At 51.2% G+C, this 57,671-nt stretch carries 45 protein-coding genes and 5 pseudogenes (2 of these 50 running past the window's edge); 26 read left to right on the top strand and 24 right to left on the bottom strand.

Translation table 11 applies throughout. The annotated features are described in order from the left end of the window. The 3 genes from ACN1C3_RS14375 to ACN1C3_RS14365 form a co-directional block, all read right to left on the bottom strand. Positions 1–1,215, bottom strand: the 5' portion of a protein-coding gene (locus ACN1C3_RS14375; RefSeq protein WP_419116469.1) for a DDE-type integrase/transposase/recombinase. It extends 675 nt beyond the left edge of the window; 1,215 of the gene's 1,890 nt are visible here — the first part of the coding sequence; its start codon is at positions 1,213–1,215; its stop codon lies beyond the left edge, outside the window. After that, the gene (locus ACN1C3_RS14370) at positions 1,208–1,870 is read right to left on the bottom strand and encodes a Tn7 transposase TnsA N-terminal domain-containing protein (protein WP_419116468.1); all 663 of its coding nucleotides are present in this window, start codon (positions 1,868–1,870) and stop codon (positions 1,208–1,210) included. Before ACN1C3_RS14370 ends, ACN1C3_RS14375 begins: the two co-directional genes overlap by 8 nt. Positions 1,871–2,173: 303 nt before the next feature. Continuing rightward, positions 2,174–3,253, bottom strand: a complete 1,080-nt coding sequence (locus tag ACN1C3_RS14365; RefSeq protein WP_419116467.1) for a hypothetical protein — start codon at positions 3,251–3,253, stop codon at positions 2,174–2,176. 293 nt (positions 3,254–3,546) lie between these two features. Here ACN1C3_RS14365 and ACN1C3_RS14360 point away from each other — a divergent pair, with 293 nt between their 5' ends. Next, positions 3,547–4,581, top strand: a complete 1,035-nt coding sequence (locus tag ACN1C3_RS14360; RefSeq protein ID WP_419116466.1) for a hypothetical protein — start codon at positions 3,547–3,549, stop codon at positions 4,579–4,581. Between the two features lie 269 nt (positions 4,582–4,850). Here ACN1C3_RS14360 and ACN1C3_RS14355 read toward each other — a convergent pair whose 3' ends face one another. Then, entirely contained in the window at positions 4,851–5,801 is a 951-nt protein-coding gene (locus tag ACN1C3_RS14355) for a DNA-binding protein (RefSeq protein WP_419116465.1), read from the bottom strand. 114 nt (positions 5,802–5,915) lie between these two features. Between ACN1C3_RS14355 and ACN1C3_RS14350 the strand changes: the two genes are divergently transcribed. Both ACN1C3_RS14350 and ACN1C3_RS14345 read left to right on the top strand, forming a co-directional pair. Continuing rightward, a complete protein-coding gene (locus ACN1C3_RS14350) occupies positions 5,916–6,845 on the top strand; it encodes a site-specific integrase (protein WP_419116464.1) in 930 nt (309 codons plus the stop codon). A gap of 493 nt (positions 6,846–7,338) precedes the next feature. Next, the gene (locus tag ACN1C3_RS14345; RefSeq protein WP_419116463.1) at positions 7,339–7,815 is read left to right on the top strand and encodes an antitoxin Xre/MbcA/ParS toxin-binding domain-containing protein; all 477 of its coding nucleotides are present in this window, start codon (positions 7,339–7,341) and stop codon (positions 7,813–7,815) included. Between the two features lie 315 nt (positions 7,816–8,130). On the opposite strand, the gene ACN1C3_RS14340 is transcribed toward ACN1C3_RS14345, so the two are convergent. From ACN1C3_RS14340 to ACN1C3_RS14325, 4 genes are all read right to left on the bottom strand, one after another. Next, positions 8,131–8,283, bottom strand: a complete 153-nt coding sequence (locus ACN1C3_RS14340) for a hypothetical protein (RefSeq protein WP_419116462.1) — start codon at positions 8,281–8,283, stop codon at positions 8,131–8,133. A 568-nt stretch (positions 8,284–8,851) separates the two neighbouring features. Then, positions 8,852–9,679, bottom strand: coding sequence for a helix-turn-helix domain-containing protein (locus tag ACN1C3_RS14335; RefSeq protein ID WP_419116461.1), 828 nt, complete (start codon positions 9,677–9,679; stop codon positions 8,852–8,854). A 92-nt stretch (positions 9,680–9,771) separates the two neighbouring features. Continuing rightward, positions 9,772–10,500: a TorF family putative porin gene (locus tag ACN1C3_RS14330; protein ID WP_419116460.1), complete on the bottom strand. Its 729-nt coding sequence runs from the start codon at positions 10,498–10,500 to the stop codon at positions 9,772–9,774. An 86-nt stretch (positions 10,501–10,586) separates the two neighbouring features. Next, the gene (locus ACN1C3_RS14325; protein ID WP_419116459.1) at positions 10,587–12,260 is read right to left on the bottom strand and encodes a carboxylesterase/lipase family protein; all 1,674 of its coding nucleotides are present in this window, start codon (positions 12,258–12,260) and stop codon (positions 10,587–10,589) included. Positions 12,261–12,585: 325 nt separating this feature from the next. Between ACN1C3_RS14325 and ACN1C3_RS14320 the strand changes: the two genes are divergently transcribed. Next, a complete protein-coding gene (locus ACN1C3_RS14320) occupies positions 12,586–13,206 on the top strand; it encodes a tyrosine-type recombinase/integrase (protein WP_419116458.1) in 621 nt (206 codons plus the stop codon). 93 nt (positions 13,207–13,299) lie between these two features. Here ACN1C3_RS14320 and ACN1C3_RS14315 read toward each other — a convergent pair whose 3' ends face one another. Next, entirely contained in the window at positions 13,300–13,626 is a 327-nt protein-coding gene (locus ACN1C3_RS14315; protein WP_419116457.1) for a hypothetical protein, read from the bottom strand. Between the two features lie 421 nt (positions 13,627–14,047). Between ACN1C3_RS14315 and ACN1C3_RS14310 the strand changes: the two genes are divergently transcribed. Continuing rightward, entirely contained in the window at positions 14,048–14,914 is an 867-nt protein-coding gene (locus ACN1C3_RS14310; protein ID WP_419116456.1) for a TIR domain-containing protein, read from the top strand. A gap of 419 nt (positions 14,915–15,333) precedes the next feature. Here the strand turns inward: ACN1C3_RS14310 and ACN1C3_RS14305 are convergent, their stop codons facing one another. Further along, positions 15,334–16,338, bottom strand: coding sequence for an SIR2 family protein (locus ACN1C3_RS14305; RefSeq protein ID WP_419116455.1), 1,005 nt, complete (start codon positions 16,336–16,338; stop codon positions 15,334–15,336). A gap of 147 nt (positions 16,339–16,485) precedes the next feature. On the opposite strand from ACN1C3_RS14305, the gene ACN1C3_RS14300 reads away from it, so the two are divergent. Beyond that, a complete protein-coding gene (locus ACN1C3_RS14300) occupies positions 16,486–16,713 on the top strand; it encodes a hypothetical protein (protein WP_419116454.1) in 228 nt (75 codons plus the stop codon). After that, entirely contained in the window at positions 16,703–17,269 is a 567-nt protein-coding gene (locus tag ACN1C3_RS14295) for a hypothetical protein (protein ID WP_419116453.1), read from the top strand. The genes ACN1C3_RS14300 and ACN1C3_RS14295 overlap by 11 nt, the downstream gene beginning before the upstream one ends. Positions 17,270–17,699: 430 nt before the next feature. Here ACN1C3_RS14295 and ACN1C3_RS14290 read toward each other — a convergent pair whose 3' ends face one another. Further along, entirely contained in the window at positions 17,700–17,918 is a 219-nt protein-coding gene (locus tag ACN1C3_RS14290) for a hypothetical protein (protein WP_017736579.1), read from the bottom strand. A gap of 234 nt (positions 17,919–18,152) precedes the next feature. Here ACN1C3_RS14290 and ACN1C3_RS14285 point away from each other — a divergent pair, with 234 nt between their 5' ends. From ACN1C3_RS14285 to ACN1C3_RS14270, 4 genes are all read left to right on the top strand, one after another. Beyond that, positions 18,153–18,485, top strand: a complete 333-nt coding sequence (locus tag ACN1C3_RS14285; protein ID WP_348124443.1) for a hypothetical protein — start codon at positions 18,153–18,155, stop codon at positions 18,483–18,485. 1,047 nt (positions 18,486–19,532) lie between these two features. Then, complete coding sequence (locus ACN1C3_RS14280; RefSeq protein WP_419116452.1) at positions 19,533–20,597, top strand: hypothetical protein; 1,065 nt, start codon at positions 19,533–19,535, stop codon at positions 20,595–20,597. Positions 20,598–20,608: 11 nt separating this feature from the next. After that, positions 20,609–21,163 carry a hypothetical protein gene (locus ACN1C3_RS14275; protein ID WP_419116451.1) on the top strand — a complete coding sequence of 185 codons (555 nt, stop codon included), beginning with the start codon at positions 20,609–20,611 and terminating at the stop codon, positions 21,161–21,163. Next, positions 21,148–21,738 (top strand): hypothetical protein, encoded by a 591-nt coding sequence (locus ACN1C3_RS14270; protein ID WP_419116450.1) that lies wholly within the window; start codon positions 21,148–21,150, stop codon positions 21,736–21,738. The genes ACN1C3_RS14275 and ACN1C3_RS14270 overlap by 16 nt, the downstream gene beginning before the upstream one ends. A 948-nt stretch (positions 21,739–22,686) precedes the next feature. Here the strand turns inward: ACN1C3_RS14270 and ACN1C3_RS14265 are convergent. The 3 genes from ACN1C3_RS14265 to ACN1C3_RS14255 all read right to left on the bottom strand — a co-directional run bounded on the left by ACN1C3_RS14265 (position 22,687) and on the right by ACN1C3_RS14255 (position 26,665). Then, complete coding sequence (locus ACN1C3_RS14265) at positions 22,687–24,090, bottom strand: hypothetical protein (RefSeq protein ID WP_419116449.1); 1,404 nt, start codon at positions 24,088–24,090, stop codon at positions 22,687–22,689. Further along, positions 24,075–25,748 carry a VPA1262 family N-terminal domain-containing protein gene (locus ACN1C3_RS14260; protein WP_419116448.1) on the bottom strand — a complete coding sequence of 558 codons (1,674 nt, stop codon included), beginning with the start codon at positions 25,746–25,748 and terminating at the stop codon, positions 24,075–24,077. The genes ACN1C3_RS14265 and ACN1C3_RS14260 overlap by 16 nt, the downstream gene beginning before the upstream one ends. Before the next feature lie 404 nt (positions 25,749–26,152). Further along, positions 26,153–26,665, bottom strand: a complete 513-nt coding sequence (locus ACN1C3_RS14255) for an HAD domain-containing protein (RefSeq protein ID WP_419116447.1) — start codon at positions 26,663–26,665, stop codon at positions 26,153–26,155. Between the two features lie 231 nt (positions 26,666–26,896). On the opposite strand from ACN1C3_RS14255, the gene ACN1C3_RS14250 reads away from it, so the two are divergent. Then, complete coding sequence (locus ACN1C3_RS14250) at positions 26,897–27,649, top strand: SIR2 family NAD-dependent protein deacylase (RefSeq protein WP_419116446.1); 753 nt, start codon at positions 26,897–26,899, stop codon at positions 27,647–27,649. Between the two features lie 968 nt (positions 27,650–28,617). Here ACN1C3_RS14250 and ACN1C3_RS14245 read toward each other — a convergent pair. The 5 genes and pseudogenes from ACN1C3_RS14245 to ACN1C3_RS14225 all read right to left on the bottom strand — a co-directional run. Then, complete coding sequence (locus ACN1C3_RS14245) at positions 28,618–30,222, bottom strand: ATP-dependent nuclease (protein ID WP_419116445.1); 1,605 nt, start codon at positions 30,220–30,222, stop codon at positions 28,618–28,620. 405 nt (positions 30,223–30,627) lie between these two features. After that, positions 30,628–31,476: a DUF2726 domain-containing protein gene (locus ACN1C3_RS14240; RefSeq protein WP_419116444.1), complete on the bottom strand. Its 849-nt coding sequence runs from the start codon at positions 31,474–31,476 to the stop codon at positions 30,628–30,630. A 400-nt stretch (positions 31,477–31,876) separates the two neighbouring features. Next, a pseudogene (locus ACN1C3_RS14235) lies at positions 31,877–32,133 on the bottom strand (MFS transporter); the annotation flags it as partial. Then, a pseudogene (locus ACN1C3_RS14230) lies at positions 32,123–32,281 on the bottom strand (NAD(P)-binding domain-containing protein); the annotation flags it as partial. The pseudogenes ACN1C3_RS14235 and ACN1C3_RS14230, both read right to left, overlap by 11 nt. 187 nt (positions 32,282–32,468) lie before the next feature. Next, a pseudogene (locus ACN1C3_RS14225) lies at positions 32,469–33,263 on the bottom strand (transposase); the annotation flags it as partial. 920 nt (positions 33,264–34,183) lie between these two features. On the opposite strand from ACN1C3_RS14225, the gene ACN1C3_RS14220 reads away from it, so the two are divergent. Together ACN1C3_RS14220 and ACN1C3_RS14215 are read left to right on the top strand one after the other, a co-directional pair. Next, complete coding sequence (locus ACN1C3_RS14220) at positions 34,184–35,629, top strand: APC family permease (RefSeq protein ID WP_419116443.1); 1,446 nt, start codon at positions 34,184–34,186, stop codon at positions 35,627–35,629. 609 nt (positions 35,630–36,238) lie between these two features. Beyond that, the gene (locus tag ACN1C3_RS14215; protein ID WP_419116442.1) at positions 36,239–38,383 is read left to right on the top strand and encodes a methyl-accepting chemotaxis protein; all 2,145 of its coding nucleotides are present in this window, start codon (positions 36,239–36,241) and stop codon (positions 38,381–38,383) included. A gap of 127 nt (positions 38,384–38,510) precedes the next feature. Here the strand turns inward: ACN1C3_RS14215 and ACN1C3_RS14210 are convergent, their stop codons facing one another. From ACN1C3_RS14210 to ACN1C3_RS14200, 3 genes are all read right to left on the bottom strand, one after another. Further along, positions 38,511–39,914, bottom strand: coding sequence for an aldehyde dehydrogenase family protein (locus tag ACN1C3_RS14210; protein ID WP_419116441.1), 1,404 nt, complete (start codon positions 39,912–39,914; stop codon positions 38,511–38,513). A gap of 353 nt (positions 39,915–40,267) precedes the next feature. Then, positions 40,268–41,101 carry an HpcH/HpaI aldolase/citrate lyase family protein gene (locus ACN1C3_RS14205; protein ID WP_419116440.1) on the bottom strand — a complete coding sequence of 278 codons (834 nt, stop codon included), beginning with the start codon at positions 41,099–41,101 and terminating at the stop codon, positions 40,268–40,270. Continuing rightward, positions 41,098–42,309, bottom strand: coding sequence for a CaiB/BaiF CoA transferase family protein (locus ACN1C3_RS14200; protein ID WP_419116439.1), 1,212 nt, complete (start codon positions 42,307–42,309; stop codon positions 41,098–41,100). The genes ACN1C3_RS14205 and ACN1C3_RS14200 overlap by 4 nt, the downstream gene beginning before the upstream one ends. A gap of 219 nt (positions 42,310–42,528) precedes the next feature. On the opposite strand from ACN1C3_RS14200, the gene ACN1C3_RS14195 reads away from it, so the two are divergent. Continuing rightward, the gene (locus tag ACN1C3_RS14195) at positions 42,529–43,422 is read left to right on the top strand and encodes a LysR substrate-binding domain-containing protein (RefSeq protein WP_419116438.1); all 894 of its coding nucleotides are present in this window, start codon (positions 42,529–42,531) and stop codon (positions 43,420–43,422) included. A 176-nt stretch (positions 43,423–43,598) separates the two neighbouring features. On the opposite strand, the gene ACN1C3_RS14190 is transcribed toward ACN1C3_RS14195, so the two are convergent. Next, on the bottom strand, positions 43,599–44,351 hold the full coding sequence (locus tag ACN1C3_RS14190; protein WP_419116437.1) for an SDR family oxidoreductase: 753 nt from the start codon (positions 44,349–44,351) through the stop codon (positions 43,599–43,601). 784 nt (positions 44,352–45,135) lie between these two features. On the opposite strand from ACN1C3_RS14190, the gene ACN1C3_RS14185 reads away from it, so the two are divergent. The 4 genes from ACN1C3_RS14185 (at position 45,136) to ACN1C3_RS14170 (ending at position 49,542) form a co-directional block, all read left to right on the top strand. Continuing rightward, positions 45,136–46,260, top strand: a complete 1,125-nt coding sequence (locus ACN1C3_RS14185) for a zinc-dependent alcohol dehydrogenase family protein (RefSeq protein WP_419116436.1) — start codon at positions 45,136–45,138, stop codon at positions 46,258–46,260. Positions 46,261–47,016: 756 nt separating this feature from the next. Beyond that, complete coding sequence (locus ACN1C3_RS14180) at positions 47,017–47,403, top strand: nuclear transport factor 2 family protein (RefSeq protein ID WP_419116435.1); 387 nt, start codon at positions 47,017–47,019, stop codon at positions 47,401–47,403. Between the two features lie 77 nt (positions 47,404–47,480). Next, positions 47,481–47,894, top strand: a complete 414-nt coding sequence (locus tag ACN1C3_RS14175; protein ID WP_419116434.1) for a GFA family protein — start codon at positions 47,481–47,483, stop codon at positions 47,892–47,894. Between the two features lie 190 nt (positions 47,895–48,084). Beyond that, complete coding sequence (locus ACN1C3_RS14170) at positions 48,085–49,542, top strand: aldehyde dehydrogenase family protein (protein WP_419116433.1); 1,458 nt, start codon at positions 48,085–48,087, stop codon at positions 49,540–49,542. A gap of 172 nt (positions 49,543–49,714) precedes the next feature. Here ACN1C3_RS14170 and ACN1C3_RS14165 read toward each other — a convergent pair. Further along, positions 49,715–50,185: pseudogene (locus ACN1C3_RS14165) on the bottom strand (IS5/IS1182 family transposase); the annotation flags it as partial. A gap of 98 nt (positions 50,186–50,283) precedes the next feature. Between ACN1C3_RS14165 and ACN1C3_RS14160 the strand changes: the two are divergent. The 7 genes and pseudogenes from ACN1C3_RS14160 to ACN1C3_RS14130 form a co-directional block, all read left to right on the top strand. Further along, positions 50,284–50,769: pseudogene (locus ACN1C3_RS14160) on the top strand (helix-turn-helix domain-containing protein); the annotation flags it as partial. Between the two features lie 166 nt (positions 50,770–50,935). Continuing rightward, positions 50,936–51,862: a LysR substrate-binding domain-containing protein gene (locus ACN1C3_RS14155; RefSeq protein ID WP_419116432.1), complete on the top strand. Its 927-nt coding sequence runs from the start codon at positions 50,936–50,938 to the stop codon at positions 51,860–51,862. Positions 51,863–52,089: 227 nt separating this feature from the next. After that, positions 52,090–52,515 carry a VOC family protein gene (locus ACN1C3_RS14150; protein ID WP_154863206.1) on the top strand — a complete coding sequence of 142 codons (426 nt, stop codon included), beginning with the start codon at positions 52,090–52,092 and terminating at the stop codon, positions 52,513–52,515. 110 nt (positions 52,516–52,625) lie between these two features. Further along, the gene (locus ACN1C3_RS14145) at positions 52,626–53,885 is read left to right on the top strand and encodes a cation:dicarboxylate symporter family transporter (protein WP_419116431.1); all 1,260 of its coding nucleotides are present in this window, start codon (positions 52,626–52,628) and stop codon (positions 53,883–53,885) included. Positions 53,886–54,142: 257 nt separating this feature from the next. After that, a complete protein-coding gene (ggt, locus tag ACN1C3_RS14140; RefSeq protein ID WP_419116557.1) occupies positions 54,143–55,804 on the top strand; it encodes a gamma-glutamyltransferase in 1,662 nt (553 codons plus the stop codon). A gap of 423 nt (positions 55,805–56,227) precedes the next feature. Further along, positions 56,228–56,965, top strand: a complete 738-nt coding sequence (locus ACN1C3_RS14135) for a GntR family transcriptional regulator (protein WP_419116430.1) — start codon at positions 56,228–56,230, stop codon at positions 56,963–56,965. A gap of 209 nt (positions 56,966–57,174) precedes the next feature. Then, on the top strand, positions 57,175–57,671 hold the 5' portion of the coding sequence (locus tag ACN1C3_RS14130; RefSeq protein WP_419116429.1) for an alpha/beta fold hydrolase. Its footprint extends 745 nt past the window's final position; the window shows 497 of its 1,242 coding nt (coding positions 1–497); its start codon is at positions 57,175–57,177; the stop codon falls past the right edge of the window.

Raw genomic sequence — 57,671 nt, 5'->3', positions numbered from 1 at the left:
CCGTTCAGAATTGTAATATTTACAGTCCGAAGGATTAGACATAGTGGTTCCCGCTTGTTCATGTAACCATAGCTCAAAGGTTTCAAAAAAACGTTCTAAGCGCGCCCGTGCATTTGGCACATAGGGGGGACCTCGAGTATGAACAATGTTCAACCGATCTAAAAACTCATGGATTACGATGTTGTAAAATTCAGAGCCATTGTCGCTGTGGATTGCGTGGGGTTTGCCTCGACGACGTTCTTCGCCGATCACCGCCTGAAGTGCTTTTTTCAGTGCGCGAATGGTTTTTTCTGCACAGGGATAAGTTGCGGAAAGTTCCCAGCCAATAACGCATCGAGTCTTGATCTCTAAGATAACGGTCCAATATACGATATGTCCGAGTAGATTTCCCTCCTTATCGATAACGTCTATGTCTAACTGGTGTGTATCTATTTCAGCGAGATCCAGTACCTCGTCCGGTTCTGCGCTGAACTTGCTCGAATGATGGTGCTTTTTTACATATTCCGATCCATGCCGCGCACTATCAGCGGATAACTGGCACAATCTGGCTATCTTTCGCTGGACAGTGGACAGTGCAGGCTTCTTCAACAGTAAGGTTGAGTAACCCTCTCGGCGGCGATTAATTAACGCGATCTGGCCGCAGACATAGCTATGTATGCTTTTTACTTTTGCTGGCGGCGTTCTGAAATACCACAGATTAATCATTTCTTGGATTATCGCCTCAACTTCTAGATCTAGGCGCTTACCACGCGGCGCCGAACTATGTTCCTTCAGTAAACAAAATCGATCGCAGTTATGCTCAAGATAGCGCTTAGACCATTTGTACAGCGAGTTGTAGCAGGGGGGGGAGGGGTCATTTATTTCCTTTTTGAGTTTAAGAATTAGTGCTTTTGTTGCCTGTTCAGGAAGGGACCCTCCTAGTTGTTTTAGCGCCGCATCGACATAAAAGTGTTTTCGCTTGGCGGCGATGACCTGAGGGTCTTCTGGATTGAGAAAAGCTAAGGCCTTGGATCCCGCCCCTGGCGGGCGTGCGAATTGGACGATGTTTCGATGGGCCAGATCCCTAACTAGTGAACTGACTGTCATGGATAGGGTATAAAGGCGCTCCAAGTCCCTTAGGGTCACCAGTTCCTCGTCGACATAGATGACCTCCATGGTCCGGCCATTAATGATGTATTGGCTGCCGACCGCAATGTCTAATAGGTTTTCATTCATGAGAGAGGGCCGGATTGACTACGAGGTCCAACGTCAAGCGCTGGGTTAAATCAGCGATCAATCGTCCTGTGAATAGGTTGTAGCAAATGGTTCCGATGTCCGGAGCGGCGCGATCCTGCATCAGATCGCCCAACGTCGTTGGCCAACTACGCTTTTGCAAATAGTGAAAGAAGTACATTTGCTGTTGTTCGTTGTAAGGCCTTATTCGACTGTACAGGTCTTTGAGAGTCTGAAATTTCGGCGAACCGGTGATACTCTGCTGGTCGCAGCGGTGAAAGGCCCAACCTTCCTGAATGCAAAGCGCATTGAAGCTGTCCATTTTGTCCAGTCGACTTAACCGTTGTTTGTTTAAATCGTACTTTACCTCCGTAAAGTAGCTGTCACCGTGCGTGAGTACGACGAGGAAGTCCGGCGTATATACATATTGCTGATCGTCATCAAACCAGGTAAAGGTATGCGGCTGCGTGTAGTATTTGACGACCTGGGCGTCGTACTCCAACCAAATGCAATAGGCCGATTCCAGCACCGCATCACACTCCATCGAATGGCCATTCTTCAAGGATGGAAAAACCGAGATGAAATTTTGCCGTCGCCGCCGGATGGATTTACGTGCAGGCCCGTCGTCGAGGTTGATTTTTCCTGACGTGATGATCATCTTGCGATCTCCCGCTGCAGAGCTTCGTTAAACGACAGTTTGGTTTTTAGCCAAGAGCTTTTACCCAGGCCACTAAGTGTTCGATGTGGCTCACGAGGGGCGCTTGTGCTAAGTAAGTCCTTCACTCTGAATTACGATCCGAGTTGCCATTGTTTGTTTTGGGTGAGTCAGAGTTCCTTGGAGCACGTAAAGTCGAGAGCAGTGTGCGAGTACATGCTCTTTTTCCATGCTTATTAAATCAATCTGTATCTTTACGCTAGTGTGTTCGCTTACGTTTCTCGAACTTAGAATGGTTGTGACGGTTCACCATTTCAACTTTGTTTCCGATGGGCGGCGCGGCTGGCCTAATTTTATATAGATAGTATGGTTAGGGGGGGAGGCGCATTTTATTCCTGATAATACTCCGGTTCTACTCGATTTCATTTCGAGTTCGCGAAGTATCCGGTACAAAGTGCTGCGGCTGGGTACCTTGACTTGGTCACTGACAATAAGTAATTGATTGCGGCGCGTAAGTTCCATGACGATGACTCGAACCACTGCGCTGTAACGAGAACGCACTGGGTAGATCCAGTTCGCATTGGCGTGGTGCCTCACGATATCTTGAACCATTTTCGGTTGGCGATCGATCCGCTGGCGCCTTGGAGCGTTTTTTGTGAAGCCCCTAGCAATCCTCTGTGCTGAAGTCTGGTGTGCGGGTATGGAGATTGCCTGTGGCTCGCGGAAATGTTGTGGTGGGTAGCGCGATGGTGCATCCGCACGTAGCTCAGCGTACCCGTCAGCAAATTCCGTCGAACACAGCAAAGCAGATCCTTTTCGAAAATCGACTACCTCAAAGTCGGTACCACGGTACTTGTAGCGTTGTGCAACTCGAGCATGCATGGATACCCAAGCAAACACTGTTTCAAACGTCAAGTGTGCGGCCATGAGGGTGGCTTGCTTGAGCGTCGCGCCGGAAAAATATCGGCATGCAACGATGTTGGAGGAGCGGAGCTCCGTCGCCGTCGTCATGTAGTACGGGCCACTTAGGCGGGTATCAACGTTCTTCAGTTTTATGTCCATGAAGGGGGTTTCGATTTTGATCGTTGTCGGGGTAAAGAACGGCGTGCAGGTGCGTGGGTTCCTGATCCACAGAGGTTGAGTACGATCGAAGTGCCTCTCATGTGAGAGCGAATGACGCGATAGCAGGTTCGGTGGCGCTGACAATGCGTTGAAGTCTATCTGGCTGTCGACGATCCGACGGTTCCGGCGCAACTGGCCGTTATCGCTCCTAAAGCGATCATCCCGTACCACGGGGTTTGGTTGTAACAGACGTTGTCTTGTCACTTGACGCAGAAGCTTTGGCTTCAAACGTTTATTCGGCAGAAATAGGTATGTGATCTTCATTTCCGTACTCCGTCGCCAATATGGGGCACCGCCTCCTTGTGGTAGGTGTCGCCATTATCAGCCGTAAACTCCATCGACCCAAAAGATTGTTTTTCTGGAAAATGCACAAACTCGTGGACCTAAGCGGTGTGCTAGACATATATATGTTTTTTTTATATGTGGTGGATGGTTCTATTACATAATAATTACGTATTACCTGTTATGTCGTTTAGTTATTTACTAGATAACGAAGCGTTCTGTGGCCTGTTTTGGCTCGGTGTTTAATCAGGTTAAAATTTATGTAGTATCACTACATGATGAAAGACCCTGACAGAGCGGCAAATAAGCTAGATCTGCGCCCGTATCGAAAGGCGATCAACCGCGTACGAGCGATCGTATTTATCAATACCTTAATCATTGCCGCCAAAATCAAGCGCGAACCTAGCTCACTCATGCGCTGGGGGCAGGACTTCGAGCGACAGTTTTTGGGGTTTAGGTGCGATGATCCGAGTACGAAATGGAGGCGTTACTTGCGCGGTGTTTTAGTCGCGCCAAGTTTACGAGCTGCCCTGTGCAAACGCTTCACTATCGTATTTATGGTGCTAATAAACCCATTGTGGGTGGTGTTGTTCCAACTGGAGGCGTTTTCGCACGAATTAGACAAGCTTGTACGACTCGGTACGGGCAAACTTGAATGGCGCAAACTGCATGAACGCAACCGGCGCACACGGGAAAGGTTGGCTGGAAGCATCCAGACTGATGACCATTACCTGGACAAGTGCTCGCTCAAGCACTGGCAGCCGATCGCATATAGTGATTGGCGATGTTTGTGTTTTGCGCTCGTTATCCTTTGGAGCCGCTCGTCTCGTTTGGAAGCGCAGCGGGTTTGGCTGAGTCGGCGCTTTTCCCAGATTTTTTTGTTGATGTGCCTACATCCTGAGATGACGGGAGCCACGCGCTTGTTGTTTCAGATCGTGGATCGTCTGATTCGTCAGGTCGTTCTTTGCCCTGTTCGCGGTTGGCCAAGTAGTCTGCAGCAGTTCAAGCGCCGATTGAAAAATCTACGTCGCCTTGTTCGCGCACTTCAGCGGCAATGTGGAATGACGGAGAATCAAGCATTAAAAATGGTGCACGCTATGTTCATTGATTTGGACAATGTGGTACCGCGTCTGACAGACCAAGAGGTGTGCGCACCACGCACGCCCATCAATTTTTGTTCACCAGAATTAGCCCCGCTATTCAAGCGATGTCGCAAACAGATGCGCAGGAAAAATGGAAGGTACTTTTGCTTCAAATGGTGGAAGCTGGATGTTAAAGCGGTGCAGGGTTGGAAAATATCCACAATCTAATTGGCGGTTGACCAAATCGCTGCTGCAGCGATAGATGGCGCGCTCGGTGGTGTTAATCTGCGCAAGGTGTGCACTCCAGCTGCGTAGTGTCTGCCGTTCTGCCGTTCGAAGTGGGATTCAGGCGCTGCGTGTCGCGTGTTCACGCCCTCTCAATCTGAACGTGTTATTCAGCGTTCTGATTAACAAGCGAGGCGCGAGCTCGGCAATCAAGTGGTGTACACAGATGCGGCGTATCTTTCGCGACCGATAACCGAGTGGAATGCCCCGTTTTAGGCGGGAGGCGCCAATTGACTCAGGAGGGTTCGCAGCGTCTCAATCTGACGTGTCTGTTCGCGCAACTGCCGCCGGTTTTCGCGGTGTTGCAGCAGATAAGGTTTCACCCGCTCCCGCAATACCGCTTGGTCGGTCAGCGTTTGGCGTAACTGTTCGTTCAACGTGTCGTTGGTGTGCTGACTGTCACGAACAGTCTTGGCCTGTTGTCGAAGCTGCTCCTGCTGCGCACGGTGTTCATTGAGCAAGCGTTCGTGCTCGCGGTACACAGTGACCAACTCTTCCTGTTTGGCCAGTTGCACGTTCTGCAAGGACCGCAGTTCCTGGCGTAACTGATTAGTCTGCTCGTCGTGCCGACGCAGTTCCTGCCTACGCTGAGCCAGTTGCTCCTGTCGATAATGCTCCAGCCCTTCTCGAGCATGTTGGTGTTTGTCCTCCAGTGATTGCAGCCGATTGGCTCGCTCTTCAAGTAGCTGTTGCTGGCCCGTCACCAGCTGTCGCAATTGCTGACGCTCTCCTTCACCGTCTTGCAGTTGCTCGCGCAGTTGCCGTTCGCACTGTCGCTGCTGTTCCAGTTCGCCAGTGAGGCGGGTGATGGTGGACAGTGCTTGTTCAAGACGTTCGCGTAGCTGCACGCGTTCTTGTGTATAGCTGACCTGCTGGCGGTCGAGGTACTCGCGCTCTTCGGCCACAGCGTCCTGCGCTTGCTGGGTCAGGCGTTCGGCTAGACTACTGACCAGGGTGAGCAGTTCATCACTGACGCTCGGTGGCGTTTCTTGATTGGCGGCGTGGCTGCCGTTGAGTTCCTTCAAGTACCGTTGAATGGTGCTTTTCGAACCGGTGTTGCCCAACTCGACCCGCACCAGGTCGATGCTCGGATGCAGCCCCCGAGCCAGCAGGGCGTCACGCGCCGCGTGCACCAGAGCTTTGTTGATACCGCCGCGGGCCATGTCAGGAGCTCCTGTAGGATTCCCGGTAATTATGCAGTATGGCGCATGGTGGCTGACTTGCCTGGCTTGGACTTTAGTCGGGTACCCACCCGCAGTTGGAAGGAGGGCACTCGTATGGCGACGACGGCAGAGCGTTACCTGCAGGCCGCGCGCCGGGAAAGTACGACGCGGCGCTACCAGCAAGCCTTGGCCCATTACGAAGCGGGGTGGGGCGGTTTTCTGCCGGCGTCCAGTGAAAGCATCGTGCGGTATCTGGCTGAGCACGGCGAAACCCTGTCCATCAGCACCTTACGCGGCCATCTGGCGGCTCTGGCGCGTTGGCACCTGAGTCACGGTTTTGTCGACCCGACCAAAGCCCCACAAGTGCGTGACGTGCTGCGCGGCATTCAGGCCTTGCACCCGCGGCCAGTGCGTCAGGCCGAACCCTTGCAATTGCGAGAGTTGGAGCAGTGCGTGGCGGCCCTGCAGCTGGAAGAGGCGTCACCCAACCTGACGCTGCGTTTGCGTGCCTGTCGCGATCGGGCCTTGCTGTTGTTGGGCTTTTGGCGCGCCTTTCGCAGCGACGATCTGTGTCGCCTGCGGATTGAGACCAATCAGTTGGTGGTGGGCGAAGGCTTGACCCTGTTTCTGTCCAGCAGCAAATCCGACCGTGAGCATCAGGGCCGCACGGTCAGTGTGCCGGCGTTAAAACGGCTGTGTCCGGTGCAGGCGTACGAGGAGTGGTTGAGCCTCAGTCAATTGCAGGCGGGACCGGTATTTTGCAGCATCGATCGCTGGGGCCATCTGGCCCCGACCGCCTTGCACCCCTACAGCGTGTCACGGGTGTTACGCCGGGCCCTGACCCGCAGTGGCATCGCGGGGGAACGCTACAGCGGTCATTCGTTACGCCGCGGCTTTGCCACCTGGGCCACGCGCAACCAATGGAGCCCGAAAGCCTTGATGGAGTATGTCGGCTGGCGCGACGTGCATACCGCCCTGCGTTATGTGGACGCCGGTGAGTCCTTTGGCGACTGGCGACGCGACAACGCCACCGAGTCGAAATGACTGCGCAAGCGACTATTTCGTACCGAGATACAGGCCATGTTATTACACCTGTACAGCACCACCATTGATCGAGCACGCGGTCGAATTCTAAGGTTTGAGAAGACAAGATTCTCAAACCTCAGTGCGTTTTATTGCCCGGTGGTCTTGATTTTCGGTACGCCGAGGCGGAGAGGGGGGGATTCACGAAAAGCCCGGGCCGATCCCAGAGATAGACTCAATGGGCCGTCTTGGTAGGTGTAGGCTGTAGATGATTTACCGGGCAAAAAAACGTCGTCGGAAGTCATCAGCATAGAGCGGCTGGACCATGCACCGCGCGTGCGAGGCGGAGAGCATGATGCTGCCGAACGAGCGCCCCCGCGCGCTGATTCAGACTCGAGACTTTCTGATGGGGCTTGCAGAAAAATTCTGCGCTTTCAGATTCAATTCCACGTCAGGCTTAGAGGGGCGTTAGCTCATATTCCATTTGATGAGCAAGCAATTGGAGGAAGCGTTGATGAGTACTTCAACTGTGGCTCGAGGTCCGGCAAAAAAGAAAAACGTCTCTCGAGAGGTGGCGATCGCTGCCTTTTGGCGATTCAGTTCCCATCGAGAGTCGCTGATGGATTCTGAGAGGCTGCACCAAATAAAAGTAGGGTTTCCCGCTGACCTCATCCAGGTTGTTCGTTTGGCCTTCGACCTTCAAGACCGCCACTTGGAAACGCTGCTTAATGCATCAATTTCGACCCTTGAAAGGCGACGGCGAGAGCAAAAGAACCTTGATCCTGTCGCCTCCGAGCGTTTGGACAGAATTGCTACGCTCAGTCGCTTGGCCGAGGCGATATTTGAGACACAAGTGACAGCCACACAGTGGATGTCGGCGCCGAATAAAGCGCTCGGTGGGACGGCACCGATCATGCTCTGCGAAACAGAGATAGGAGCTAAACAAGTTCGTCGTATTCTTCAGGCCCTTGAGTGGGGTGGTGCAACCTGATGGAAGGCGTTGGCAATCAGCTAGGGCGAAATGTGCGACCGGTCTTCGGGGATTCATCCTTGGAAATCCGACGGGTCGGTATTGCCATGGTCGACCAACCACTGCCAGTCGAGTGTTGAGAGAAAAACGAAAGTTTCATCGAGACCCGCTTACGCGGCGTCAGCTAAATGACTGGGCAGGTACTGATTTTCGGCTTTTCCTTTAGGGGGACGCTGGAGCGTGTTTGTCTAACGGTTTCGATTATAGGTGCGACTCGTTGCACCGCACGTGAGGGCTGTATGACGCTACGCTCTAGAACACCATTCACAAGGTACCTCAGTTATGTTTACAACCTTCAGCTGTAGCCAAGCTCGCCGGCGACTCCGACGCCTTTTTGCGCTGGTCGCCCAGGGTCACAGTTTCGTCATAACCAAGAACGGGCGAGCAATTTGTAGGTTGGAGGGCACCGAAGCGATTCAGCTTGATCATGGCACCTCCTACAAGGCCTCATTGTGATGCCTACTAGACGTATCTACGCAACTTGGGAGTAACCGCCCGTCCAGCTCACCTTGCATAGTTTAAGGTGAGTTCCCACTTGCGCCGTAAGCCCAACCTTCCCTAGCCAATCTAGAGCTGTTTAACGTATTCGCTCAGAGCAGATGAGATTGACAGCCGATTCTGCCTGTCGCCACCATCTCTTTGGGTCGACTTCGACTACTCGTGATACCGAGAAACCAAATGACGACGCGGCTCATCGCGCGCTGATTGATGCGTCGCATTGCTTCTCCGCATTGCACTTAAATATCAGCTCTAAGGGAAAGGAATCTTTTCTCTAAATACATAAAACACCCGCAAGGACAAAAATTCTTTACTTAATCCTAAAGCTCTATGCGCAACGTAAGCTGCGCGCCCAGATACGAAATTCAGTCACTGAACCACCCGAATGCATCGAAATTTACCAGTATTCCCACAATAAAGACCGGCAAAGAACGGCCAAAAGGGGACAGTCATGCGACCGTCTCAGTTGACGCAAAAATGCTGCGTCCGCTTGCCCGCCTCAACCGCAACTCCTGAATCGACCGCTGTCATACTGGCCGCTCTTCGCCAAGCAACTCACTGTGTGCAACGAAACACTCGATAGGGATTTGCGCGACCCGAAATAATGGCTCAACGCTCTGTACCCATGAGAGTCATCGTAGAAACCTGCGAAGTGAATGGCCTCCCCGGTGCCTTGGGATAACAAGCCTTCCGTCGCCTCGCATACATAGCACACCATGCTGTGAAGCTGCCTCCAGGCCTTGTACTTGGACAACGTCATCCCTGCCTGCTGCTTGAACAGCTGCCGCAGGTGATCGGGAGAAAGATTGGCAATTCGGCTCAATGGCTTCAGGCTTAGACGCCCTTCTGTATCGCTGGCGATGGTGCTGGCAACCCGTAGCAAGCGTTCATCGACACCGACAGGAGACAGCATTCCTCTGATCTCCGTTTGACAACTTTCCATCCAGTCGACCACCGCGGATCGTGGGATATTCCCAGAACAGAGGTTGTCGAAGAGCAGATCATTCCAAGGCAGCATTCCGGGAACTGGCCACAGCGCCATTACCTGTTCCCCCAGTGATCGTTGGATACCCACCCCTTCTGCGCTGAGCGGATCGAAGTAGATGATTACCAGACCATCCCCGGCCGCGGAACTCCACCGGCCACTCGCATGCAGTAGTCCGGCCGAATCGATCAGCCGGCCATCATCCATCTCGCAGCGCAGGCAGGTGCCCGGGCGACTGAGGATCAGGCAGGGTGCCACCATTTCCGAGCGATCGAAGCCGCCCGGTCCGGCATACATCATCCAGCCCTCGCTCACATAGACGCACTGTGTCTCGCTGTGCATGGAAATCGCTCGATATGATATTGGCAAAGCCAAGCATTTTATTGGGTCCCAGCGACAGACCGGTGACGACAGAACCATCGCGTGGGATTCACTCAGAAGGACTTGCTGACACCTATCAGTACACTCGCACTGCAAAGATCATCGTAGCCCGTTAATGATTGACACTCGGTCCGGGAGAGATCGGTACCCACCAGACCTGCGCTCCAGGTAACGCCAGCGTAGTCGCGGTAAAGCCTCACCTCCCATTCGTCGTAGCGCGATCTGCCCTTGCCACTGCTGGACTGGATGATGTCATCTTTGTAATCCATCAGCCCGTAGCGCAGGTTCAGGTGGGTCTTTTCGTTCAGAGGCAGTTCGTAAGCGACATAGCTGTAGAGATTGCTCTGATTCCCGAGCAGGTCGTCCGAGTACGCGGCGGTCAGCTCCAGATCATGGAATTTGAGTCTGGCGTAGGTGGCAGTCTGGTTGAACAGACTGTCCTTGGGATAGACGTACTTGATGTAGCCCAGATCAACGGACAGATCGTCGCTCAAGGGTACGTACCAGCCCGCATAGAGGTCCTGCTCAATCCGCGTCTTTGTACCTTCACCGAAATTGACGGACGAACCCCATGCGCCGGCATAGAAGCCGACCGGGGTGGACAAGGTGACTCCAGCCTGGGCAGCTGGATCCCCCAGGGTTTGCGAGATACCCTTCGAACGGTAGTCGTTGATGGCGGTCAACTCCAGGCTCAGGTCATAGCCATTTCCCAAGGGAAGCGCCGAAGCGCGCAGAGCGACCAAACTCAAGAGAACAACAATCACCGCGTTGGCTGCCTTCATCAGCAATCCTCTATTCTTATTTTTGTGAGGTGAAATGCCCCGCCGACTGAGCGATCCGCGGGGTGTGGCTGGGATGGAAAGAGCCGTCAGAGCCCGTCGGGAAAAAGTCCGAACGGCCAATTCGCCCAAGCTTGGCGACGGGATGCATCGGGGTCGACTTTGGTCCCGGACGTGGTGCTCCAGAGCATGGTCTGGCGAGAGCTGGAGTCGTATCGGGGCCAGTGCGGCACCGCTTTACCGTTCGGATTGCCCGTGCGCGCAAAGTTAGTCCAGGCGTCCATCATCTGGCTGGCGAGCAGTTGCTCTTCCTGACGCCGGGCGTTGCCGAGCTTTCCACCGCCTGGCACCCAATCGAGGTCCAAGGTGCCGAAGACGAAAGGCAGCTCCAGCGCATGGGTTGCCCCCAAGTCCGGTTGACCGGACTCCAAGAAACCCAGCGGGACCTTCCACTGGAATCGGTACAGGTAGGTATTGGGGTTGTGAGTAGCCTGCATCTCTGCCAGCCGAGTCATCGGCTGGATCATCACAAAATCGTCGTTTTGTGCCTGGCGAATCAACGACTGATCCCGCGTCTTCAGACTTTCGGCATAGAGCGCATCCAGGCTTGCAGGCGCTAGAGCCTGGTCGAGGTGGCTGCGTAGTTCGTCCGGGATGATGGGGGCAGCAGGCCCCAGGTCGGTCTGCTCCGTGAAGGGGTTGCGCTGCTTGCTGTCATATAGGCTCCAGTAGTTCATCTCGTTCTGGTTGGCACCGACCATGAGGTCGATACCTTTCGCATGCCCGACCGGGATGAGCTGGTTGGGGTTGCCGATGACCAGTTGCCCGTCCCGGTACGGCGCGAACAGGCTGTCGCCGTGCTCGGCATTGAGCGTTGCCGCTGTCTGTTGGCTCAGCAACTCCAGCGAAGATGCCTTGAGCAATTGCGTCAGCGTTTTCAGTTTTCCCGAGTTGCCGATCATTGCCGCAGCCGAAAAGGCAAAGTCACGGGTATGGATCAGGTTCACCCCGCCACTCTGCGCGATGGCCCGGTGGAACAGGCTTTCAGGATTGGCCGTCGCCAACAGCGCGGTGATGGAAATGCTGCCCGCCGACTCACCGAACACCGTGATGTTGTCGGGGTCGCCACCGAAAGCCTGGGCGTTGCGCTTCACCCACTCGAGCGCGGCAATCTGGTCACGCAAACCGTTGTTACCACTGCCCATATAGCTCGGATCGAGCTGGCCCAGCTCCATAAAGCCGAACAGGCCGACTCGATAGTTCAAGGCCACGACCACCACATCACGGCTGGCCAGGTGCTGCCCTGTATAGAAGTCGGACGATCCATTCCCCACTAAGAAGGCGCCACCGGGGATGAACACCATTACCGGACGCTTTTTGCCATCCACGGCCGGCGTCCAGACATTCAGGTGCAGGCAGTCCTCGTTCTCATAGACCTCCAACGTTTCACCCGAGACCCCATCGGTGTGAACGCTGGGCGCATAAGGGTAACGTTCCAGCGGATCCTTGACCTGCGGGCAAGTGGAACGGAATCGCGTTGTCTCCAGAGTGCCCTGCCACTTCTCGACAGGTTGCGGCGGGCGGAAACGCAAGACACCCATTGGCGGTGCAGCATAGGGGATTCCCTTGAATGCTAGCCCCGCTCCCTCGCGAATCCCCTGGACCATTCCCCCCTCGGTCACCGCGCACAGCGCGCAAGGCTCAGCGGCCAATAACCTGCCGCTACCCAGCAGACTCGCCACGACCACGGCAAGCGCTGCCATTGATCTTCTTATTGTCATACAACCTCCGGTTCAAATTGATGAACCGAAGGATGTGACGAGCGGGAATGCTCGTCTTGTACGAAACGGGGATTGAACCTCGGTAGGTTGCAGCAAGCCGTATGGTGGATTGGGCCTTGCACTCACCTCGACGACGACCGGCCGCAATAGCCGTTGAATCGTCCATCATCAAGGTGATTTGGCGAGACCTTAATGGTGAAATTCAGCACAGCAGCCGCATGAACGAACGACTGCTTTGGGTCGGATCGCGACCACCACGCACTGTGACTGATCCACCCTTGTCCTCCCACAGCGTGGAGGACAAGCCATGAATACTATAGCTACATACAGCCACCAGCCTTGGAACAAGGGAAAGCTTGTCGGGCAGAAAGCTCCGCTCCGAGTCAGAGATATCTGGGCCATCCGGGTCAGACTCCAGCTCGCGGAGAAGACACGGGATCTGGCTCTCTTCAACTTGGCTATCGACAGCAAGCTGCGTGCCTGTGACTTAACCAAGCTGCGAGTACGAGATATAGCCCATGGAGAACATGTGTCATCACGGGCCATCGTGATGCAGCAGAAAACTCAGCACCCTGTGCAATTTGAAATCACTGAGCAAACCCGAACGGTTCTGGAGGCTTGGATGTATCAGGCCCACCTCCGTGGTGAGGATTTCTTGTTTCCGACCCGGTTGCACGGCTCAGATCATCTCTCCACCAGGCAATACGCTCGAATAGTCAAAGCGTGGGTGACATCCATTGGCCTTGACCCAACCATGTACGGTACTCACACGCTACGGAGAACCAAGGCATCGCTGATCTATCGCAGGACGAAGAACCTTCGAGCTGTCCAACTCCTGCTTGGTCATACGAAGCTTGAAAGCACCGTCAGATACCTAGGAATCGAGGTCGATGACGCCCTGGAAATGGCAGAACAGACGGAAGTCTGACCACCCGCTGCGACGGTCGATGCTAGACCGTCGCTGTCCAGCCAAAGGAGCCAGTCGCGAGCGTGCTGATCGGTCAGTGAGCTTTGGTCTTGTTCACGGTTTCTCTGTCGATCTTCCGCCGTCGTTGAAAAAATCATCCGTCGCAACCATGCCGAAATTGTCAGTGAGTTTACCCTTGTCATTTTCACTGAACATCGTTTGGGTACGCCGTTCTTGCTTAAGGCTGGCGACTGTCTGAAAAAAGCAGTGCTCACACAGGTGTATCTCATAGCGCTCACCATCGTGGGCCGAGCCATATCCCCAATGGGCCTGCAACAAGGCATATTGGAGGCCATTGCCCACGACGCGAGTACTATCGAGACAGACATCGCACAGGACGTCGCTGACGATCTCGACTTCTCTCTTTTCTTTAACCTTCATCATTACCTCCCGTGGTCATGACAAACCACTTGGGAAGCATACTAGACGCAAGACAACGACAAAACACTGCCCATGGGAAGCCGTTCGCACCGCATTCTTTCCAGCTTTGTGCCCCTGCGATCACGGATCGCCGCCTTATGGCTTGGCCGGCGCTAACGACCCAGGCTGTGTAAAAACGCAGGCACCGTTTTGAAGTCTGCGTTGCTACGTAAAATCTGCCAGTGCTTGGTTAATCAGCAGACCTGAAATTTGCGTAGGAACGCGATTTTCGTTCTGGTTTTGACCGTAAAACCTACTCTAAAACGTTTTCACACAGCCTGGACCCAAAGCGGACGGTGGCGACAGGTAACCCAAACAGCCTCCGCTATCCTTGCCTATAGGTGATAATGTCATTTATCACGTATAGGAAAGGATTCACCCGATGGCAGGCGCTCAACCTCCTTCTACTACTTCACAACCACAATCTAAGGCCGCCATTGAGCGGGGCATCACCCGCTTGGGCGAGCGCATAACAGAGCTTGAGCAGTTTGATTTAGAGACGGTTTCTAGTAGTGCACCTGCTGACCTGGTTGCTCTGGCCGCGGCGATTAAAGACACCTTAATACGGTGTTTTGGTGAAAACACCTCTACGTTTCGGCGCCTTCAAAGTGCGGCCATGATCCATGCTTTCCCGATCTCACTAGATGACGTTCGACCGAATAACCAACGGTACGCTCGTGAAAGTATCGATCGATCGATTGCCCTCCTGAAGGAGGCTCAGCGGACACTAAGAGAAGATCTCGTGGATGCTGAGCACATTGCCAAATCGGAGCTTGACGCAAACCTTTCGGAAAACAATACGGCTTTTTCGCGCCGTGTGTTTGTTGTGCATGGGCATGACGAAGGTGCTCGGGAAACAGTGGCCCGTTTCCTCATGCAGTTGGGCTTCGAGCCGATCATTTTGCATGAGCAAGCCAACCAGGGCCGCACGGTTATGGAGAAGGTCGAAGCGCATGGACAAGTGGGTTTTGCCGTGGTGCTGCTAACCCCGGACGATGAGGGCTGCGCCAAAGGCGGCACGCCAGAGCCGCGAGCCCGGCAGAACGTCTTGCTCGAATTGGGCTATTTCCTCGGGCGCCTCGGACGTGACAAGGTCTGTGCACTAAAGCGCGGCACTCTGGAGATTCCCAGCGATTTCGCCGGTGTGGTGTGGGAGTCCATGGAAGGTAGTAGCTGGAAGCAAGCCTTGGGCCGTGAGCTTGAAGCCGCCGGTCATGAGATCGACTGGAACAAGGTCATGCGGGCGTAAGCCATCTACTGGCTTCTTCCTTGTCAGTCATCAGCCTGCCCGCAATGATGAAAGGCAAGCAGGCCAAGCTGTATTTCCCGATGGTTTTGTGCCGGCCAAATTCGCAGTCCGAACAAAACAGTGTAAGGGGATGGCCATCTCACACGGCGCCTTAAGATCGATTGCTGCCTGTCGCGAAGGGCAGAAATCAACCGATTCTGTTGAAAAAGTCGGCCATGGTTTTTTCGGCAGAAAAGTACGCGCGTGAGATTGAAATTTTTACTTTGAGCAGAGGCGTCGGGGGTCAGATTTCGCGTAGCGACGTGCAAAAAAGGCGTTTTCAGCGGTCAGCATGGGGCCAGTCTGGAAAAACCGACTTTTTCAACAGAATCAACCCATAGCTGCCGGTGGCGATAGTCAAAAACAGCCAAAAGCACACTCTAGGAGTCAACCAGCTTCTTCTGCCTCGGAAACTTAAGCGTCCCCTGCTTCACTGGTGACTTAGAAATTTGCGACCCACAGTGCAAGCTTTCATCGAGCCGTGGTGGAGTTGGGTATAGTTCTGGCAAGGAAGCAATCTGCTTTTCTATGAGGTCTGCGGCTTTGAGGTAACAGTCGTGATAGTTTCCGGCGACCACTGGTACTACCGTTACATTCAATGACCGCAGCAGCGACGTGATGGGGGTTTCATTTGCCTCCCTATTGAGCGATACGTGGTAGTAAAAAACCTGCCCTGTTTGGTGCCTCCGCCGCCGTTTGTGCAGCAATAACCACCAAAGATCGATCTCCGTAAAGTCCAAACCAAGCCCGACAATGTGCATGTGGTCACGTAAAAAATAATCCACCCAAGAGTAGACGCTACGGTTATCCGTGAATTCGAGAATTCCGTTTTTCACTGGACTACCGACACGCCCATGGGGGTGGCCCTTGACCTCAACCGAATCCGTCACATAGTTTCGGATTTTTTGTAGGTATCCAGCGTAGTGATCGAAGCCCAACACCATTGAACCTGGCCGGGCTACATCGCCATGAACATGCCAGATTTCCTTCTTGCCTGCGGTGTGCCGACGAAAGAGGCTGTATCTCGATTCGGGAGCAAGAAATGTAGGTGAGTGAAGTGGCCCCGCAAATGCCTCCTCGATCGTGAAGTCATAATTCGTGGTCATGATCACGTTGAATTGACCGCAGACCCTCTTGTGAGCTTCGACCGACTCGATCTGCTTGAGTAACTTAGCGAACTCAACCTTTACCGTATGCTCCGCTTTCTGGAATGGCATTGAGGAGCGGGCGCATAGCTCCTCGATAAACATGGATAGGGGTTTAGATTCGATATGTGGCACTAAGTCTATGCCACCAAAAGTTGTCGCCAACTCCCGCAGTATTTCGTTCCACCCTCTCTGCAATGCTACGCGATTTATACCGTTTCCAAGAAGAAGACTATGCATAGGTTTCCAATATGATTTCGGAATCAGAAGTCAGTGGCGCACAGCGGGTTGTTTCCGTCATAGGATTGGATGTCCCATCAGTTGCCCCCGGAGCAGATTTAGAAAATACGAGCTTATCTGAAGGTGAGGGAGCTGTGGTGATCCGCGATGGAAAGCGATATATGGCCTTCTCGTCGTCTTCAGTATGTTCGCTTCCTGGCGACGTCGGCTGGTTGCTACGAGGATGAAGGTAGCTTAAAAAATGGTGGGCAGTTCGAACGGTTGAATCCACAGCTGAAGGCAGCCATTCGCGGCATCACTGCGGATCGGATTCACACTATTCGGATGTCAGTTATCAGCACAACAATAGGAAGGCTCAGCAAAAATGGTTCGTGAAACGGTATTGATCGACAACTGCGCATGGGACATCCTTGAAAGTTGCGGCGTCAACTTAGTCGACGAGTGTGGGGAAGATCTCCAATTCACTGTCAGCGATTTCGGCATGATTGAGATCCCAGCAGACACTCATCCGAGTGAAGACGCTCAGCGAGTTGGTAAGTACGCGCGAGCGCAACTGGCAGCCTTGGAAGCTGAGCCTGCAGTCTGGTTTCAACTTCAGGATATTGATGACCCAACCCCAAGTGGAGGTGGCTTTGGTGAATTACAGCCTGATGGTAGCGTCAAGGGAGGGGGCTTCCTGACCAGTATCGAGGGACAGACCTATGCAGACGCGAACAAGCACCGAATCGGCGGCACCAGCGGTGTGAAGAGAATGGGGAGCGGTCTGCTCAAGCATCAGACCGACATCGATTACGGCGAATGGTCGGCAGGCCTGTTGGTTATTACTGCGAATCCAAAGGATTTTAAAGCTGGAGCCAAGGCCGTGGATATCAGCACCTGGGAGTCGGGTAGCTTCGGAGACTTCGTTCGGCAAGCTCTCACGGAGAGGTAGCTCCACACATCAGCCGTACGTTGAGTTCTCTATGCGAATGAAGACCGTGTGTCGTTTTCGTTTCGGCTAGATGGTGGCAGAGCCACCATTGTGTCCATCAGAAAATAAGATAGTGGAAGTGACCGACGCAGGAAAAGCGGCATTTAAGGTACTTCTTGAATGACCTCTTTTGGCCGATTCTGTTGAAAAAGTCGGCCATGGTTTGCGCATCAGAAAAGTACGCGTCCGAGATTGAAATCTTTATTTTTGGCAAAGGCATCCGGGATCGGATTTCACGTAGCAGCGTGCAAAAAAGGCGTTTTCACCAGTCAATGATCAGGCAGTTTGGGCAGACCGACTTTTTCAACAGAATCGTCCCATAGCCGCCAGTCAATTGTGTCTACAAAATCGTGGGGTATTCAAATCAGAGGGCAATCTTGCGCTGAGTAATTTATGACTGGCGTATCCTCAAAATGGAATCTGTGATGGCTTGAGCATTAGTGTCCAGCGTTTCCATGGCCGACATCGCATTAGCGGCGACACTTCCTACCCCATTTTCTGAGAGCCACTTCGTTATTTCTTCTATAGCTGCACTTAAGGCGTGCTGGTTGTGGAGGAGCAATGTCAGAGCGTCCGCCGTGGCGATCTTGCAGTCTGAGTTATCTGGCATGGCGGTCGTCCTTGAGGAATGATGCCGGAAGCCTAGCTCATCTCGTCTTTGGCTGAGACTGGCCGACAGCTGCCCGCCATGATAGGCGGCAGATGGACAGATGCTGACCCTCGCCGGTATCTGCTCTGCTGGCTCTTTGTCACTTCAGGTCAGACCCAACGACGCTTTACTACAGAGTCCGGGCATCCTGATAGAATCGATCAGGTTATAGATAACACCCTTCTGAGAAATGGTATGAATACGGAATTGATGGAAGATGAGATGCGCCGGGCGCTATTCGGTGATTCTGAGCCCTCTGCGCCGGCAATTAACTCAGACGTGCAGGACACAGTCCCGGATGTTGTGATCGTGCAACCGGTGAAGGCAGCGAAGAAAAAGGCAGTCTCAAAAGGCTTCACACCTAGGTTGAGAGTTACGCTCCGTGTGGGAAACGAATTTGAAGGCGAGATGCACGAGATGGTGCATGAGGCCGATACGCTGAGCTCCCTAGTTGCAGAACAAGAAGCTACTAAGACGGCCAGAAAAAAATTCAGGTTTGTGGAAGTAGTCTCGGTCAAATCGATGTAAGTGGGTACTCTCACTTTTCGCCCGCAGGGCATTAAGCCGCATTCACTTACAGCGGGGTCACCCAACAGATTCGTGTCAATTGAAGCCTCAAATATTAGGGGCGTTAGTCGTATCCCGGACTGGATTTAACACCATCAATCCATCCAACTCTCAATGTTAAGTAGTCGCCAACCCCTAGCCACATATCTGAGGGTGGCTACAGGCAAAAATCGACCCTAAGCGGCCGGTTGGGGACAGACAGAAACCGGCCAAAAGCTGCCGCCTAATGGGGCCTATCAAACCAGGGGCGATTCACCATTCTCCGACGGACCTACCGCTTAATTCAAAGGTTCGGATACCAGAGGTGATAGCCGATTTAAGCGGGTCGTTAGCACAGCCATCTGTGCAGCGACCGAATCTACAGTAGGGAATGACTATACAGTGGTCAGACAGACAGTGAGCATCGGCTCAATCGTGGAAATATTTCTAGGGGAAAGTTTGTTCGGATATGGCCAGATCTTAAACGGCGCGGAAATTGCCTTTTTCGAGCTACTGGCCAGTCAGTGGAACGGCAAGAGTCTCGCAAGCGATTTGAATCGCCCCCCAAATTCGTTCTAGCTAGAATTTTTGGCTACTTGGAAGCGATACCACCCAGTCAATTTTGTCTAATACAAAGCGTCATAAGCTGCCAATCATTCTCATTCTGACGCCTGCTCCACCGGCACCAGTCTCCCACTCATGAAATAATCGAGGGGTCAGCCCTGCCTCCTGCTCCGGGCTAAGCACCGCTTTTGCTTATGATGTATGTGCTTTAAAGTGTTTATCCCTGCTAATTTGAAAGCGTCTTTTGCTGTTCGCAACTGGGGAACTAGCGCTTCAGTCGCAGCCGCCAAGAGCCTATGAGGCTTGTACGCAATGTTGATTGCGTCTTCTCCATCAGCAGTCAGCCGGCAATTGAAATCTTGAGACTCTGGGCCATACTTAGGACGTCAGGATTGTCCAAGGCTTAGCCGTTAGATTTCTGGGTTTTCTTCCTGAGTCTTCGAAACGAGAAGAAGGGGAATACCTATGAAAGCCGTACGCTGCGCATTCGCAATTGTGCTAAGTCTTGTCGCCAGTTGGACTCACTCGGCTCCGTCGCCAATAAAGGCTATACCGGACGCCATCAGCAATAGCATCGCATACGGCGAATCAAAAACCGGACAATTAACTATCAAATATAACGACGATGAATTCAATGGCGAAGACACCGTATCTATTAAAGAAACTGACATCGCATGGGAGTGGGGAAGTAAGCAGCCCCCCTTTAATATCGTAAAGATCACAGACAGTAGCGGCCAGCCGGTAAGCTTTCCATTAAGAATTAATGGAAGCAATCGGCAAGTATTTATCACCTATAACTTGCGACCCTCCACGGCAGAATCGCTAAATAATAAGCTTATAATTACTTACAGCTTTAAAGGGGGGAGCGGAAAGATATTTATACCAATGAGCATTGACGCCGCATGCGTTAATAGTGATTACGACAAGCAGGGCTGCAATCCAGATATATGGACTTGCCAAATCGATAGGAATTCATACCCAGTTCTACGAATAGAACGACCTGCGGATGACAACTCAAGCCAAGACGCAGTTCGTGCTCATGATCGGACGCATCGTTTTGCTGATAAACAATATACAATCCCACTCCTTCAATTCCTCAGCGTCGCTGGCATCAACGTAAAACCAGCTCCATCATGCGAGCTTGACCCTGTGGTGTTTACTAAAAACCCGAGAGCTTCTAAAGTGGCTTCATTCATTTGGGCTCAGAAAGTTGGCAATAAAATTCCGACATTACAAACAGAAACAGTAGTCAACGGTGTAACTATAAATAGGATCACGGTGGGACTGCCAGAGAAAATCACAGGTTATGCAGCCGTGAATGGAAGCACTGCCGAATATAGGTTTGACGTTAAAGATGCCCCAACGGTTAAGATCGAAGAAAATCTAGCGAATCCTGAGGTGGTATTTAGCGGAATGATAGAGTGCGTTCTCGCTGATGGCACATTCTCGGTGGTTCGTAACGCCGACAAAGATGCAAATCTAAAAAATGCAAAATCTCCGGCTATCCATTTGATCATTGAGAAGCCATAAGGGGTGTTTTTATGTTGCCTATAAAATACATAGCCTTGTTGGCCTTTGGCACTGGGCTTACTGCATGCGCTCCAGTGAAATTTCTACCAACTAATATCGAGTATCGCTGCTCAGCCCCCTTTAACGATCCAGCGTCTTCAAATGAGCTGATTGCTGGTCTATCGGGCGAAAGAGATTACAAGTACCACGGCAGCCAATTCACCCATGAATTTGTCATCGATTCACCTGATGATTACATCAAAGTATGCATACATGACACAGCAGGGCTCAGCCCCGGTCGAAGCTACCTTCTGATCCTGAAGCATGTAGACAAATCCCAACAGCCTATCAACTCTCAACAACATTGGAATCTGACCGTTGCCAACACTGGCCAAGGGATAGTAAAAGAGCAATGTTTCATCGGCAGCGTTTCAGGAGGGCAATTTGATTTGATCAATCCTACCCCTATAAAGGGCAACTGGATGATAAGCAGAACCGATAGAGCTATTACTGCAGACCTATACATATATGCTATCAATGATTTTTTGGCCGACGAAGCATTGGAGCCGCCATGCAGAACATATTAAGCCATGTAACAGCCAAGAAGATAATAGCTTTTAATGTGTTAGCGCTTCTCTTGTCATCTTGTTCGAATTCCACCCCGACTGTCTTATCATTAACTCTCCGCTACGAGTGCTCAGGCACATTTGCAGACAAAAACAATGTTGGAGAATTTATATCGCGCATGGGCGGAGTCAGAGATTATGATGATGCCAGTGGCAATCGCCAAACCGCATTATTCACTTTTCAGACTGGAGATGACAAATTAGATATCTGCATAACAGATAGAGCGGCAATAGACCCCAATAAAAAGTACAATCTTACCTTAATACATGAGGACACAAAAGGCGACCCAGTGGGGCCTAAATCAAAATGGACGTTGGAGGCAGATAACAACGCCAATAACAGTGGCGCGGCCAAGCCGGAAATATGTTTCAAAATCTCACCAGGAAACGGAGAGTTGAGCATAGAGCCCGGCACACCTATAAGTGGAAAATGGCGTATACTCCAAACAGATCGTGAAATTGAAGTCAATTATCATGCAATATTGACGTCAGTCATAACCAACAACAACCCTGCCCCTCCTAAGTGTGATGGCTAGCAATGCCTACTTCTACCCGCAACCATATAGATAATAGAATACGCTTAACTTTCCCACTCGCTCAACTTGCTGACCTGAAGAGGGCATGCTCAGATCCCATTATCGACTTGGCTCTTCGATGCTACTGCCCTAGTGGGTGACCGACAAAAATCTAAACAGGTAGCTGGGGCTGTTCGATTCATACTCACAATGGCACTCGTATTTTTATTGCTGCGCTATTAAGTTTTTCTGGGCGGCTCCACCGCGTCGTAAGCATGCCTGAGAACACTGCCGGGTTGCTTGCTTTGGTATCGCTAGTGGCTCTGTACGGTTAAGTCATTTCGATCTTGTTCGGCCCAATGTCCAGGCTCAAGATCACGCACCCATGCACCCGTAATTAACGTTGAGCCTGTTGCCGGAATGTTAATGAGATGGTTTGTGCTCGGCCAAACATTGGTCGTTTCTCAACTCCTTGGGGGAGCGATCGTGGTGCCTGGTGTAATGGCGCTCGCTTGGCGTCCTTGCCAGTGACCCCAACTTAGTGGAAGCCTTTTTATCGTGAACACAAGCGTCCGCTATGGGTCCAGGCTGTGTAAAAACGCAGACACCGTTTTGAAGTCTGCGGTGCTACGTAAAATCTGCCAGCGTTTGGTTGGTCAACAGCTCTAAAATTCGCATAGGATCGCGCTTTTCGTTGCGTTCCTGACTTTCAAACTCGCTCTAAAACGTTTTCACACACTCTGGGCCGTTTTCAGCCGTTCGCGACAGGCAGAAAACGGCCAAAATCAGTCAGTCGGATGTATCTAGAAAACGGGGTGATTCATCCATCAAAATATTTTCATAAAGCCTAGGTCGAAAGGCACTGGTCACGGCGAGCCACTTTCGACCCTATTTCCACATCGCCCCATCGATAGATAAAATTATATTTGACTAGAACCAAAGAAAAACTTCGGAGGCGCGGCAGAACCCCTACAGGCGGTTTCTTATTTCCCAATACGAATGCTTCGAGCACCAACCGGGACTATACCAATGCCGGCCGTCCATCCAGTCGTCGCCTGCATACATTTTCTGTTGTGCATGTCCTAACGGTTGAAAACGAGAAAGATGCCGATTGAACGCTGACACGTAATCAGTGAAAGTTTCGTACCATAAGTTATTAATTTCATCGAATTCAGTTCGAAGTCTACTCTCGGCTCTGTCTCGCTCCTCGTCACTTAAACAGTCGTGATAATACATGGCAACTGCAAAATCTAGCGCGGAGTCTTGAATAGAAAAAATATAACTATTTGGATCACTGATATTGAAATTCCACGCTTGCCATCGATTAAATGCGAGCGTCCAAATAAGATTGCGCTGAACCTCGTCGCTGCACTGCTGTACCCTTTTTAAGGCAGGCATCAGATCCTTTCTATTGCTAGCAGTTGACAGACTGATAACATCAAAATATTGGATAAGCGCTGCTTTCGACATACCACACAGCGCAGCCCCCATTGCACTCTGCAGTCGAGGATATCTTGACGGATAAGTATTAAATACTGCTACCCACTTTGACCACTCTTGACTATTATTGGATCCTTGGAGCAAGAGTTGTTCCCAAAAAACCTCAAGCTCGCTGCTCTCATTGGTATTATTCCGATCTAACGAGAGACGTAGGGCGCAAAATTTCAAAGGCCAAGAATTAGAATTAACGGCTATTTGAAGCGTCTGAGTTGCCTTCATGGAACTTAAAAATTCAATCGCGGCAATTAATACTGCAACATCTTTCAATTCGCCCAATACCCTCTCGAGGGACAGCGGGGAAAATATACTTAACAATCGGACTGCGCACGAAAATCGGGCGTCATAAAGAAAGTCGGTAACGTGATGAAGTACTGAATCAACACTTTCCCAATCATGGAGTATGCAGCCATTCAGAAATAAATCATCCACATGATCCATGTGACGATGATACCGCTTTATTGAGAACTTTTGAGAGAAGATCAGCTGAGTCAGTTGCTCTAACCTATCCAGGCGGAGAGAGCCAACCCTTTCAAGTTCCCTCCAAAGCTGGCCATCGCCAAGATCAAGAACGGAACCTATCTCAAGTACGTGAAGTAGCGACGCGCAAATCGACTCGGCTGAGCCCTCAATAAGCTGATTAGCCAGCCATTGAAACAGACCATATAGCGCTTCAGTATCTTCTACCGAAAGCGGTAGAAAATTAGCAATAAAAGGAAATTCTTGCTTAAGGTTAAAATGAAAGCTCTCTAGATCTTTATCATCATGAGAATTTGCTTGGATTACTGCCTTTGGTACTAAGGCAGGAGTGCCTCGCGCCCTGGTCGCGATATTTTTTAGAAATGCTATACGCTCTTCCATTACGTTGACTTCCATATCAAGTGCTCATTTGAGTCTAAGTGTTCCCATAACGTGTCGAACGCGTCAACAACAGGCTGAGGGTGAGCGACCTGTTGGACGATTGCATGAACAGAACCGAGATGATTTACGGATGCGCCTAGCGACCATACTTCAGGCCCATTACCACTTCCATTGGGGAATATTAGGAAACGATCATGGAATGACCAGCCCTTAGGGCCAAAACTAATTTTAAACTCTAGATCAATATTAGCTCCTCCCTCGATAGAGTCGGACAGTAATTTGATTTGATCTTGCATCCATCGTTCCCGTGTTGTCGAATCTGACTCCGTATTTTCCTCTTCTAATGTGCTTGATGATATCCCCTCAGAACTCTTGCAGACCTTACATCTTACCTGGTCTTTTCTCTCGCAGATTTTGGTGGATGTTATTGCTCGTAGCTTGGATTTTTCATGCTTGCAATGGAAAAGTGTCGTTAGAATATCTGCACTTGTAAGGTATGGGTCCCAGAGATAAACTGCATCCTCACCGTGCACATTTATCAACCCTCTAATATCTTCCAAAAATCTCTGATGTTCAGTTTTACCACGGACTTCGCCCCCGTACTGTACAAAACGCTTATACTTTACCAGCTCTCTTATTTCAGTATCACTGATTCGTCTTTCAGTCCAAGCACCGTTAGGGCGAGTTAGCTTTTCTCCATTGAACCAAGTTCTTTGGACGGACACGAGAGGAATTTCTTTTCGAGTCTTATCCCCATTGATATCCATATCATAAAAGACTCGAACAGAATCGCCCACGCTTGACACCGTACCGCGTGACCCAGTCGAACTGATAAATGTCGTGGGCGGGTATGCAGCCAGAATAATATTCTTATCCAGATCCCAAACAACCCCTCTGAAAGGTCTATTTGATGTATCTGCCACTATAGAGTTATTCCCTTCAACTAGTTCTTGCTGCCCATAAGCCACGATGGCCTCATCAAAAATAAGTTGGATAGATCCACTAATACGACGAGGTGCCACATCTGGATGCCAAGAAACGGTCACACCAATCGTATTCTCTTGCGAACCTGAAAAACTTGTTGCTATCGAATTTACCGGCAACTGAATAACGATGTTTCCGAGTCTATCAGGAATCAAAGATAAGTCTATTTTGGCAAATTTCCTTACCCAAGCACCAAGTGCCTCGATTAAATTAGGACTATCTGTAAGGAACTGCAAATTAGTTTTCTTAGCATCGGCAAGCTCAACAACGTAAGAACCATTCCAAAAATTGTTCTTCAGGACACGGTTCAGCGGAACCCGATTGCTACCATCAACGGCATAAAAGGCAGGCGCGCTAACCCTGAGTTGACCATGTAAGAGGGGAGCGTCATGGGACTGCCAATTCCCATTTGTGTCGAACATCGTTGCTGCTTGGAGCAATGCCTCAACAGAAATATATCTCCTGACAACTCCAAAGGAGCGGTTAGCGATGCCATCGATCCTTCTATCACTTTCGTTTAGGAATAAGGGTTGTTTTTGTTCATCTGAAGGTGCGCGCTCAACAGCCACATAGATGGAAAAGACGTTCAAAAAATTTTTGCCGTCAAAACAACCTATTTCAATTACCTCAAACCACTCGTAGTGGCCTAGAACTCCAGGTTCAAGGAGTCGCTCCAAGCTGGGGGACATTCGGTCTTTAGAATCCGATGCTGGGTATCGTGTCTGATTCATTGTGAGTGTCTGGTAGTGAGATGCACGTGACTATATCCGCTTCGTATGATGCGGTGCTCGCCAAAAGGCAATTCATTGTCCACCCACAGCCAGGATCACTACCCCCCCGATCACATCCTGAGTCGCCAAACATCCTCCAGCTGGATCGGGGTCAGAAACGGCCCGCCTCGAACGGCAGCTGTTGGCCGTTTTCTGCCTGTCACGAGGGGCGGTAGACGTCTAAAACCAGCCATTCGGATGCGTCAAGGAAATCAGGGGCGATTTATACTACCGCCTGCATGTACTCAGAATCAGTTTCGGCTACTTTGCGGTAGCGTTCGTTATCCTTAAGGTTCTGAAAGCTGGACAGGTGGTTCGCGACATTAACCTTGATGTGAGCATATTTCCCCCAGACGTTTTTGCAGCTCTTTTTGGGTCTGGGGGGAGCCGAGTCCAAGGTCGGGTACGCAGGCAATGAGGTGTTGCGCTGAACTCTCTGCCCATCCTTGTACATCGTCATCAAGGGCGATCCAGTGCCGAAGCTTTGAGCGGGCAGCATAGCGGCAAATCTGGTCGTATCTTGTCTTCCCGTCCCATTGGTTTTCATCCACCCAGCCTTTAGCCATCGAGCTGTGCCACGTGGCTCCGATAACTCGCTCTCGCAGCTCGAGAGGTAGATAGCCAAGGGCTCGCTTATAGCCAAGATGTCGAACCCAACTGGTGCTCAATACCAACGAGATTATTGGAAAATCGTCGAGCAAATTGGCAAGAATCGGCGCCCACATAAAAAGCGTACCTTCGACCTTCAGTGTCGGCCCTTGGCGAGACAAGTAGACGGCGTCGGGGTGTAAGACGCCATCAAAATCAAGGAAAAGGATGTGCGAATTCCTCTGCACCGAGGGTTCTCCCGTAAATGGCCCTCACCAAATAGCTTGGGCCCGATGGGTCATGGCGTGTTCTGCCACTAACTTTGCCTTCTCCGGCCTGCTCTGCAGGAGCGGAGTTATTGCCCTAAACACATGAGATAGGGTATCAACGAAAAGCTTAGGGGCCGCGCCTTACGCTCAATGATGCTCAGCGACAGCTCATTAAATCGCAAAGCGGGAAGGTAGGAGAAGATTGGTACCATGTCTGTCATAGAGCAAGCTGTAGACGCACTACAGAAGGCCAAGAAGGTGGTCTTTTTCACTGGCGCTGGAATCTCCGCCGATAGCGGTATCCCCACGTATCGCGAAAAACTTTCTGGAATTTGGGCAGGTTACGATCCGAGGGATTTAGAGACGGCCAAAGCCTTTCGGGAGAACTCAGCATTGGTATGGGGATGGTATCTGTGGCGGCGGCTCCGAGTCGCTCAAGCAGAGCCAAATGCCGCACATCTTGTGATACCTCGCATGGCTAACTCACTACGCCAGGTTTCTGTTATCACCCAGAATATTGACGACCTCCATGAGCGAGCAGGATCGTTAAATGTGGTGCATTTGCATGGCAGTTTGGCAATGCCCAAGTGCTTCGCCTGCCATCGGCCTGCGGTTGTGTCACCAGATCAATCGGCAATACCGGATGAGGGCGCTCTGATCGAGCCTCCTAGATGTCAGCGTTGTAATGGCAAGATGCGTCCTGCGGTGGTCTGGTACGGAGAGGATTTGCCACCCCAGGCTTGGAAGGCAGCAGTGCTCCTGGTCAAGGATTGCGATCTTTTGATCTCAGTGGGCACCTCTGGGATCGTCATGCCTGCCGCAGGCCTTCCCGACCTTGCGTTGGCGTCTGGGGCTTCGGTCATTCACGTGAATAAGGCAGACGTTGCAATGGGTGAAGAGAGGGAGTTCATGCTGTTGGGAGCTGCCGCCGAAGTACTGCCGATGCTGCTCGAAAGGGTATAGGCGTATGTCTCAGGGGGCTTGAGCTTTGAAGCTGCGTTTCGAGCGCGCGTTTGTGGTCTGCCACCGCGCAAGGTGTGTTGGCGGACGCTTACGAATAAGGTTTATAGGGAATTATAGAGCGATTATAGAGCGATTATAGAGCGATTATAGAGCGATTATAGAGCGATTCTGGCGCTGGCTCCGCCGACACAGGATTACCCCTGGCACAGATAGGTCAATGACCTAATCTGGCCGGAAGCGGCCCCGCAATAACGTCCGCTAATGGCCCAGGCTGTGTAAAAACGCAGGCACCGTTTTGAAGTCTGCGTTGCTACGTAAAATCTGCTGGCGTTTGTCTGGTAAGCAAAACTGAAATTCGCGTAGGAACGCGATTTCTGTTGCGTGTCCACCTGCCAAACTCGCTCAAAAACGTTTTCACACAGCCTGGGCCGAAAGCAGCCAGCTCAGCGACAATCCGCCAGTGGGGGGCTCTGATTGCAACCTAATATGATGTCTCTTTTGGGCTAAGCCAATCCTGAACTATAGGAACTTATAGCCAGTTATAGCCAGTTATAGCTTATTTTTACTATAACTATGGTGCCTGCCAACTTGGCTGCATAAAAAATAGATTTCGCTGCTAAATTCGAAGAAAATGAGCTCTACGTGACTGGTGTCCGCTCAGGGCGAGTCGCCGCTTTCGACCGAGGCTGTGTGAAAACGTTTTAGAGCAGGTTTGACGGTCAGAGCCGGAACGAAAATCGCGCTCCTATGAAAACTTCAGGTCTTCTGACTAAGCAAACGCTGGCAGATTTCACGTAGTAACGCAGACTTCAAAACGATGCGTGCGTTTTCACACAGCCTGGGTCGTTTTTTGCCTGTCACGACTGACCGGTTCGGGTCGAGAAGCGCCGCTCGGAACTGGCAGGTATCGACCCGAGATAGCGGACGTCAGCAGTTTATTCAAGGGGAGGTATCCCCCTAGTCAAATATCAAAAAGCGTTAGCCCACGTTTTTGATATTGCGGCGAACAAAGTGGGCATGTCAGATTCGAACACCTCCTTCGTAATTAAGTCCCCCACATTCTTTGAAAGCTGCTTTTTTTGATGGCCAGTCATTCCTTTAGTTTCCTCCTCTGATCTCTGCCATCCTGCCTCATTGGGGTAGCATTCTTCTAGGCTACCGTATGGTAAAATTATTATTTGTCCGCGATGATGAAGTTCAATGTGGCTCTCAATGAAATTATCAAATCCTTGCCTTGCTTTTTCAGTAGGTTTATCACAGAGAATTATTGTTCGCTCGTTGTAGATGCTGACATTCATCGGAGAATAAGCTTTCGATATGGCATTAATGGATCTTTTGGCCTGATGGGTGTCGCCTTCTGCGGAAATAATATGGATTACGGGCTTGTCCGAATAGTGTCGCTTGATTACTCGCGCCAGTAGTTCAAGTTCGCTAGGCCCTTCCACAATCAGGAAGTTTCTTGGCAGTAGCAAGTCGGCTGGACTTCCACCAAGCAGATCATAAATTATGTATGGCTTGTCATTATCATCAGTTTTAAATATTTCGGTTTTGCAGTCATTTTTCTCGGTTTTGAATACGCTTTCAGTTGGTCGAGAATCAGCCACAAAAACTGAAGAGTGAGTACTAATTACTACTTGATCTAAACTTTCGCTTAGCTCAAATAGAACTTCTTTAAGCTTGCGTTGAGCTGTGGGATGAAGATGCAGCTCCGCCTCGTCAATAAAGAATAAAAATGACTTTCCAGCATCCTCACGTGCTTTCCGATATTCAGCATAGGCTTGAATAATTGCCAGCATGAGCGCGCGCTGCATTCCGTCGCCTTTTTCGCTAGCATAGGTTTCAATACCATCATCTACTACAGTTTCAAATTTTTTAAGGAGGTCGTTAAATTCTGGTGATAGGACCTCAAAGAAAACTTTTGAACATTCTGAGAACTGTTTCTCTAAGTGCTTTTTGACAGATTCTCCCAGTGCTTTGAAATGGCCACTTATCGCAGAGTCTTCCGAATTGAATAAGTCATCAAACGTGCTTCTAAATGCCCGATACTTCGGGTCGTCGTTTAGGATCTCTTCGATAACAGAAGAAAGCATTATTCCGACAGCGCTTTTTTGATTGTATTTTGTGAGTTCCTCGTAGTATTGTCGAGTATGAATGTATTCGAATTTGGGCAGGAAATCATTTAGTGCGGTATCGAACCCTGTGGGGTTTTTAATAATCGCTCCGTTTATTTTTACGACCCGTTTCTTTGGATCTGAACTGCGGCGGGTGATTTTTATTATGTCAGATCCGGCTAGCACATTTTGAATCTTACTTCGGTTTCCGTCATTTATCATGTTCTCAGCGCCGTGTTGAGCCCCTACAAATTCCAGGCTCACAGTTATTTCTCTCTGTGCATCTCTTTGGAATTTCATATCACTGGAAATTCCGGACCCGGTATAAAACCAATTAATTGCTTCGAAGAAGTTGGTTTTCCCCGTATTGTTTTGCCCAATTAAGATATTGAAGTTTGTCAGGTTTAGAGCGGCTTTTTCGATGGATCGAAAATTCTCAATTATTACTTTGGAGATTTTCACTGTGCCTCCATGCTGTAAATGAAAGTAACGAAAATTTTATCGACTACGTACAGCACGATAGCCTATCGCCAAGGCTCCGCATTGCCGCTCATCTGTTATCAATCAGCAGTAGATGATTGCCTCCGATGTTTTTACACCCGCAGCCTAAATAGGGCTCTTTGCATGCGGTCAGGAGGTGAAAGCCATGATAATGGCGACCTTCTAAAACAGGATATGAATGACTGCTTTTGGCTGTGGATTCAACCGGTCGACGCAACCAGCCGGTGAGCAACGATGGTAGTCGCCACGAACGGGCGTCTATAGTAGGAAAAACAAATCTGCCCCCGTTTCCTACGATCCGCGCCACCTTTGCTTGCAGCTTATCTACGCAAGGGATGGTACCACCCGTCTTTTTATGCTTATTGTTTAAAGCTGGCGCATCACTTCACGTACTAGCTTTTCAAACTCTTCGACCGACGAGGCCTTGGCGTTCAGGGGCCGGATGCGAATGAGCTTGGTGTTCGCTGCTCGGAAAATAGAGTCCTTTAGCTGGTCATTGGCCTGAGCCTGAGCCTTATCATGGAAGCTACTATCAAGCTCAATGAAATATCTCGGCTCATACCCACTGCCCACATCAAACACCACACTGTCGATGATGGCCTGGAAGAAGTATGACCTAGCCTTTTCGGACAATTGATCTTTGATGGCCTGGTAATCTAATACACAGCTTAAGGCGACGTTAGGGTAGGGGTGATAGGTCGGAAAAACCCGACGCACAGCCTCATAGAAGTGTTCTTCCTGCTTAGACTTGAACAGGCGAATGGTTTTGGCCTTGCCGGCCACCACTTCTGTTGCGCGAATTGTCAGGTTCTCACGCAGGCTGGCGGCAACCGTTTCTGGTTTTGTCTGCAAAAAAGACTGAATGATCTGCTTGGCCAAGGGGCGGTGTTGATACGACTGGGCGTAGTTGAGTAGTGCAGAGTGCTTGGTTTCCTGCATTAGCTTCAAACGCTCATCCACAAAACGATCCACAAAGGCCTGGCTAAAGCCGTGCTGACCTAGTTCGATAATCAAGTTAGTGAACTCAAACTGCTTTGCGCGCGCAGCAGCCGGCAAAGGCTCTGCGAAGGTAAAAAACTCAGCCTCAAAGAAGGTAGTAACCTGGGACAAAAAGGGGTCTTGCGTCCTCGCCTTCTTGTTCTTGTAGATGATTTTACCAATCGCCTCCCAGTCTTTTTGGGCCAACAAGGCGTACAGCTGCTCTCTATCTTCCATGCCGGCGCTCCGCACTTAATCCTGATCGTGCGCCTAAGATAGGTCCGAAGTGGATCAGTGACAAACGCCACGTCGAGTTGAGTTGTGGCAAATCGCTTGGATTCAGTGCGTAGCAGATGGGGACAGATTTATTTTCCATAGTCTAGACGTCCTCTTCTGGCCGTTCTCTGCCGGTCATGTCTCCACGAATTTTGCTGGTCAATTACGGTGCACATGACTGGTCAGGTCGAATGCACATGGGAGGGCAAGTCCGTGCAGTTACCCAACTGTGATCTGAAAATGGCCGAGAGCAAAATTCTCATACTCTGAGGAATCCATTTAAAGCATCTGGTCAAGTCCCATGCAAACAGCTGGTCAGGTCCAATGCAAATGGGTGGTCATATGCAATGCAAACGGGTGGTCAAGTAGGGTGCAATTTCTCAAGAGGTTTGCTGGTGCACAGTTGCAACACCACTCCAGCCAATGCACAGCCAGCCATGAAGAAAGACTATGCCAGCCACCGCCCAGGCTAATAATCGTGGCCATGATCACCGGCGCAAGCCCATCACTCGCGAACATTGCGGTCGTGATGATTCTGTTCGCGGTGGGTGTTGCCCCAGGCTCGGCTGAGTCAGATGCAACGGTATAAAAAATAGGCCATACGGCATTGGCTACCAGCCTTGATGGAGGGCCCGAGTTCTTCAACCAGGGATGCGAGCGACTCCGGGCCACGACTGTTTGAAATAGTGGCAGCGATGCCTTTTTTCGCTAGTGCCCGTGCAACGCTGGAGCCGAGGGCGCCAGAACCGATAATGCCAATTCTCATACGTTACTCCTGATCACGGAAGTGGCTTTGAGAACTCAGAACTGCCATCACCCCCGGAGGCTGAACAGAGCAAAATGTCGGGCTGATAAGGACCTGGATATCGAGCGAAGTCAGGGCAGTCGCCCGTCGCGGTGAAGCTGTTCACTTATTGGGTTAAGTTGAGGTTTTTTGCTTGGTGCAGGCGCACCTATCCCGTGACCGATGGCCCTTGCGGTAAAAGTTTGGCCAGCCGGCGCAGGTTCTGCACCGTGGTGGCCAGCGTGAACTCATCGGTCGCGCCACACATGCCACGTAGTCGCAAGCGATCCAATTTCAGAATGCGCTTGAGGTGGGCAAACAACATTTCGACCTTCTTACGTTCATGGCGAGAGCGCTGATACGTCGGCGTTGCGGCGATGCGCCGAGTCACATCCCGCGCGGCTTCATGGACGCTGCGAGCGATCTTACGAAACGTAGTGTTCGGTGCGGGCAGCACTGGGCTTTCATCGGGCAGCTCGCGCAGTCGGTTTGCCGGGATCGGAAGATGATGGTGTTGGCTTTGGTGACGTGCGAACGCTCATTCTTGAAGGCTCGCCGTTCGCTGCGCAATGCGTTGCCGGCTGGGTAGCGATATTCCTCAGCCTCATCATTCCAGAGGAAGTCGTTGCTCGAAAAGCTTTCATTTTTGCGCTCGGTTTTGTCCCACACATGGCACATGCGGCTCGATGTCTTTCTCCTCCACCATCCAGGCCAGCATTGGCGCGGTTCCGTAAGCGGTGTCGCCAATCAGGCGTTCCGGCTTGATGTCGAACTGCGCTTCGACGCGGTCGATCATGGTCTTGGTGCTCTCGACCTCGGATGTCCGATGAGCCGGTGTGGGTTCCACACGCACGATGACGCCGTACTCGGTATCGATCGGATAGTTCGTGGAATAGGCGTAGAACGCCGAGCCACCTGGAGTTGCGGTCCAGCGGGCTTGAGGATCCGTCAGCGATTGCCGCTTCGTCATAGACGCACTGTGCCATGGTTTGCGCAGCTGAAAAGTGCGCGTCCGAGATTGAAATCTTCACTTTCGGAAGAGGCTTCCAAAGCAAATTTCACTTAGCAGCGTGTAAAAAAGCGCTTTCACCGTTCAATGATCAGGCCGTTTCTGATGACCGACTTTTTCAACAAAATCGGCCAAAATCGGACGCTTAGCCAACGCTAAACAGGCATGCCGGAGGCAGGTCTGTTTGACCGAAGGGATAGAGTGTACTTTTTTCGAACAGCCGCAAACGAATGGCGACTCTGGGTGCACGATAAAACTAGAGCGCGACTAGCTCGGCGATTTTTGCCGCGACTATCGTCATTGAATCTTCTGCAGTATCCAGGCCGGTTCGGGAGGCGAGCAAGGGGCTGACATTGCGGAGAGCTTCATACGTCGTATTGTTCGCCGAACTGGGGATTGGCCACAAGAAATCCAAGCCCAATGCCTGTACTGGCATCGGACTTTTATGCGTCTCGCTCGGGCACTGGAACTGATCCCAAACATCGTCTCTACCCCAAACAACCTCTCTTCCGTCAAAAATAGAGGGGCTTTAGACGCTCTTTTTGCGCCCAAAATCTAAAGCTACTACGCCAAAAACCTTGGATTAGAGCGATTCAGCAAGGGGGGGAGCTTGCTGTTAATCGAAAACTAACGCTGGGTCTGATAAATACGAATTGCGTAAAATTTGAACGGGGTTCAGTCTTTAAATATTCAAGTTTAAAGAGTCGAGAAAATGAGGCATCACTAGATCTTTGTAAAGTTCTGGTCAGATCGCCCGTGGTCTATCGTCGAAAAAAACGTTTGGAAGCGTGAAGTATGTCGCTCTAAGTGACATGCCTTTAATCAGGGGCTGTCGAGGATGAGATCGTTAACAACAATAATATAGAGGTGCTCCAATGCAAGGCTCAGAGAGTGAATCGCTCCAAACGAAAAAAGGGTTATCCGGTTCCTTGGGGGTCGGGTCTATTGTATTGATGGTTGTTGCAACTGCGGCGCCCCTGACAGTGATGGTTGCAAATACTCCGCTGATTATTTCGATGGGAAACGGTGCAGCTGCACCTTTTGACGCGATGTTCGCGACACTGATTATGTTCCTGTTCAGCGTTGGTTTTGTTTACATGTCTAAGTACATTACCAATGCAGGCGCATTTTATGCCTACATTCAGAAAGGATTAGGGCGATCAGTGGGGCTCGGTTCGGCAACCATGGCTGTCATATCGTATTTTATGATATTGATTGCTTTGGAGTCTTATGTTGGGTTTGCTATATCTCAGTTTGTCTCAGGCCTTGTAGGAGTAACAGTGCCTTGGTGGATTTTGACATTGGCGGTAGTAGGCATTGTAGGATGCTTGGGATATCAAAAAATTGAACTAGGCTCTAAGTTTTTGGGTGTCGCCCTTGTACTCGAAATTATCATCGTCCTGGCTGTGAATTCTGCCATTTTTTGGCAAGGAAATATAACGGCCGAATCATTTCAGCCTTTCTCCTACAACACGATAGTATCGGGATCTCCTGGTCTTGGGATTTTGTTTGCGATTTACTGTTTTATCGGGTTTGAGTCGACTGTGGTATACCGAGAGGAGGCTGTGAATCCAGATGTAACCATACCAAGGGCTACATATATATCTGTGTTTTTGGTTGGGGCTTTTTATACATTGTCAATGTGGTGTGAGGTTAATGGCATAGGTGTCTCTGAAGTCGTAAAAATGGCTACAGATCATCCCGGTGATTTGTACCTTGTCATGGCCGAAAAATATACTAATAAGGTGTTCGTCGATGTGATGCAGGTTCTGTTAATTACTAGCCTGTTTGCCTGCATACTGTCACTTCATAATATTGTCGTTAGATACCAGTATGTGCTGGGTCGTTTCGGGGTACTCCACTCCTGGGTGAGCAGTATCCATGATAAACACGGGTCGCCGTTTGTCTCTTCCCTTTTGCAAACCGCTCTCTCGGTTGTGGCTGTTGCCCTTTGTGCTGCTATCGGTATGGATCCGGTTACTCAAATTTACGCGTGGGGTGGAACTGCGGGAACATTGGGGTATATGGCCATTCTTTCATTAACGTGCTTGTCTGTTATCCTCTTCTTCCGCAGGGACAGTGAAAAACACTCGACTTGGAGCACGGTTATTGCACCGATAGGCGGATTGGCAGGCTTGGTTTTTTGTTTGGTGATTGCACTGCAAAATCTTCCTTCTCTTGTAGGTGGTGATAACGCAAATACCGCATCATCTATATTGGAAACGATTGTTGCTGTGTCGTTCTTGCTCGGTTGTGCGGGGGCTATGATTATAAAGGTAGTGGCTCCACATAGATTTGAATTGCTAAGACAGGTAGCTTAGTAGCTTGGTTTTTTACTACGGGCTGGCTGCTTTAGCTGAAGGCTTGAAGTAATGCTCTAATGTTAATGCCGGGTAGAGGCTGACCTGTTTAGGTGGACGGGTCAGCCTCCGTCGTTAGGTTGAATGGTTAATGTTTTACGAGGTTTCGGTTGGCGGAGGCATTCATGAGATTCAGGATGGCCTTAAAATTTCCATGACGCCTGCAGTTCGACCCTTTTTACTATGACGGGTGAATCGCCCCCGGATGCTCTGTAATCTAATGACATAACACTCTACGAGCACTGTCGGTGACAACTGATTGTTGAAGTCATGACGGTATTTCAGATTATAGAGCATGTCGATGTACTCGAAAGGCTTGTAGTGGACTAATCAATTCGGACACTGATTTAGGAGAGCGTGTTCGTCAGGTAGTGGCTCTGATGACTAAAGAATATCGTTCTTTTTTTCGCTGAGTTTTAATGCGAAGCTGCGAAACTTTTTTTGGATCAAGGCTGCAGCTATACCGAAGCCAGCAATTCATCCAGGGTTGACGAGTAAAGTTCGCAGCCTGATGCGGGAGCTGAAGCTAGTCAGCAAACAATCGGGTTAATCTCGCAGTTGGGGAAGTAAATGTCGCTATCAAGCAATTCCATGCAGTTATCCTTTGACGAAAAACACTGGTTACCTTGGTTTGGTAAAACCGGGAAAATAGCCATGAGTTGGTCGTGCCGTCTCAATAAGTCGGCTTATCCGGTGATGGAACAAACGTTCGAAGCAATTGCTGAAACTCGCGTGCAGTTGCTGCAAAATTGGACTCGCGAGCAGTGGGGGCACCTGGCAGAACTGGCTGAAAATCTCAGCCGTGATTTCGCGCATATCGACAACAGTTCACTGCTGGATAAACTAAGCCAGGCTGAAGATTTTTCGGAGTTGTTTGTAGTCGATGCAATCGGCACTGTCATTGTCTCGACTTGGAGTGGGCGAGTTAAAAGTCAATCTAGTCCATCTGAAGCGCTAGCCGACGGGTTGAAGGCTCCGTTTCTTCACGGCCCCCATAGTGACCCTTTGACCTTGCAAATAGGCCCATCATCGTCGCGCTTCCACGATGAAGTAACCCTGATGTTCTATCAGCCCTTGAAGGTAGCCGGAAAAATCCAGGGTTGCCTGTGCGGCCGTGTGCCAAACGATGTTCTGGGCGATCTTATCCAACGTGAGGCCGGTCATATTTTTGCCGAGTCGGGTGATAACTATTTGTTCATGGCTCAGTCACGCTTTGATCCCGCTATCCAGCCGGGAACCGCGTTGTCGCGTTCACGCTTTGAGGATGGTACGTTCAACCATGGGGAGAATCTCAAAAGCGGCGTATACACGCCTTGGAAAACCGTGCAGATCCAGCGGCACACTGAACTTGAGCTGCGTTTCACCGACCCAGCGACCCAGCAACTGCATCCCGGTGTACGTGAAACCATCCGCACCGGCTCTAATCTGTTTGTCACCTATCCCGGCTATTCGGACTACCGACACATCCCCGTGGTTGGTAAGGGTGTCACCTTCCAATTGCCTGGGTCACCTGATCGCTGGGGCATGATGTGCGAGGCCGATCTGAAAGAGGTTTATAGTCGGCGCTCTCTCAGCTACAGCTTGATGAAGCCTTATCTCTCCACCCTGACAGGCCTACTCGCCTGCAATTTCATAGTCCAGCAATACAGTGGCTTGGAGCAGGGGGTAATCAATGGTATCGAGATCTTGAGCTTGGTCTTCGCCACCGTTCTGTTCAGCTTGCTAGGGCCAAAGCGTTTGGCTGCAAGGATGAACGAACTGACGGGTGTGATTAGAACTATTGCAGAGGGCGAAGGCAATCTTCGCCAGCGCCTCGATACCTCACGTATGGCCAACGACGAGACTGGCGACATGGGCCGCTGGATCAATAGCTTTATCGATCGCCTTGACTCTGTGGTTGGACAGGTGGTGAAGGCCAGTCGCAATGTCGGCAAGACCAATCAATTGATGCTTGGTCGTAGCCAGGAAGCAAGCCTCACTTCAAATGAGGTCGCAGAAGCAGTGCATCACATGATGATCATTGTCGAAGACCAGTTGAGCGAGATCCAGCAAGCCTCAGTCAGTGCTGAAGCAATGAAGCATGCAATGGATGAAGTGGTTGCGCGCGCACGGGAGCAGTTTCTCGCGGTGCAAGAGGGGGCGCATTCGATTCGGGATGTAGTCGAGCGCTCGTCCTCCAGCGTGCAGTTGCTTGATACTCGTATGGCACAGATCAGTAATATCACCGGTATGATCAGCGACATCACCAACCAAACCAATCTGCTGGCACTCAACGCCGCCATTGAGGCCGCTCGTGCGGGAGAGCATGGTCGTGGCTTTGCAGTGGTCGCCGACGAGGTTCGCAGTCTCGCATCGCGGACATCACGGGCAGCAGACGACATTCGGCAGATGGTCGAAGGCCTGCAGACCGAAACGCAAAAAGCCGTCAGCTTCATGGAGGAAGGGGTCAAGGACGTCGATAACAGCCTGCGTCTGGCCGAAGAAGCATCCTCGGAAAACGTACAACTGCATCATGCAGTGGAAAGCATGTTCACGGTCATTCAGAAGCTCAACAAGCGCAGCCTCGACTACGGTAAGACGATTAAGCAGGTCGAGCAGTCGTCCTCTGAGATGCGCCAGACTGTGGTTGTGGTGCAAAGCAGTGCGGAAACGGTGAGGCTCAACGCCAATAAGCTGCAAAAGCTGGTTGGGCAGTTTGAGGTGAGTAATGTGTAGCAAGTCGCAGTGATTAATGGGCTTAATGGACTTCTCATTTTTAATGAGAAGTCTTGTGTAGCAAAACCTGGCTGGTTAACCAGATTTTGCTACACAGTAAGAGTTGAAGTCGAGCTCTATGTGGCCGTTACTGAATAGCCTTAGATCGCCAAACCATCATTTTCTTTATCTGCATTTCTTCCATTGTGTAGGAAATACCTCCAACACCATGTCCAGAAAGTCGTGCGCCGGCAAAAGGCATCCAATCCACTCGGAACAAGGTGTTTTCGTTAATCATTACGGCAGTAGCGTCGAAATTTTGGTAGCAGTGCATTGCTATATCCAAGTTCTGCGTAAAGACCGCTGCTTGGAATGCAAAGGGTAGTGCATTGGCTAGCTCAAGCGCAGCGTCCAGGTCATCGAAAGCGTACACAGCCACGACGGGGCCAAATATTTCCTTCTGCATTACATCGGATGTGATGTGAGGGTTCAAAAGCACGGTTGGAGCGTAACAGTTGTTCTTCAACGTTCGACCGCCGGAGACTAGCTCTGCACCACCCGCTATCGCGTCATCTACCCACTGAGCCACGCGGTGCACTTCCCGCTCGCTAATTAGCGGGCCGATATCAGTGGTCATCTCGCAAGGGTCACCAACGACCATAGCGTCTCCGAGTCTGCCTAACCTTTCCGCGACTTCTTCGGCGATGCTGCTATGGCAGAAAATTCGTTGCACGCCGACGCAGGCTTGACCTGCGTGCCAGAAACCACCACGGGCAACCCGAGGCAGCGCGTCATCTAGGTCGGCATCAGCTGCGATGATCACTGGTGCCACACCTCCGTGCTCCAGTGCACAGCGGGTGCCAGGAGCAAGCTTCGAACGAAGCATCCATCCGACAGCTGCGGAGCCGATGAAGGTGAAGAATCCTATTCGGGGGTCAGATACAAGATTGGTAGTGATCTGGTTATCCGTCGGGAGCACCATCTGCGCCCAGCCGGTGGGCAGACCACTTTCGGCCAAGATATCGAGGAGCACCTTGCAGCTCAGCGGAGTGTTGCCGGCAGGCTTTACGATCACGGGCGCGCTGACGGCGATGGCTGGGATTACCTGGTGGATGATCAGGTTGAACGGGTGGTTGAACGCCGATACTGCAGCCACAACACCAATAGGCTCATATTGAGTGAAGGCTACGCGGCCGCTCGAAGTAGCGTTCAAGCCCATAGGGATGACGCTGCCTGCGTCTGAGCGCAGGACTTCGATGCAACTGTGGATTCCGTCGATCCCACGCTCCACCTCAGTGATGGAGTCCTTGAGCGGTTTGCCACCTTCTCGGGCGGCTTGGGTGGCGATCGCCACTTTGCGCTCGTTAATGAGTTCAGCCGTTCGCTTGAGGATTTCGATGCGCTTGGGCTTAGAAAGCCACTGCTTGCGATCACGGAAGATCTCGTATGCGACGCTCAGGGCTTTCTCGACTTCAGCCTCGGAGGACGTATTGGCGTGGCCGACGAGAGAACCGTCGAAAGGGGAAAAAACGACTTTGGTGTTTTCCATCATTTTTATTTGCCTCGATGAAGGATACGTTTAGGTTCTGGTTTACATAGCCTGATGGTCGCAAAGATGCTGCGAGCGTTCATCTGAGTCGATAGCTGATTGATGTAGCTGACGTCTGGATCCAGCTCGAATTTGAGATGCGAAAGTGGATGGCGTCCTGCAATACAGTCGTGACGATGAATCTGAGACTTCCGTCCATGTGTTTTGAGGGACGATCATCCAATCGTGTCAGCCTCTCGATCAGCGTCCGTCGAAGTCCAACTCCAACTCACTTCCTTCGGGGCTGGATAAACATCCTGTGGAGCCGCCATGCTCAACGATCTGGAGCGAGGGCAGTTTGCCCTCGATGATTGAACTCAAGAGACGCTGCCTACGTGACACAATATCTTGTGGGCCAGTGCGATCACTGGGGCGTCGACCATCTTTCCTTCCAAGCTGAAAGCACCGGGCGAGTCCTTGGATGCAGAAATCACCTTCTTAGCCCACTCGATTTCGTCCATTGATGGCGAGAAAGCCTCATTGGCAGTGGTGGCTTGTGAGGGATGGATACATAGCATTCCCCCCATCCCCATCTCCAGTGCATTTCGAGCGAAGGTCTTCAGTTCGGCAGCATTGGCGATATCGGGGAAGACCGTCTCCAGGGGAGACGCAAGCTTGGATCGGGTTGACGCCAGTACGATGGTAAAACGCACTTGATCAAACATTCGCTGCGCTGCCGCGCTGGTTGCCTTGAGTCCTAGATCAACGCCAAGATCCAAGGCTCCGTATGTCAGGCGCTCGACATTGACACCCTTGGCAATTTCGGCGATGTGGTCTAGGCCTGCCAGACTCTCGATGAGCGCCCATACACGCTTGCCCGTTCGACCCACTCGGTCTACCTGCTCGCGGCTCTCTGCTTTCGGGAGTAGCACTGCCTCAACCTGAGGGAGAGATGCGCAGAAGGCTATGTCTGCTTCGTGTTCCGGATGTGCTGCCGCATTGATGCGAACCACCACGACTGCAGTGGGGTTGTTGGCAAGAAAAGCTTTGAGGTTTTCACGAGCCACCTGTTTCTGGGACTCATCTACGGAATCCTCAAAGTCAACGATGACCTTGTCTGCACCGCTGGCTAGAGCTTTGCTAAATCGCTCCGGACGATTACCGGGTACAAACAGCGCGCTTCTTACAGGGCGGATGATTTGCTTGCTCATAACGCGCCTGCTTCCCTGAGTTGGGCGATGTCTTGTTTAGAATAACCAAGCTCAGCCAAGATCGAATCGTTGTGTTGTCCTAGGCCTGGGATCGCATCCATCCTAGGCTTATAAGCTTTGTTTGCCGCAGGGGGCAGGAGGGCGGGGATTTTCCCCATGGGGCTGTCCACATCAACCCAGCGCTCACGCGCCTTTAATTGAGGATGCTCCCAGACCTGTTGCATCGTGTTGACCTTTGCGTTGGCAATGGGGGCGTTATCCATTCGTGAAATCACTGTTTCGGTTCCAAGTGCGGCGAACTTCTCGACAATGATTGCCCGGAGTGCCTCTCGATTCATCGAGCGGTTGGCGTTGGAGTTGAAGCGAAAATCTTCGAGAAGTTCTGGCACTTCTAAGACTTTCTCGCAAAACAGTGCCCATTCGCGTTCATTTTGCAAACCGAGCATTACCGTTTCACCCTGGCTCGCAGGGAATGGCCCATAGGGGTAAATCGTCGAGTGTGCAGCGCCTGCGCGGGGTGGAGGTGGCGCACCATCAAATGCATAGTAGAGGGGGTACCCCATCCACTCGACCAAGCTTTCCAGCATGCTTACGTCAATGCGGCTTCCGACACCCGTTTTTTCGCGCAGGTGCAAGGCCGAGAGAATCCCGCTGTAGGCGTACATGCCTGCGGCGATATCAGCGATTGAGCAGCCTGCCTTTGCAATCTCATCGTCCCCTGGGCCGCCAGTCACTGACAGGAACCCACCCTCACTCTGGATCAACAGGTCATAGGCTTTTTTCTTCTCGTAGGGCCCACCCTCTCCGTATCCCGAAATATCACAAACGATAAGTTTGGGGAATCGGCTATGCAGCGCTTCGAAAGATAGCCCCATGCGTGCGGTGGCGCCGGGGGCGAGGTTTTGAACCAGCACGTCTGCTTTGGCTAGCAGCGCATCTACGATGGCATCAGCCCCTGGTTTTTTGATATCGAGAGCTAGGCTTTCCTTAGAGCGATTTGTCCAAACAAAGTGGGACGCGAGACCATTTGTACGAGTGTCATAAGCACGAGCAAAATCGCCAACCTTTGTGCGCTCAATTTTAATAACGCGAGCACCTAGATCAGCCAGTTGACGTGTACAAAATGGTGCAGCAATAGCGTGCTCAAGACTGATGACGGTAATGCCATCGAGCGGGCGGGGAGAAGCTCGGAGTTCAGTCACGTTCATGCTCCGTCAAAGACCGTGGGTCAGTGCTAAATTGAGTTTTTGTAATGTGTTCGTTGAATCAGCAACGTATGAGCAATAAATAATAAAATTCAGGAAAATTCAGAACTGGCGTTGTTCTTGAGTTCCGATCATGAGACGCTCTTGGTGTTCTGTATATTTGCGTTTTCTAAAGCCGCCGTTAGCAGTGAGCTAACACCCAAAGCCTGCAGGTCGCTATCAATGCACATAGACTTCAAAGACTTAGAGCTTTTCATCCACATCGCCGAAGCACCCAGTCTTACGCAAGGAGCAAAGCGGGCGTTCATCTCTCCGGCTGCGGCTAGCGTGAGGATCAAAGCACTTGAGGCCCAACTCAATACGCATCTGCTCTACAGGGATAGTCGCGGGGTGGAACTGACCGAGTCTGGAGCCCGACTGCTTAAACATGCGCGTCTTGTCATGCGGCAGATGGCGTATCTAAAAACCGAATTTGCCGAGTTCGGTGCGGAATCTTCAGGGCATATAAGAATTTTCGCAAATACAACCGCCGTCACCGAGTTCTTGCCTGAATTGCTGGCTGGTTTCCTTGCCAAGAACCCGGGTGTAACAGTGGATTTGCAAGAGAGGCCATCTAAGGAAATTGTCAGGGGTGTTGTTGAAGGGGCGACGGATCTGGGAATTATTGCGGGGCCTGTTGCTTCTGCAGATCTGGAAGTGATCCATTTCAGTACGGATAGGTTGGTACTTGTTGTCCCGGTTGGCCATAAGTTAGACCTCCCTACCCCTCAAAAACTGATTAGCACAATGTCCTATTCTCACGTTGGGCTACAAGAGGGTAGTACACTCCAAGAATTCATGAGAGACCAGGCCGAGAAGCTAGGTAAAAGTCTATCTTGGCGAATCCAAGTTTCGAGTTTTGAGTCTATCTGTCGAATGGTTGAGGCGGGTGTGGGGATTGGCGTCATTCCGGAGTCCTCCGCGCTGCGACACAAGAAGACGATGCAGATATCAGTCGTGCAGCTTGACGAGCCTTGGGCAGTCAGAGAGAGGAGTATATTGGTTCGCGAACTGGACGCATTGCCAGGTTGTGTAAGAAGCTTAATTCGGTTGCTGAAACCTGATGCTCCTAAGTAAAACTCCGAAGGATTAATACTTAACTTTTCAATATTAGTTCTGTTTTTATAGCCCTGAAGGTTTTTTTGAAACTAATGACTAGGTCATGGCCAGACTGGTCATTAAATGCTAGTAAAAAAAGCCCCCGCTCGAACCAGCCGTTTTTTGGCGCGAGAAGGGGCAAAAATTTTAACTCATCAGATGATTCGACCACCGTCTACTGGCAATTCCACACCATTCAGAAATTCAGCGGCGTCTGTTGCTAGGAACACAGCAACAGCTGCAACATCTGATGGCTTTGACAGGCGTCCAAGAGGAATGGTGGCCAAGAATTTTTGGCGATTTTCTGGGGTATCAGGCATTCCTAAAAAATCTTCAAGCATGGCTGTCTCCCCTATAACAGGGCAGATGTTGTTAACGCGAATTCCGTCTGGGCCAAGTTCAACGGCCAAAGATTTCGACAGCAGATTTACAGCACCTTTTGAACTGTTGTACCAAGTCAATCCAGGACGGGGACGGATGCCGGCCACAGAACCGACATTGATGATGGAGCCCGATTTGCGCTCGCGCATAAGCGGAACAACGGCCTTGACCATGTGGAAAATAGATTTCACATTCACCGCAAAGACGCGATCGAACGTCTTCTCATCCACGTCCAGCAGTGGTTGATTACGATGAGTGATGCCGGCGTTGTTCACTACTACATCAGGTACACCAAAGGTCTTTACGCACAATGTAACGGCGGCAAGCACTTGGTCAGCATTGGTAACATCACAAGCAGCGGCAATAGCGTTAGGGCCTAGTTCATCGGCAAGCTTGCTAGCAGCTTCGAAATTAATGTCGGCTAGGACAACTTTTGCACCTTCAGCGATGTACTGACGTGCAATGCAAGCACCAAAACCGCTAGCAGCACCTGTGACGATAGTGACTTTATTTTTTAATTGAGGCATGTGCTTCTCCGCGTATGTTCAAGTTGATGAAAAGGAAGAGGTTGGCCGTAATGACATACCGAAAATTGGTTATGTTGAGTTCTTAAGGGCCAAGAGACCTCGGTCGCATGATTGCTAGATGCCGTATCCATGACGGTTTTGGCAATAATTTCGTCCTTCGCCGTCGCGGCCATTTCGGGCCCTGCGTAAGCCAGAAGAGGGGATAATCCCGCGATCATGGTGGCGAATATTCTCAAACGAATGGTATTCAGCTTCGTTCTCACCAACGTGGGACACCTCGGTCGGTTCTTGTTTTTGTGGTGTGATGAAAGGCAGGTTGCCTTCGACTCACCATTAAAGGAATTAGCAATTACATAACCCTGCTTTAATTGAAAATGAACGCCATTAGCTTGTGCATTGGAGCACTCTGTGTGATCGGTGATCGGTGTTGCTAGGGCGGACTAAACGTCACATCAGCTTGGGAGCATTTAAGCCTTTACGAATGATTCATTAGAGACGGGAGCTTTCAACCTAGGCACCCTCAGGAGTTTTCGAGGCACCCAAAAATCAATGAATCCCTCCTGATCGTTACCTTTCTGGGAGCTTGAGAACGGGTTTTCGAACGTGTCGTCTATTTTTCGCGATGCCCATGCGGCAGTTTGGTGCTTCCTTTGCTGTTCATTTAGGTGACTCTGACTAGGTGCGTCCCTGGGAGCGCTAAGCTTCATCTGCTAATGGTCAGTTCTGCATGCGGGCTCCAGCGCTGATAGAACTCGATAGCTGATCTCGGAATGGGAGAAAAGCAATGAAAATTCGTTCAGCCGTACTTCGTGAAATGGGTGCGTCGATGCCCTTTGCAGAAAGTAAGCCGCTCCTAATTGAGGAGTTGGAGCTTGCGCCTCCAGGCTCGGGTGAGGTGCTCGTTAGGATTATCGCCGCAGGGTTATGTCATTCTGATCTTTCGGTGATTACAGGCGTGCGTCCGCGTCCTCTACCCATCGCGCTCGGGCATGAGGCAAGCGCGGAGATTGTTGAGATTGGTCTTGGGGTGAGTAGTGTCAGGGTTGGGCAGAAGGTCGCTTTAGTATTTGTTCCCAGCTGTGGGCATTGCCTATCCTGCATGGAAGGACGACCAGCTCTGTGTGACCCCGCAAATACTGCCAACGCTGGTGGTGAAATGCTCGGTGGTGGCTGGCGTCTTAGTTCTGCCCAAGAGCGGATCAACCACCATTGCGGAGTATCAGCATTTTCTGATCATGCTGTCGTTTCTGCGCAATCATGTATACCGATCGATGACGACATAGATCTTATCGAAGCCGCAATCTTCGGTTGTGCAGTGCTCACTGGAGTGGGGGCAGTGGTGAACACAGGGCAGGTACGCCCTGGCGCTTCAGCGCTAATTGTTGGTTTGGGGGGTGTTGGCCTGAGCGCTCTGTTGGGAGCTCTCGCTTCCGGTGCCAATCCGGTAGTGGCAGTTGATGTACATCAGAGCAAGCTAGATTTAGCTTTGCAGCTTGGCGCATCGTTTGTGGTGAACGCTAGGGATGCCGATGCTGTAGAGAAGATTAAGGAGTTCACCCGAGGCGGGGCCGATTTCTCCTTTGAGTTTGCGGGCTCCGTGGCGGCTATGCAGTTGGCTTACCAAGCGACTCGTCGAGGTGGCACCACTGTGACCGCTGGCCTGCCTCATCCACAAGAGACTTGGGCGCTCAATCAACTGTCAATTACAGCCGAAGAGCGCACTATCAAAGGAAGCTATATTGGCTCGTGCGTTCCTGTTCGTGATATTCCTCGATATATTGGTTTGTTCAAGGCAGGAAAATTACCTGTCAATCGCTTGGTCGGGGAAAAATTGATGCTCAAAGATATCAATAGTGGATTTGACCGACTTGCTAGCGGCACAGGGTTGCGTGACCTGATTGTGTTCTGATTGTTGGTGTTGTTGCGTGCCTTTTGATATGAATTGAAGCACTAAAGCCGAGCAGGCGGATGTTTCTCTCTCTGTCGCGTATCATCATGCGTGCTGATGAAGCGTCGGCATGAGTAATAATTGAACTCCATGCGGAGATCCGCAACTGAGCGACTGTTTTTTTCTTTGATGCTTAGTCACAAACAGTGAGGGATGTCCGGCTTTTGCTTTTTGATGAAAGCTTGCATCGACAATTAACTCCGTCGTTCGTTGAGAATTACTTGTTGAGACTTGAAATTCTTAGGTGATCTGCTGAGTACCGGTCGTATGCGCTTAAGAATCTGTAAGTCGTATGGCGAGGATTGTTAGCTTTATCCGTTATGGCGAACCCTTATTAGCACGCTGGATTCCGATGTCCAGGTTATAAATGGCGTTAGTATTTTCTAAAGCCTCCATTGTGAAATCAGAAATACAAAGAGAGAGAGAATCTCTCTGACCTCTCTAGAATGGGGCTTTGGAGGCGTTTTCGAGTAGAGTCTCTTAAATTTATGGGCTCATTTGAAAAATTCTAGACCGTTGCTAAGGGATTGTGATCGGGCTAGGCTGAGTTAACCATCTGACACTGGCTTGGTCTGTTGAACAGATTGAAGTTTTCCAGAAAAATTGACTGTTTTAGATGGTGGATATTTCAAGGGCTAAGACCTTTAAGCATCCTTTGAGATATCCATGGCACGGCTAATATCCGAATACCTCACACCATAAAGCGGGAGCTATATAATGTCTTACAACAAAAATATCAATGCTATCAGTGACTATGAAGAAGTATTGGCCGCTATTATCGATGGCTACGTAGAGGGATTGGAGAAGGGTAATTTCGACACCATTATGAGAACCTTCCATGAAGATGCAATCATGTACGGTTTCTTTAAAGGTGATCTTCTTGGAGGCAGTATTAATAATCTTAACGGATACGTGGAGCAGTTTGGCGCTGGCCCGGATATGAAGTCCAGAATCGACGTCCTGGCGATGACTCCAACCACGGCAGTTGTGCGAATTGAGCTTGAGCACGCAGCCGATGGTGGAAACTATACTGATTATCACTCGCTGCTCAAAGTAGACGGGAAATGGAAGGTGGTCTCGAAACTTTTCCATCTCTACGATTGATACTTTGATTGTGCACTAGGTAGCTCCTTGGGAAGAATTCCAAGGAGCTATGGAGCATTAAGTTTTATATAAGACTAATGGTGATTAAAGTGAAATTGACAGGGCATTGTAATTGCGGCGGAGTTTCCTACAGCTTTGATGGTCAGCCGGCGCTAACGGCAGTCTGTCACTGCAAGACATGTCAACGCCAGACGGGCAGCTATGCATCCTTGGTGGTGGGTGTCCAAGATCCAGAGCTGAAAGTTCTCGGGGAAACGCTGGGTACTTTCATAACACAGGGTGACAGCGGTCAGCCCGTTCAGCGAAGCTTCTGCACTCGTTGCGGATCACCCATCGTCAGTCGCTGCGACTCTATTCCAGGCTTGGCTTTCATCAAGGCTGGTACGCTGGACGATACGTCCGAGCTGAATCCGACAGCGGAGCTCTATCTTGATGACGCTCAAGCTTGGACAGCGCGATTGGGTGTTACATGTTACGCCAAGGGAATGTAAGAGCTATTGAGCTCGATAGTTGGTTCGTTGTTAGAGCCCAACAGCCTCGGTAGGGCCGGCAGGAAAAATACCTCAGGCCTCGCTAATGCAGAGTTCATGTCGCCTACGGATAGTCAGTGAGTGTCGAGCCAGGCACTTCGTGGTCTTGATGGTAGGCATCGTATAAAGACAACATGCGAAGAAGGCAGTCATGATCACGAATCAGCAAGCTGTAACATTGAAAGACCTGGGTTTGCCCGAGAATTATTACTTGTCTGTGAACGGCCAATTGGTCAGCTCAGAAAAGACCTTCGATGTTTTTAACCCAGCAACGGGTCAGGTCATATACAAAGCACCTGATGCTTCGGTAGAGCAATTGGAGGATGCGATTAATGCGGCGGCAGCTGCGTTCAAGCGCTGGTCAATTACCCCGTGGGGGCAGCGTGCAGAGCTAATTGAGGTGTTCGCAGACTCGTTGGAGAAACGTAAAGAGCAACTGACCACATTGCTCACCTTCGAGCAGGGTAAGCCACTTCACAGTCAAGCTCGTTTTGAGGTGGATTATGCCATCAGTTGGGTGCGGGAGATCGCGAAACGACAGCTCCCAGCTCGTGTTATAGAGGATACGCCTGAGCATACAGTCGAAGTTCACTACACCCCTTTGGGGATCGTTGGTGCAATTACTCCTTGGAACTACCCGGTACTGCTCGCGCTTTGGAAGATTGCGCCTTGCTTGCTGACCGGTAATACGATGGTTGTTAAGCCCTCTCCATATACACCGCTGACCTCGCTGCTCATTGGTGAGATCGCGCAGAACGTGTTCCCCAAAGGGGTTCTAAACATTGTTTCAGGCGGTAATCATCTTGGCCAGATCATGACCGAACACCCAGCAATCGCAAAGATCAGTTTCACAGGATCTTCCGCGACCGGGCAAAAAGTGATGGCAAGTGGTGCGAGTAACCTGAAACGGCTGACGCTAGAGCTGGGAGGTAACGATGCTGCGATCGTACTTCCGGATGCAGACTGGCGGCCGCTTGTTAAAACGCTGTTCTGGGCAGCTTTTGGAAACTCGGGGCAGTGGTGTGTGGCCGTTAAAAGGCTATATGTGCACTCAAGCATCCACGCCGAATTTACTGCGGCGCTGGTCGACTACGCGAAATCGGTGAAGGTTGGTGATGGCATGAGCCCTGACACGGAGCTGGGCCCGGTTCAGAACCGAATGCAGTATGAAAAGCTGCAGGATCTGCTTCAGGACACTCGTGCGGAAGGATACAAGATCGCAGTAGGCGGTACCGTGGATGCGAGTGCGTCAGGGTACTTTGTTCCCGTGACGATCGTGGACAACCCGCCTGAGTCCAGCCGAATCGTCCAGGAAGAACCTTTCGGCCCGGTGCTCCCCGTCATTGCTTATGACGATGTCGATGAAGTCATCGATCGCGTCAATGCCTCACCCTATGGTTTGGGCGGCTCGGTCTGGGGCAAAGATCGAGATGCCGCAGTTGCTGTCGCCAAGCGAATGGAGACCGGAACTGTTTGGGTTAACGAGATTCATGTCCATGGCGTCGACATGCCTTTCGGTGGGCACAAGCTGTCTGGCCTTGGAGTAGAGAACGGTGTTGAAGGCTTAGCTGGATTTACCAATACGAAAACCTACATGTTCAAAAAGTAAAAAGGATGAACGACTCTGAGCCCCTGGATTTGGCCAGGGGCTTATGGGGCGATATTCACGATCCACTTGTGGCAAGTGCTCGTTATCCGCTTTTAGATGGGAGCAGGATATAGATACCGATGCAATTATTGCTAATTCTACCCGGTCATCTTCACTCAAAACTTGCATGGCCATGCCTTCTAGTATCGACCGCTGCCTGCACGTTGTAGCCGTCGATTCCCGTGCCGCGATTCATCATGGAACTGACATCTGGATCGGTCAGTGAGACCTGTTTGCCCGGCGATTAGTTAAGCTGGATTTCAATCGCCTGAAGCTCCATTATTTGCGTCTTCAGCTTGGCGATTTTCTCCTCCAGCCGTACGGCGTTTGGCTCCGAAGACGTGGTCTTTTGCTGTTCGGCAGCATCGAGTGCTAGCAGGTAACGGTTGATGCTCGATTCAATTTCTTCCATTCCCCGTTTCAGTTTAGCGCTGATGAAATTACGGTCGCGATTGTTGATTGCTTTGAATTTGCCGTCGATGGCGAACAGATTTTCTCCGAATAATCCCAATTGCTGACACAGCGCAACGAACTGGCGGCATACGTCTCGGATGGTCTTGCTGTTGTCTTTTCGGAAGTTGGCAATGGTCTTGAAGTCTGGCATCTAACGCCCGGGTACCCACACCTGAAAGCCAGCGGGGAGGGTTGAGTCATCAACTTTACATCGTTGGCCAGTGTCATCGGCTTGCAGGGTTATGCCCCTTATTGGCACTGCTCGATTAGCCGGAGCCCATCCCTGTCCTGCTTCCTTGATCCAACGCGAGCTTCACTGCCGTCTCTTGCAGAGTGATCAGGCGAGTCGGCTGCGACAAAAAACGTCTGTCGATGGCGAAGGTTATCTGATCGCAAAAGCCATCGATTGGCTGAAGTTGAATTATACCTCGGCGCTTCGCGTCGATAACCTTGCAGCCCGTCTGCAGAGGAGCACTTCGACCTTTCACCACCACTTCCGCCAACTTACCGCAATGAGCCCTTTGCAGTACCAAAAAATGGCTGCGACTGAATGAGGCAACGCGATTGATGCTCAATGAACACCAGGACGTTCCCAGTTCGGCTTTCAAGGTCGGCTATGAAAGCCAATCCCAGTTCAGCCGCGAATACAGCCGGCTGTTCGGCGTCCCCCCTAAGAGGGATATTGCGGTGCTACGAGGGTTGGGGTCGCAACATCAATGCGTACTTGAGGGGTGATCGATTATGGCTTCGCTTGCCGACAGCTCCATGTCTGGTTCAGCTAGGGAAGCTCGCCGCCAATACTCTTTCGACGTTTCATGAGAGTGTCCTTCGATCAGCTGATTTCCGAAAACATTTAATAGACGCACAGTATTGGGAAGTCAGGTCTGAATGAATAAACGTCATGAATAATATGCAGGAGTTGTTAGGTCGCGTGACCATGGACGAGCTATCGGCCTTCGTGGCGGTAGTGGAGGCCCTCAGCTTCACAGATGCGGCCAAGGTCATAGGACGAGACGCCACGATCATCTCGCGAAGGATTGGGCAACTGGAAGAGCGACTCGGAATTCGACTGTTGTCCCGCACCACGCGGCGCGTCTCTCTGACTGAAGTTGGAACGCTTTACTATCAACGTGTACGTGCACTGTTGGATGAACTGGACAGCGCCGGCCAAGAGGCGAGTAACTTCGCGGCCAGTCCTCAGGGATTGCTCAGGGTGTCGATCCCCGTCACCTTTGGACGCAGATGGGTGGCGCCATTACTGCCCGCTTTCATCGCACAGTATCCAAAAATCCGAGTGGATGCGCGTTTTGCTGATCGCTACGTCGACGTAGTGGCTGAGGGGTTTGACGTGGCTATCCGCGTGGGGGTGTTGCGCGATAGCACGCTCGTCGCCAAGCAGATCGCGCCATTTCGCAACCTGCTTTATGCATCCCCAAGCTATATCGCTTTGTACGGTCAACCTCAGACGCCTGAAGCGTTGGCTGAACATGCCTGCCTGGGATTCAGTAGTCACTCGAGCTGGCCAGACTGGGTACTGAAAAACGGCAGTCAGCACCGGACGGTACGGCCAACTGGCCCGTTGATTTCGGACAATTCAGAGTCACTGCTTCAAGCGGCTGCTAAAGGCGTCGGCATCATCCTTACTCCGGATTGGCTAGCGGGGCCCGCGGTTCGCAATGGTGAACTTGTGCCTGTCCTGCCGCAATGGCAGGGCTCGGAGAGTGGCGGGGTTTACGCGTTGATGCCGCCGGGGCGACTCGTTCCAACAAAAACTCGCGTATTCGTCGACGAAATCACCCGCGCTATTCAGGCAGGTTGGGACCAGTAGGAAGATCGGGAGCCTTCTAAGCCGGGCATAAGTACTCCGATACGCTGTGACGAGCGGTGTATTTTGCGTTGAATAATTGATAAAAATAATTTGTGCTTATGAAAAATATATATTGATTTTATTTACGGTGGAGCCGCTTTAGCATAAATCCATCTTCAAAGAAGCTGTCGGACAGTAAGCGTGCTGTCCGACTTCATAAACCTATAAAAACTGCATTCGGAGTCCTGATGAGTCTTTCTCCTTTCCACCTGGCAATTCCTGTTTACGACCTGGCCGCTACGCGTACGTTCTACGGCGAAGTGTTTGGACTCTCCGAGGGGCGCTCCAGCACTCAATGGGTCGATTTTGATTTTTATGGTCATCAACTGGTCATCCACGAGCATCCAAAGACCGCTTCTCAAGAAAGCGTTCACAGCAATCCGGTTGACGGCCACGACGTACCGGTTCCTCACTTCGGCATCATTCTGGAATGGGCGCAATGGGAAGCATTGGCCGAGCGCCTGAAGTCCTTCGGTACTGAATTTGTCATCGAACCCTACATTCGATTCAAAGGGCAGGTTGGTGAGCAAGCCACGATGTTCTTGTTCGACCCGTGTGGTAACGCGCTTGAGTTCAAAGCATTCAAGGATATGAGCCAGCTCTTCGCCAAGTAATAAATAACCTGGCGCACGAATATGGCGCCAGGAAACCTTAATGAGCTGGAAGCTCATGAATCTAGCTACTGCCCTCAAGCAGTCCTTTCATTCCAACAAAAAGGCTAGACATGAAACGTATCCCATTGGTTTGGCGAATTGTTGCTGGGCTTTTGCTCGGCGTGCTTGTCGGTTGGTACTTCAATACCCATCCACAAAATCAGGTCTGGGTCAGTACCGAAATTCTTAAACCCCTTGGCGACATTTTCATCAAGATGATGAAGATGGTTGTTGTTCCCATTGTTTTCTGCTGCATGATTCTCGGTATTGCGGGAGGCGGCGATAACAAGTCCTTCGGACGTATGGGTGCCAAATCGCTGATTTACTTTTTTGCAATTACCAGTTTGGCCATTGTCCTCGGCCTGTGCTTCGCTAACTTCTTCGAGCCTGGTAAAGGCACTGAAATTGCTGGCATCTCGCACAGTACATCGACGGTCAACATGGAGCCCTCAAAAGGCGCGCTTATTATCCTGCAGAACATTGTTCCCGATAACGTGATTGTGGCGATGTCGGAAGGGAAGTTGCTGTCAGTGCTGTTTTTTGCTGTCCTCTTGGGGTTGGCATTGAACGCGCTGCCAAAACAGAAAAGCGCACCGGTCATTTCAGTCGTTCAAGGCTTATCGGATGCGATGTTCAAAGTGGTCTCGTTTGTCATGGCTTATGCGCCGATCGGCGTATTCGGTATGATCGGCTCGACCGTTGCGACCTTTGGCTTCGCCTCGCTGTTGCCTTTGCTCAAGTTGATTGGCGTGGTTTACCTCGCGCTGATTGCGTTTGCCTTGATTGTCCTTGGAGGCATTTGCTATCTGATTGGCGAAAACGTCTTCAAGTTGATCAAGTACTTCAGGGATGAGCTGATTCTGGCGTTCTCCAGTGCGGCCTCCGCAGCGGTCATGCCGCAATTGATGAAAAAGCTGGAGAACTACGGCGTTCCTCAACGTATTGTCAGCTTCGTGGTACCGGTGGGGTATGCGTTCAACCTGGATGGTGCGTCCATCTTCCTGGGCGTGGCGACGATCTTTATCGCTCAGCTCTACGGCATCGATCTGTCACTGACTCAGCAAATTTTGCTGGTGGTCACGATGGTGTTGACGTCGAAGGGTGCTGCGGGTGTGCCTGGTTTTGCCATCATTATTTTGTCGGCGACCCTGGCGTCAGCCGGACTGCCTCTGGAAGGCGTCGCGTTGATAGCCGGTATTTTCAGGATTATCGACAGCGGCACCACCACCTTGAACGTGCTGGGTAATGCAATTGCCCCCTTGGTCATCGCCAAGTGGGAAAAAGCGCCCCTCGTACGCGAAAGTGCTATAGGCGTCGAGCAGAACGCTTAATCAGTGACATAAAAAAGCCTTCCACGTTAACCGCGTCGAGGGCTTTTTTTTGACTGGTATATCGATAATAACTATTCGTGTGCTGCGTTTATTCAGGCCATGAGTCACACGGTTCAACCAAAGAACCGTGTGCTCGAAGTTGCCAATGTGTTGCCATTATTTATAAAAAAAACAGGTGGTTTATGTGCAAAGACTCGTTGTTCTACCGGGCACATCGCTGTGCTTTGTTATGCGTGATGTGGGTGGCGTCTCTGTTGATGGGTAGCCATCAGCTTGTGATGGCGAGCCCACACACTGAGTTGACCCATTCTGCGATTGCCGTACCTGACCGTTTTGCTGCGGACACCGCCAATGCCATCTTTGCCAAAGGCGGTAACGCCGTTGACGCGGCAGTCGCCGTTGCATTTTCGCTGGCCGTGACCTATCCCGAAGCCGGAAATATTGGCGGGGGCGGTTTCATGACCCTTTATTACAAGGGTAAACCGTATTTTCTGGATTACCGTGAGCGCGCTCCGCTCAAGGCAACCCGTGACATGTTCGTTGACGAGCACGGAAAGGTATTGCCACCCGACAATCCGCGAAGCAGCGTGGTAGGACACAGGGCGGTCGGCGTCCCCGGAACCGTTGCCGGAATGTGGGAAGCACAACGGCGTTTCGGTCGACTTAAATGGCAGGCAGTGGTTGAGCCGGCTATTGGCTATGCCGAGGCAGGCTTTCGGGTCGAAGAGAGGCTAGCCACGCTGGCAGTCAATGAAAACAAAGCCCACTTCGAGGGAAAAACCGACTTTTCCCAGTATTTCGGTAATCTGAAGAGTGGCGAATTGTTCAAGCAGCCAGAGCTGGCGGCCGTGCTCAAGCGTATTGCAAAGCACGGGGCCGCAGGCTTCTATACGGGCCGAACGGCGCAATTGATCGCTGAGGATATGGCTGAGCATGATGGCCTGATCAGCGAAGCTGACCTCAAGGAGTACAAGGCCGTCTGGCGTAAGCCGATAGTCGCAACTTGGAATGGGTTTCAGGTGATCACCGCACCACCTCCCAGCTCCGGCGGGATCGCATTGGTTCAGCTGTTAAAGATGAAAGAGGCGCGTCAGGCAGACTTTCAGGGCGTTGCAGTGAACTCTCCTCAGTACATCCATCTGATCGCCGAGATCGAGAAACGCGTCTTTGCCGATCGTGCCCAGTACATGGGGGACCCTGACTACCTCAAGGTGCCGGTCCAACAACTGTTGGACGAAAAATACATCGCGGGGCGCGCGGCTGAAGTCAATCCCTCTGGACTATCTGACACGGCTAGTATCAAAGCAGGGCTGAATGTGACTTTTCCGGAAAAACCGGAAACCACCCATTACTCGGTGATCGACAAATGGGGCAACGCGGTATCCAACACCTACAGCTTGAATGGCTTCTTTGGTTCCGGTGTGGTTGCAAGCAAGACTGGATTTTTGCTCAATGATGTGATGGACGACTTTTCCGCGCTGGCTGGCGTGCCGAACCAATTAGGTGTGGTCGGCAACGATTCCAACTCGATTGCGCCGGATAAACGTCCGTTGTCCTCGATGTCCCCGAGCATTTTCCTGAAGGATGGGAAAGTGGCCTTGGTGATCGGTACTCCCGGTGGCTCGCGGATTTTCACCTCGATCTTCCAGGTGCTCAGCAACCTCTATGACTACAAGATACCCCTCAAGGACTCGGTGGGTATGATGCGCTTTCAGCACCAGTTGCTGCCGGCAAACACCATCTTCTGGGAACCTTACTCTCCGATCACCGGGCAATTAGCCAAGGACCTTGAAGCCAAGGGTTACAACCTGGTTAACCAGGGCTTCAATGGCGATATCCAGGCTATCCGGGTCGATGGCCGTACTCCAGAACCTGTGGCAGATCCGCGGGGGAGGGGTGTGACAATGTTGATAAAGTAGCCTGATACGGCAAGCAATAACGACGGCGACGCAAGCTCTGTGGCTTGCGTCGCTTTTTTACGTGCGCAGTGTAACCCCATCCCTTGTATCTCTGATGTCCCCAAAGGGGCAATCTTCCTCGTAGCGCAACACTCTTTCCTGGCTGGATTTAAGCTGAAGGCTCACCTATGAATCGGGACCTGAGCGGAACGCTTTCAGGCAGGTGACGATGTTTGAGCAACGGTCGGCCCTCTGCATCGACGTGTCCTGGATCAGGTCTTGTGGCAGTACAGCGGATTGATCGCATACAATCAGACAATCTGATGGGTGAGATGTGTAATTCTGGGGGTTCCCGGTATTCATGACAGGCATTTTCACCTGCGTCAGGTCTCAATTGACGATTGCCCTGAGTAGAAAGAGAACGACATGAGGGAGATAGCATAGATGAGTGAGTCAAGCCTCCAGATCCCCAAGCGCGGCGCGACGCTGCGCTTGTTAGTGGAAGACAAGATTCGAGAAGCCATCTCGTCCGGTGTGCTTCGTCCTGGCCAACGACTGATCGAACGTGAGCTTTGCGAGATGACGGGAGTCGGCCGCACGTCCATTAGAGAAGCGTTACGACAGCTTGAGGCGGAAGGCCTGATTACCTGCAACGCCCACAAGGGACCTTCCGTGAACAAAATTTCCTTGGAGGAAACGCGCCAGCTGTACGCGGTACGCGGACTTCTGGAAAGCTTCTCGGGACAGGAATTCGCCTTGTTGGGTACAGATGCACAGATCCGTCGCCTCGAGGAAGCTGCTGCGGTATTTGAGGTTCGGGCTCAGCAATATTGGGAATACCCTGACCGAGACCTCGATAGCATGAGGGTTGCGCGTGATGCGTTGATTGAAGCCAAGACCCAGTTTTACGTTTGCCTGATGGAAGGTAGCAATAATATTTTCATCGTCCAGATGCTGACCACGTTACACAACCGGATCACATTGTTGCGCGCCACATCCATGACCCAGCCCGGTCGCCTTCAGCACTCAGTTAAGGAAATCAAGGAAATCGTGACAGCGATCAAGTCGAGGGATGGTGCTCGGGCGGCAGAAGCTTGCCGAGCACACATCGAGTTGTCGGCCAAGGTGGCCATCAATTATTTGGAAAGCGTCGAGCTGGAAGAGTCAGGTATGTCTGATTGACAGATTGTCTGCAAATCTGGATATTCATCACGGCGTGGTTGTGCCTCTTTTCTGCTGCCCGGTTGCCAGTAAGCCAGTGCGCCGGGTGCTGCTTGCGAGACAGGTAATGGAAGAGCGCGTGACCGGTTGAAATCGGTACGGCCCCCATTTGGGCTGTAAGACACTGACGTGATGACTCGTCACTGCAAGAGTGACGGAGGAGAAAAATAATGACTGCATTCATCAGTTTGAAAGAGAGGCTGGTTAACGCGTACCCCGACCCCGAACTACGCCGGCTTGCCCCGGGGCTCTCGATAACCGTCGAATTCGGCGTCGGATCGCAACGCACTGGGCTCAGTGTTGCCGACGGTCATCTGTTCAAAGGTTTCTCCGGCGAGCCTGCCATCCGCATCGAGGCCGCTGAAGCGCAGTGGGGGCACGTGCTGTGCGTTCCACCTGTGGCGACCTACCATAGTTTCACCGCTTTACAGATTGCCAACCCTGCTTTCGAAGTGAGCGGCGATGCACAACTGATCGCCCAGGCGCGGCCGTTTCTGGAGCGCTTGTTCGAACTGATTACCCTGACACCAGCGGCTCCTGCATTGCCTGTACAGCGATCGATGTCGCAAATTCAAGGGCAGTATGCTGCTGTTCGCGTTTTGGGACAGGAGTATGAGGTTTATTACGAAGTGGCCGGGGAGGGCGTGCCGATCTTGTTCCTTCACAC

Source organism: Pseudomonas sp. H11T01 (assembly GCF_048515765.1).
Taxonomy (GTDB): domain Bacteria; phylum Pseudomonadota; class Gammaproteobacteria; order Pseudomonadales; family Pseudomonadaceae; genus Aquipseudomonas.
Note: the sequence above shows the minus strand (reverse complement) of the source record. Positions and strands in the feature narration are given on the sequence as shown.

What these genes read in the sequence shown, in the direction of transcription:
- ACN1C3_RS14315 (WP_419116457.1), bottom strand. Translation starts at nt 13,626, where the DNA reads ATGAAGGTTAAAGAAAAGAGAGAAGTCGAGATCGTCAGCGACGTCCTG.
- ACN1C3_RS14370 (WP_419116468.1), bottom strand. Translation starts at nt 1,870, where the DNA reads ATGATCATCACGTCAGGAAAAATCAACCTCGACGACGGGCCTGCACGT.
- ACN1C3_RS14195 (WP_419116438.1), top strand. Translation starts at nt 42,529, where the DNA reads ATGCACATAGACTTCAAAGACTTAGAGCTTTTCATCCACATCGCCGAA.
- ACN1C3_RS14145 (WP_419116431.1), top strand. Translation starts at nt 52,626, where the DNA reads ATGAAACGTATCCCATTGGTTTGGCGAATTGTTGCTGGGCTTTTGCTC.
- ACN1C3_RS14310 (WP_419116456.1), top strand. Translation starts at nt 14,048, where the DNA reads ATGGCAGGCGCTCAACCTCCTTCTACTACTTCACAACCACAATCTAAG.
- ACN1C3_RS14320 (WP_419116458.1), top strand. Translation starts at nt 12,586, where the DNA reads ATGAATACTATAGCTACATACAGCCACCAGCCTTGGAACAAGGGAAAG.
- ACN1C3_RS14135 (WP_419116430.1), top strand. Translation starts at nt 56,228, where the DNA reads ATGAGTGAGTCAAGCCTCCAGATCCCCAAGCGCGGCGCGACGCTGCGC.
- ACN1C3_RS14200 (WP_419116439.1), bottom strand. Translation starts at nt 42,309, where the DNA reads ATGAACGTGACTGAACTCCGAGCTTCTCCCCGCCCGCTCGATGGCATT.
- ACN1C3_RS14210 (WP_419116441.1), bottom strand. Translation starts at nt 39,914, where the DNA reads ATGATGGAAAACACCAAAGTCGTTTTTTCCCCTTTCGACGGTTCTCTC.
- ACN1C3_RS14170 (WP_419116433.1), top strand. Translation starts at nt 48,085, where the DNA reads ATGATCACGAATCAGCAAGCTGTAACATTGAAAGACCTGGGTTTGCCC.
- ACN1C3_RS14150 (WP_154863206.1), top strand. Translation starts at nt 52,090, where the DNA reads ATGAGTCTTTCTCCTTTCCACCTGGCAATTCCTGTTTACGACCTGGCC.
- ACN1C3_RS14365 (WP_419116467.1), bottom strand. Translation starts at nt 3,253, where the DNA reads ATGAAGATCACATACCTATTTCTGCCGAATAAACGTTTGAAGCCAAAG.
- ACN1C3_RS14295 (WP_419116453.1), top strand. Translation starts at nt 16,703, where the DNA reads ATGGTTCGTGAAACGGTATTGATCGACAACTGCGCATGGGACATCCTT.
- ACN1C3_RS14185 (WP_419116436.1), top strand. Translation starts at nt 45,136, where the DNA reads ATGAAAATTCGTTCAGCCGTACTTCGTGAAATGGGTGCGTCGATGCCC.
- ACN1C3_RS14180 (WP_419116435.1), top strand. Translation starts at nt 47,017, where the DNA reads ATGTCTTACAACAAAAATATCAATGCTATCAGTGACTATGAAGAAGTA.
- ACN1C3_RS14175 (WP_419116434.1), top strand. Translation starts at nt 47,481, where the DNA reads ATGGTGATTAAAGTGAAATTGACAGGGCATTGTAATTGCGGCGGAGTT.
- ACN1C3_RS14330 (WP_419116460.1), bottom strand. Translation starts at nt 10,500, where the DNA reads ATGAAGGCAGCCAACGCGGTGATTGTTGTTCTCTTGAGTTTGGTCGCT.
- ACN1C3_RS14220 (WP_419116443.1), top strand. Translation starts at nt 34,184, where the DNA reads ATGCAAGGCTCAGAGAGTGAATCGCTCCAAACGAAAAAAGGGTTATCC.
- ACN1C3_RS14350 (WP_419116464.1), top strand. Translation starts at nt 5,916, where the DNA reads ATGGCGACGACGGCAGAGCGTTACCTGCAGGCCGCGCGCCGGGAAAGT.
- ACN1C3_RS14240 (WP_419116444.1), bottom strand. Translation starts at nt 31,476, where the DNA reads ATGGAAGATAGAGAGCAGCTGTACGCCTTGTTGGCCCAAAAAGACTGG.
- ACN1C3_RS14360 (WP_419116466.1), top strand. Translation starts at nt 3,547, where the DNA reads ATGATGAAAGACCCTGACAGAGCGGCAAATAAGCTAGATCTGCGCCCG.
- ACN1C3_RS14205 (WP_419116440.1), bottom strand. Translation starts at nt 41,101, where the DNA reads ATGAGCAAGCAAATCATCCGCCCTGTAAGAAGCGCGCTGTTTGTACCC.
- ACN1C3_RS14335 (WP_419116461.1), bottom strand. Translation starts at nt 9,679, where the DNA reads ATGCACAGCGAGACACAGTGCGTCTATGTGAGCGAGGGCTGGATGATG.
- ACN1C3_RS14275 (WP_419116451.1), top strand. Translation starts at nt 20,609, where the DNA reads ATGTTGCCTATAAAATACATAGCCTTGTTGGCCTTTGGCACTGGGCTT.
- ACN1C3_RS14340 (WP_419116462.1), bottom strand. Translation starts at nt 8,283, where the DNA reads ATGATCAAGCTGAATCGCTTCGGTGCCCTCCAACCTACAAATTGCTCG.
- ACN1C3_RS14215 (WP_419116442.1), top strand. Translation starts at nt 36,239, where the DNA reads ATGTCGCTATCAAGCAATTCCATGCAGTTATCCTTTGACGAAAAACAC.
- ACN1C3_RS14190 (WP_419116437.1), bottom strand. Translation starts at nt 44,351, where the DNA reads ATGCCTCAATTAAAAAATAAAGTCACTATCGTCACAGGTGCTGCTAGC.
- ACN1C3_RS14325 (WP_419116459.1), bottom strand. Translation starts at nt 12,260, where the DNA reads ATGGCAGCGCTTGCCGTGGTCGTGGCGAGTCTGCTGGGTAGCGGCAGG.
- ACN1C3_RS14300 (WP_419116454.1), top strand. Translation starts at nt 16,486, where the DNA reads ATGGAAAGCGATATATGGCCTTCTCGTCGTCTTCAGTATGTTCGCTTC.
- ACN1C3_RS14305 (WP_419116455.1), bottom strand. Translation starts at nt 16,338, where the DNA reads ATGCATAGTCTTCTTCTTGGAAACGGTATAAATCGCGTAGCATTGCAG.
- ggt (WP_419116557.1), top strand. Translation starts at nt 54,143, where the DNA reads ATGGGTAGCCATCAGCTTGTGATGGCGAGCCCACACACTGAGTTGACC.
- ACN1C3_RS14285 (WP_348124443.1), top strand. Translation starts at nt 18,153, where the DNA reads ATGAATACGGAATTGATGGAAGATGAGATGCGCCGGGCGCTATTCGGT.
- ACN1C3_RS14265 (WP_419116449.1), bottom strand. Translation starts at nt 24,090, where the DNA reads ATGGAAGTCAACGTAATGGAAGAGCGTATAGCATTTCTAAAAAATATC.
- ACN1C3_RS14345 (WP_419116463.1), top strand. Translation starts at nt 7,339, where the DNA reads ATGAGTACTTCAACTGTGGCTCGAGGTCCGGCAAAAAAGAAAAACGTC.
- ACN1C3_RS14260 (WP_419116448.1), bottom strand. Translation starts at nt 25,748, where the DNA reads ATGTCCCCCAGCTTGGAGCGACTCCTTGAACCTGGAGTTCTAGGCCAC.
- ACN1C3_RS14280 (WP_419116452.1), top strand. Translation starts at nt 19,533, where the DNA reads ATGAAAGCCGTACGCTGCGCATTCGCAATTGTGCTAAGTCTTGTCGCC.
- ACN1C3_RS14270 (WP_419116450.1), top strand. Translation starts at nt 21,148, where the DNA reads ATGCAGAACATATTAAGCCATGTAACAGCCAAGAAGATAATAGCTTTT.
- ACN1C3_RS14290 (WP_017736579.1), bottom strand. Translation starts at nt 17,918, where the DNA reads ATGCCAGATAACTCAGACTGCAAGATCGCCACGGCGGACGCTCTGACA.
- ACN1C3_RS14355 (WP_419116465.1), bottom strand. Translation starts at nt 5,801, where the DNA reads ATGGCCCGCGGCGGTATCAACAAAGCTCTGGTGCACGCGGCGCGTGAC.
- ACN1C3_RS14155 (WP_419116432.1), top strand. Translation starts at nt 50,936, where the DNA reads ATGAATAATATGCAGGAGTTGTTAGGTCGCGTGACCATGGACGAGCTA.
- ACN1C3_RS14250 (WP_419116446.1), top strand. Translation starts at nt 26,897, where the DNA reads ATGTCTGTCATAGAGCAAGCTGTAGACGCACTACAGAAGGCCAAGAAG.